The 57,671-nt window shown below is 73.5% G+C and carries 44 protein-coding genes and 1 pseudogene (2 of these 45 running past the window's edge); 23 read left to right on the top strand and 22 right to left on the bottom strand.

Annotated elements, in window-relative coordinates; all coding sequences use genetic code 11:
* On the bottom strand, positions 1-16 hold the start of the coding sequence (locus tag ACFVVA_RS23430; RefSeq protein ID WP_387692242.1) for a TetR/AcrR family transcriptional regulator C-terminal domain-containing protein. 635 nt of this gene lie to the left of the window's left edge; 16 of the gene's 651 nt are visible here — the first part of the coding sequence; it begins with the start codon at positions 14-16; the stop codon falls past the left edge of the window.
* A gap of 85 nt (positions 17-101) precedes the next feature.
* On the opposite strand from ACFVVA_RS23430, the gene ACFVVA_RS23425 reads away from it, so the two are divergent.
* Positions 102-1,505, top strand: coding sequence for an FAD-dependent monooxygenase (locus tag ACFVVA_RS23425; protein WP_387692303.1), 1,404 nt, complete (start codon positions 102-104; stop codon positions 1,503-1,505).
* 45 nt (positions 1,506-1,550) lie between these two features.
* Here the strand turns inward: ACFVVA_RS23425 and ACFVVA_RS23420 are convergent, their stop codons facing one another.
* The 3 genes from ACFVVA_RS23420 to ACFVVA_RS23410 form a co-directional block, all read right to left on the bottom strand.
* Positions 1,551-1,736, bottom strand: coding sequence for a hypothetical protein (locus ACFVVA_RS23420; RefSeq protein WP_387692240.1), 186 nt, complete (start codon positions 1,734-1,736; stop codon positions 1,551-1,553).
* Between the two features lie 77 nt (positions 1,737-1,813).
* Complete coding sequence (locus ACFVVA_RS23415; RefSeq protein ID WP_359903189.1) at positions 1,814-1,987, bottom strand: CsbD family protein; 174 nt, start codon at positions 1,985-1,987, stop codon at positions 1,814-1,816.
* A 162-nt stretch (positions 1,988-2,149) separates the two neighbouring features.
* On the bottom strand, positions 2,150-2,797 hold the full coding sequence (locus tag ACFVVA_RS23410; RefSeq protein WP_387692238.1) for an SRPBCC family protein: 648 nt from the start codon (positions 2,795-2,797) through the stop codon (positions 2,150-2,152).
* A 175-nt stretch (positions 2,798-2,972) separates the two neighbouring features.
* Here ACFVVA_RS23410 and ACFVVA_RS23405 point away from each other — a divergent pair, with 175 nt between their 5' ends.
* On the top strand, positions 2,973-3,635 hold the full coding sequence (locus ACFVVA_RS23405) for a TetR/AcrR family transcriptional regulator (RefSeq protein WP_387692236.1): 663 nt from the start codon (positions 2,973-2,975) through the stop codon (positions 3,633-3,635).
* 258 nt (positions 3,636-3,893) lie between these two features.
* Here the strand turns inward: ACFVVA_RS23405 and ACFVVA_RS23400 are convergent, their stop codons facing one another.
* On the bottom strand, positions 3,894-4,217 hold the full coding sequence (locus ACFVVA_RS23400; protein ID WP_387692235.1) for a plasmid stabilization protein: 324 nt from the start codon (positions 4,215-4,217) through the stop codon (positions 3,894-3,896).
* 285 nt (positions 4,218-4,502) lie between these two features.
* Between ACFVVA_RS23400 and ACFVVA_RS23395 the strand changes: the two genes are divergently transcribed.
* Entirely contained in the window at positions 4,503-6,026 is a 1,524-nt protein-coding gene (locus tag ACFVVA_RS23395) for a threonine/serine exporter ThrE family protein (RefSeq protein ID WP_387692233.1), read from the top strand.
* 164 nt (positions 6,027-6,190) lie between these two features.
* Positions 6,191-6,346: a DUF6131 family protein gene (locus ACFVVA_RS23390; RefSeq protein WP_387692231.1), complete on the top strand. Its 156-nt coding sequence runs from the start codon at positions 6,191-6,193 to the stop codon at positions 6,344-6,346.
* A gap of 60 nt (positions 6,347-6,406) precedes the next feature.
* Here the strand turns inward: ACFVVA_RS23390 and ACFVVA_RS23385 are convergent, their stop codons facing one another.
* Entirely contained in the window at positions 6,407-6,760 is a 354-nt protein-coding gene (locus ACFVVA_RS23385) for a hypothetical protein (RefSeq protein WP_359903174.1), read from the bottom strand.
* Positions 6,761-6,987: 227 nt separating this feature from the next.
* On the opposite strand from ACFVVA_RS23385, the gene ACFVVA_RS23380 reads away from it, so the two are divergent.
* The 3 genes from ACFVVA_RS23380 (at position 6,988) to ACFVVA_RS23370 (ending at position 9,939) form a co-directional block, all read left to right on the top strand.
* The gene (locus ACFVVA_RS23380; protein ID WP_380351512.1) at positions 6,988-7,629 is read left to right on the top strand and encodes an L-threonylcarbamoyladenylate synthase; all 642 of its coding nucleotides are present in this window, start codon (positions 6,988-6,990) and stop codon (positions 7,627-7,629) included.
* Positions 7,630-7,831: 202 nt separating this feature from the next.
* Positions 7,832-9,547 (top strand): cytochrome c oxidase subunit I, encoded by a 1,716-nt coding sequence (gene ctaD, locus ACFVVA_RS23375; protein WP_387692229.1) that lies wholly within the window; start codon positions 7,832-7,834, stop codon positions 9,545-9,547.
* Positions 9,544-9,939: a cytochrome c oxidase subunit 4 gene (locus ACFVVA_RS23370; protein ID WP_387692227.1), complete on the top strand. Its 396-nt coding sequence runs from the start codon at positions 9,544-9,546 to the stop codon at positions 9,937-9,939. Before ctaD ends, ACFVVA_RS23370 begins: the two co-directional genes overlap by 4 nt.
* On the opposite strand, the gene ACFVVA_RS23365 is transcribed toward ACFVVA_RS23370, so the two are convergent.
* Entirely contained in the window at positions 9,905-11,614 is a 1,710-nt protein-coding gene (locus ACFVVA_RS23365; protein WP_387692225.1) for a cytochrome bc complex cytochrome b subunit, read from the bottom strand. The genes ACFVVA_RS23370 and ACFVVA_RS23365 overlap by 35 nt on opposite strands.
* A 306-nt stretch (positions 11,615-11,920) precedes the next feature.
* Between ACFVVA_RS23365 and ACFVVA_RS23360 the strand changes: the two genes are divergently transcribed.
* Entirely contained in the window at positions 11,921-12,478 is a 558-nt protein-coding gene (locus ACFVVA_RS23360; protein ID WP_387692223.1) for a GNAT family N-acetyltransferase, read from the top strand.
* A 50-nt stretch (positions 12,479-12,528) separates the two neighbouring features.
* Here ACFVVA_RS23360 and ACFVVA_RS23355 read toward each other — a convergent pair whose 3' ends face one another.
* Positions 12,529-13,548: an LD-carboxypeptidase gene (locus tag ACFVVA_RS23355; protein WP_387692221.1), complete on the bottom strand. Its 1,020-nt coding sequence runs from the start codon at positions 13,546-13,548 to the stop codon at positions 12,529-12,531.
* Between the two features lie 240 nt (positions 13,549-13,788).
* Between ACFVVA_RS23355 and ACFVVA_RS23350 the strand changes: the two genes are divergently transcribed.
* On the top strand, positions 13,789-14,982 hold the full coding sequence (locus ACFVVA_RS23350; RefSeq protein WP_387692219.1) for an enoyl-[acyl-carrier-protein] reductase FabV: 1,194 nt from the start codon (positions 13,789-13,791) through the stop codon (positions 14,980-14,982).
* Here the strand turns inward: ACFVVA_RS23350 and ACFVVA_RS23345 are convergent.
* The 6 genes and pseudogenes from ACFVVA_RS23345 to ACFVVA_RS23320 form a co-directional block, all read right to left on the bottom strand.
* Positions 14,940-15,587 (bottom strand): hypothetical protein, encoded by a 648-nt coding sequence (locus ACFVVA_RS23345; protein WP_387692309.1) that lies wholly within the window; start codon positions 15,585-15,587, stop codon positions 14,940-14,942. The two genes, ACFVVA_RS23350 and ACFVVA_RS23345, sit on opposite strands and share 43 nt — an antisense overlap.
* Positions 15,588-15,830: 243 nt before the next feature.
* Positions 15,831-15,959: pseudogene (locus ACFVVA_RS23340) on the bottom strand (MarR family transcriptional regulator); the annotation flags it as partial.
* An 85-nt stretch (positions 15,960-16,044) separates the two neighbouring features.
* Positions 16,045-16,635 (bottom strand): hypothetical protein, encoded by a 591-nt coding sequence (locus ACFVVA_RS23335; RefSeq protein WP_387692217.1) that lies wholly within the window; start codon positions 16,633-16,635, stop codon positions 16,045-16,047.
* A 217-nt stretch (positions 16,636-16,852) separates the two neighbouring features.
* The gene (locus tag ACFVVA_RS23330; RefSeq protein ID WP_387692215.1) at positions 16,853-18,052 is read right to left on the bottom strand and encodes an NAD(P)/FAD-dependent oxidoreductase; all 1,200 of its coding nucleotides are present in this window, start codon (positions 18,050-18,052) and stop codon (positions 16,853-16,855) included.
* Positions 18,049-18,246 (bottom strand): ferredoxin, encoded by a 198-nt coding sequence (locus tag ACFVVA_RS23325; RefSeq protein ID WP_359903142.1) that lies wholly within the window; start codon positions 18,244-18,246, stop codon positions 18,049-18,051. Before ACFVVA_RS23325 ends, ACFVVA_RS23330 begins: the two co-directional genes overlap by 4 nt.
* 94 nt (positions 18,247-18,340) lie before the next feature.
* A complete protein-coding gene (locus ACFVVA_RS23320) occupies positions 18,341-19,540 on the bottom strand; it encodes a cytochrome P450 (RefSeq protein WP_387692214.1) in 1,200 nt (399 codons plus the stop codon).
* Positions 19,541-19,727: 187 nt separating this feature from the next.
* Here ACFVVA_RS23320 and ACFVVA_RS23315 point away from each other — a divergent pair, with 187 nt between their 5' ends.
* Together ACFVVA_RS23315 and ACFVVA_RS23310 are read left to right on the top strand one after the other, a co-directional pair.
* Positions 19,728-20,369: a MarR family winged helix-turn-helix transcriptional regulator gene (locus tag ACFVVA_RS23315; protein WP_387692212.1), complete on the top strand. Its 642-nt coding sequence runs from the start codon at positions 19,728-19,730 to the stop codon at positions 20,367-20,369.
* A 31-nt stretch (positions 20,370-20,400) separates the two neighbouring features.
* On the top strand, positions 20,401-21,954 hold the full coding sequence (locus ACFVVA_RS23310; protein ID WP_387692210.1) for a PTS transporter subunit EIIC: 1,554 nt from the start codon (positions 20,401-20,403) through the stop codon (positions 21,952-21,954).
* Positions 21,955-22,200: 246 nt separating this feature from the next.
* Here the strand turns inward: ACFVVA_RS23310 and ACFVVA_RS23305 are convergent, their stop codons facing one another.
* Positions 22,201-23,613, bottom strand: coding sequence for a hypothetical protein (locus tag ACFVVA_RS23305; RefSeq protein WP_387692208.1), 1,413 nt, complete (start codon positions 23,611-23,613; stop codon positions 22,201-22,203).
* Positions 23,614-23,828: 215 nt separating this feature from the next.
* Entirely contained in the window at positions 23,829-24,341 is a 513-nt protein-coding gene (locus tag ACFVVA_RS23300) for a hypothetical protein (RefSeq protein WP_387692301.1), read from the bottom strand.
* A 742-nt stretch (positions 24,342-25,083) separates the two neighbouring features.
* Between ACFVVA_RS23300 and ACFVVA_RS23295 the strand changes: the two genes are divergently transcribed.
* Positions 25,084-25,401: a beta/gamma crystallin domain-containing protein gene (locus ACFVVA_RS23295; protein WP_387692299.1), complete on the top strand. Its 318-nt coding sequence runs from the start codon at positions 25,084-25,086 to the stop codon at positions 25,399-25,401.
* 180 nt (positions 25,402-25,581) lie between these two features.
* Here ACFVVA_RS23295 and ACFVVA_RS23290 read toward each other — a convergent pair whose 3' ends face one another.
* On the bottom strand, positions 25,582-26,118 hold the full coding sequence (locus ACFVVA_RS23290) for a DUF4240 domain-containing protein (protein ID WP_387692206.1): 537 nt from the start codon (positions 26,116-26,118) through the stop codon (positions 25,582-25,584).
* A gap of 171 nt (positions 26,119-26,289) precedes the next feature.
* Entirely contained in the window at positions 26,290-27,762 is a 1,473-nt protein-coding gene (locus ACFVVA_RS23285) for an SPFH domain-containing protein (protein ID WP_387692204.1), read from the bottom strand.
* Between the two features lie 99 nt (positions 27,763-27,861).
* Between ACFVVA_RS23285 and ACFVVA_RS23280 the strand changes: the two genes are divergently transcribed.
* Positions 27,862-28,542: a hypothetical protein gene (locus ACFVVA_RS23280; RefSeq protein ID WP_387692202.1), complete on the top strand. Its 681-nt coding sequence runs from the start codon at positions 27,862-27,864 to the stop codon at positions 28,540-28,542.
* Positions 28,543-28,815: 273 nt separating this feature from the next.
* Here the strand turns inward: ACFVVA_RS23280 and ACFVVA_RS23275 are convergent, their stop codons facing one another.
* Positions 28,816-29,865 (bottom strand): FAD-binding oxidoreductase, encoded by a 1,050-nt coding sequence (locus ACFVVA_RS23275; protein WP_387692200.1) that lies wholly within the window; start codon positions 29,863-29,865, stop codon positions 28,816-28,818.
* The gene (hcp, locus tag ACFVVA_RS23270) at positions 29,862-31,532 is read right to left on the bottom strand and encodes a hydroxylamine reductase (RefSeq protein WP_387692199.1); all 1,671 of its coding nucleotides are present in this window, start codon (positions 31,530-31,532) and stop codon (positions 29,862-29,864) included. The genes ACFVVA_RS23275 and hcp overlap by 4 nt, the downstream gene beginning before the upstream one ends.
* Positions 31,533-31,882: 350 nt before the next feature.
* Between hcp and ACFVVA_RS23265 the strand changes: the two genes are divergently transcribed.
* From ACFVVA_RS23265 to ACFVVA_RS23255, 3 genes are all read left to right on the top strand, one after another.
* A complete protein-coding gene (locus ACFVVA_RS23265; protein WP_387692297.1) occupies positions 31,883-34,654 on the top strand; it encodes a SpaA isopeptide-forming pilin-related protein in 2,772 nt (923 codons plus the stop codon).
* A gap of 172 nt (positions 34,655-34,826) precedes the next feature.
* A complete protein-coding gene (locus ACFVVA_RS23260) occupies positions 34,827-35,183 on the top strand; it encodes an ArsR/SmtB family transcription factor (protein ID WP_380540857.1) in 357 nt (118 codons plus the stop codon).
* A gap of 135 nt (positions 35,184-35,318) precedes the next feature.
* Positions 35,319-36,641 carry an MFS transporter gene (locus tag ACFVVA_RS23255; protein WP_387692196.1) on the top strand — a complete coding sequence of 441 codons (1,323 nt, stop codon included), beginning with the start codon at positions 35,319-35,321 and terminating at the stop codon, positions 36,639-36,641.
* A 274-nt stretch (positions 36,642-36,915) separates the two neighbouring features.
* On the opposite strand, the gene ACFVVA_RS23250 is transcribed toward ACFVVA_RS23255, so the two are convergent.
* On the bottom strand, positions 36,916-37,410 hold the full coding sequence (locus tag ACFVVA_RS23250) for a universal stress protein (RefSeq protein WP_387692194.1): 495 nt from the start codon (positions 37,408-37,410) through the stop codon (positions 36,916-36,918).
* 468 nt (positions 37,411-37,878) lie between these two features.
* Between ACFVVA_RS23250 and ACFVVA_RS23245 the strand changes: the two genes are divergently transcribed.
* The 3 genes from ACFVVA_RS23245 to ACFVVA_RS23235 all read left to right on the top strand — a co-directional run bounded on the left by ACFVVA_RS23245 (position 37,879) and on the right by ACFVVA_RS23235 (position 48,942).
* On the top strand, positions 37,879-39,531 hold the full coding sequence (locus ACFVVA_RS23245; RefSeq protein WP_387692193.1) for a phospholipase: 1,653 nt from the start codon (positions 37,879-37,881) through the stop codon (positions 39,529-39,531).
* 293 nt (positions 39,532-39,824) lie between these two features.
* On the top strand, positions 39,825-47,390 hold the full coding sequence (locus tag ACFVVA_RS23240) for a LamG-like jellyroll fold domain-containing protein (RefSeq protein WP_387692191.1): 7,566 nt from the start codon (positions 39,825-39,827) through the stop codon (positions 47,388-47,390).
* A 193-nt stretch (positions 47,391-47,583) separates the two neighbouring features.
* Positions 47,584-48,942, top strand: coding sequence for a PP2C family protein-serine/threonine phosphatase (locus ACFVVA_RS23235; RefSeq protein WP_387692189.1), 1,359 nt, complete (start codon positions 47,584-47,586; stop codon positions 48,940-48,942).
* A 31-nt stretch (positions 48,943-48,973) separates the two neighbouring features.
* Here the strand turns inward: ACFVVA_RS23235 and ACFVVA_RS23230 are convergent, their stop codons facing one another.
* Positions 48,974-50,419 (bottom strand): alpha/beta fold hydrolase, encoded by a 1,446-nt coding sequence (locus ACFVVA_RS23230; RefSeq protein WP_387692187.1) that lies wholly within the window; start codon positions 50,417-50,419, stop codon positions 48,974-48,976.
* A 378-nt stretch (positions 50,420-50,797) separates the two neighbouring features.
* Between ACFVVA_RS23230 and ACFVVA_RS23225 the strand changes: the two genes are divergently transcribed.
* The 4 genes from ACFVVA_RS23225 to ACFVVA_RS23210 all read left to right on the top strand — a co-directional run.
* The gene (locus ACFVVA_RS23225) at positions 50,798-51,916 is read left to right on the top strand and encodes a hypothetical protein (RefSeq protein WP_387692185.1); all 1,119 of its coding nucleotides are present in this window, start codon (positions 50,798-50,800) and stop codon (positions 51,914-51,916) included.
* A gap of 389 nt (positions 51,917-52,305) precedes the next feature.
* Positions 52,306-52,866: a hypothetical protein gene (locus tag ACFVVA_RS23220; RefSeq protein ID WP_387692183.1), complete on the top strand. Its 561-nt coding sequence runs from the start codon at positions 52,306-52,308 to the stop codon at positions 52,864-52,866.
* 712 nt (positions 52,867-53,578) lie between these two features.
* Positions 53,579-53,962, top strand: a complete 384-nt coding sequence (locus tag ACFVVA_RS23215) for a CU044_2847 family protein (RefSeq protein WP_387692181.1) — start codon at positions 53,579-53,581, stop codon at positions 53,960-53,962.
* Positions 53,959-57,671, top strand: the 5' portion of a protein-coding gene (locus tag ACFVVA_RS23210) for a trypsin-like peptidase domain-containing protein (RefSeq protein ID WP_387692179.1). 1,072 nt of this gene lie beyond the right edge of the window; the window shows 3,713 of its 4,785 coding nt (coding positions 1-3,713); its start codon is at positions 53,959-53,961; its stop codon lies off the right edge, out of view. Before ACFVVA_RS23215 ends, ACFVVA_RS23210 begins: the two co-directional genes overlap by 4 nt.

Genomic DNA, 57,671 nt, shown 5'->3' with positions numbered 1-57,671 from the left:
TTCTCTGCGGGGTCACGATTGACAGTTTAACGCCGTTAAGTGCAGGCTGTCGGCAGCGGCTACTTAACAACGTTAAGGAGGTTGCCGTGACTTCTCGCGGCATGCACACGGACGTCCTGGTCGTCGGCGCCGGGCCCACCGGACTCGCCCTGGCGCTGGACCTCGCCCGGCACGGCGTCGCCGCGCTGGTGGTCGAGCGCGGCGCGGAACTCTTCCCCGGCTCGCGCGGCAAGGGTCTCCAGCCGCGCACCCTGGAGGTGTTCGACGACTTCGGCGTGCTCGACCGGGTCCGCGCGGTGGCGGGGCACTACCCGCCCAACCTGATCTGGCAGGACGGCGAACCCCAGGGCGAGCACCGGATGTACGACCCGACCGAGCCCTCCGAGGGCGAGCCGTACACCGAGACGCTGATGCTGCCCCAGTGGCGCACCCAGCAGGTGCTGTACGGGCGGCTGCGCGAGCTGGGCGGCGAGGTCGCGTTCGGCCGGGAGCTGGTCGGCCTGACGCAGGACGAGGAGGGCGTGACCGCCGAGTTCGCCGCCGGCGGCCCGGTCCGGGCGCGGTACGTCGTCGCGGCGGACGGCGGGCGCTCGACGGTGCGGCGGCTGCTCGGCATCGGGATGACCGGGGAGACCGTCGACCCGGACCGGATGCTGGTCGCGGACGTCCGGATCGACGGCCTGGGTCGCGAGCACTGGCACGTGTTCCGGTCCGCCGAGGGGCTGCTGGCGATCTGCCCGCTCGGCGGCACCGAGGACTTCCAGCTGGTCGCCCAGTTCCCGGAGGGCACGGCCGTCGACCTCACCCTCGACGGACTGCGCGAGGTGGTCGCGGCCCGCTCCCACCTGACCGCCGAGCAGGTCACCGAACTGCGCTGGATCTCCGAGTTCCGCCCGCGCGCCGCACTCGCGGACCGCTTCCGCGCGGGCCGGGTGTTCCTCGCGGGCGACGCCGGGCACGTCCACTCGCCGGCCGGCGGGCAGGGCCTGAACACCAGCGTCCAGGACGCCTACAACCTGGGCTGGAAGCTGGCCGCGGTGCTGGCCGGACGAGCGGGGGAGGAACTGCTCGACAGCTACGAGGAGGAGCGCCGCAGCAACGCGGCGGCGATGCTGGAGCTGTCCACCCGGGTCCACCGCGGCGAGGAGCGCCGCGGTCGGGCGACCCAGCAACTCGGCCTCGGCTACCGGGAGTCCACGCTCTCGGTGGAGACCCGCCGGAACCTCCCGGCGGACGCGCTGCGGGCCGGCGACCGCGCCCCGGACGGCCGGCGGGGCGACGTCCGGCTGTTCGACGCCTTCCGCGGGCCGCACTGGACGCTGCTCACCGTCGGCACGGACGCGCCGCTGCCCGCCGTCACCGCCCCGGTGGTCCGCATCCCGGCCTACGAGGCGTACGGCACCGGCGTTTTCCTGGTCCGGCCCGACGGCTTCGTCGGCTGGGCCGGTGCGACGGCCGACGGCCTCGGGGAGTACGCGGGCCGGCAGGGGCTGCTCGCCCCCTGAGCGGGCGGACCGCTGGTCACCGTGCGGGCCGCGCACCGTAATTGCTCAGTCCGGTGGCTCGTGCGGGTCCGGGTCGTGGGCCGGCGCGGTGGTCTCGGACTCGGCGCCCCGCCGAGGCCGCTTCTCCTCCTCGTGCCCGGACCGCGGCGCGCTTTCGCCGGTCATCCGGGACTCGGGGGTCTCGACCGGGACCGGGGAGTCCCTGGGGACGGGTTCGTGCTGGTCGTTCACGGGATCCGACTCCTCTGCGGGGTGCGGTGGATGGGCGGACACCCGGTGGCCGCCCGGGGCGACCGCCGGGTGCCGGGTCAATGCCTGCCCGCGTCCTTGACCTTCTCCGCGGCCTGCTTCAGGTCGCTCTTCACCTGCTCGGCCTTGCCCTTGAGTTCGGTCGAGCGGTCGCCGGTGGCCCGCCCGGCGGTTTCCTTGGCCTTGCCGCTCGCCTTCTCCGCCATGTTGTGCAGCTTCTTCTCGGTACCCACGGCGGGTGCCTCCTCTCGTCGACGGGGGCGAAGTCCGCCCCGGGCGGCGTCTGCCCCGGTCGGGGGCTTCCATGCGCGGCCCGGGGACTTCCGTGCGTGGCCGGGGTCTTCCGGGTCCCGATCCCGCGCGGGGAAGCCCGGCGGATCGCCGGCGCCGCGGTGCTACCGGGCGGAGCCGGCCTCGGCGGCGGTCTTCAGGTCGTGCAGCCAGCCTTCGAGGCCCTGGCGGAGGATGTCGGTGGCGGCGGGGACGTTGGCGTCGACCTGGGGGCCGGTGTGGGTCTCCTCGGTGCGCACCAGGACGCCGCCGGGCACCTCGGTGAAGTTCCACACGTGCACGCCGTCGATCCTCAGGCCGGTCGCGACCGCCGGGCCGGTCCAGCGGATGCAGGAGCCGGGCCGCAGCTGCCGGACGGTGGAGGTGATCTCCAGGACGGGGTCGGCCGAGGCGGGGTTCGGGGGCAGCGGGGTGGTCCAGTGGAACACCGAACCCGGGTGCAGCGGGCCGCCGTCGAGGCGCTCGGCGCTCTGCACCGGGGCCTGCCAGTCGGGCCAGCGGTCCACGTCGGTCTGGAGCCGCCAGACGGTCCGCAGCGGCGCGTGGATCACGGTCCCGGTCCGATAGCGGACCCGGGCGTCGGGATCGACGCCCGCCCCGCGGCAGGTGAGCGAGGAGTCGGGGCGGTGGGCGGTGGCGGCCCCGGCCGGCGGGGCGACGGCGCCGAGCAGGCCGAGGGCGAGCGGAACGGTCAGGAGGGCGCTGCGGATGCCGGTGGTGCCGGTGGCGCGGGTGCCGCGGATGCCGGACATGGAACTCCCCATTCACTGGTCGGCCGTCGGGAACGGCACGGTTGCCGCGAGCTAGATGCTCACGCCTTCGTTAGAAGTTGTAACTCCCCGAGTCCTGAGAGGTCAACAGGTTCCGTGATACCTTCTAACGGAAGCGTGAACATGTAGTCGGGCGACTCGGGGAGCGGGGCGAAGCATGGCCGGGACGGGCGCGGACACCCCGCGCGAGCGCTACCGGGCCCAGGTGCGCGAGGAGATCAAGGCGCACGCCTGGGACCAGATCGCCACGGCCGGCGCCTCGGCGCTCTCCGTCAACGCGATCGCCAAGCGGATGGGCCTGAGCGGCCCGGCGCTCTACCGCTACTTCGCCGGCCGCGACGAGCTGATCACCGAACTCGTCCGGGACGCGTACCGCAGCCTGGCCGACACCCTCGGCGCGGCCGCCGCCGAGGGCGCCGACCTGGCCGGGCTCGCCCACGTCCTGCGCGAGTGGGCGCTGGCCGACCCCCAGCGGTACTTCCTGATCTACGGCACCCCCGTGCCCGGCTACCGCGCACCGGAGGACACCACCGCCATCGCCGACGAGGTGATGCGGACGCTGGTCGACGCCTGCGCGGTGCTCGCCCCGGCCGGGCCGCAGACCCCGCAGGCGCCGTTCGCCACCCACCTGCTGGGCCGTCGGGGCTGGGCGGGCGATCAGCCGGCCCCGCCCGAGGTGCTGCACCGCTTCCTGGCCTTCTGGACCCGCCTGCACGGCGTGCTGTCACTGGAGCTCGCCGGGCACTTCACCGGCATGGGCTTCCGGCCCGCACTGCTCTTCGAGGCCGAGCTGGAAGGCCTGCTGGCGCCACGCTTCTGACCGCCCGCGCTTCTGACCCGCCCGCGGTTCGCCGTGGCCTCAGCCCTGCCCGGGGTTCGGCCGGGGAAGCGACGGCGGGTCGGGGTCCGGGAGCGGCTCCGGCGGCGGGAACGGCGGGAACGGCGGCGGCGCGGGATCGGGCTCGCCCGGCCGAGGCGCGGGATCGGGCCCGGGGCCGGGGCCGGGGGTCGGCCGGGTGTCCGGATCCGGGGGTATCGGGACGGTCATCGGGGCACCTCCTGGGGTGGCGCGCGCCGCTCAGCGGCCGAGCGCCTGCGCCAGCCGGCTCTTGTTCATCGTGGAGCGGCCCTTGATGCCGCGCTGTCTGGCCTCGTTGTACAGCTGGTCGTAGGTCGGGCCCCGGGCGCCCCGGTGCGAGCGCTGTCCGCCGCGCCGGCCGGAGGACATGTCGTGGGTCGAACTCCGGCTGGCGGTCCTCGACTCGCCGTGCCTGGCGCGCTCCTTGTTCACCGTCCGGGCGGCGATCTCCTCGGCCCGCTTCTCGCTCTCGCCCCGGTCGAGCGCGCTGTCCTCGATGTGCTCGTACTGGCGCTCCCGCTCGGGGCTGGATCCTCGGGGCATGGCCGGAGCCTCCGTTCCTTGCTCGGGGTCGTCGTGCCGCGGCGTGTACCCGCGTGCGCCGCCGCGAATCCGCCGGTCGGGGGTGGTGCGCGGGGCCGTCCCGGAGCCCGGCGGCCGGTCGGCCCCGCCCCCGAGGTCGGCACGCGCGGGGCGACGGGGCGTGTACGGCGGGTCGTGCTCCGGTCCGTACGGGTGTGCCGGGTGTGGCGCGTTCGCCACAGCATCACTCCGGGTAATTGAACGGCTGCACGTTGTTGGCGGAGGGGGTGGGGTCAGGGAGTCGCGATGACGGAACACGAGCAGCTCGGCGCGCCCGCCGGCCCGGAAGGGCGGCCCACCCGGCCCGAACGGGTGCCGCCGCAGGCTCCCGCGCCCGGACGGCGCGAGACGGGCGCCCGGTCCGGACCGGACGGCGACGGCACCGCGGCCCCCTGGCCCGACATGATGCTGCCGCTGCTGCGCACCCCGACGGCCGATCGGCAGCCCGGGCCGGAGGGGGCCGGCGCGGAGCCGCCGGAGGGTGTCGAACCGGCGCAGGTGCTGGACCTCGCGCTGCTGGTCGGCGAGCTGCTGCTGGCCAGCGGCGAGGCCGCGGAGGACGTCGAGGCGGCCATGCTCGCGGTCGCGCACGCCTACCGGCTCCACCCGTGCGACCCGCAGGTCACCTTCACCCGGGTGGCGATCTCGTATCAGCCCGGCCCGTCGGAGCCCTCGCTGACGGCCGAGTGCTCGGTCCGCCGTCCGGCGGTCGACTACGCGCGGCTGGCGGCCGTGTTCCGGCTGGTCATCGAGATCACGGTGGGCGGGATGGCCGTCCGGGAGGCGCACGGCCGGCTGGTGGCGGCCCGCCGGCACAGCCGCCGCTACTCGGGCCGGCTGTTCGTGCTCTGCTGCGGGGGGATGGCCGGGGCCGCCACCCTGCTGATCGGCGGCCGGGCCGACGCCCGGGCCTGGCTGGTGTTCGCCAGCGCCGTCGTCGCCGCGCTGGCGGGCGAGCGGCTCTCGGCGCTGGTGGCGCGCCACGACCTCCCGGCCTTCTACCAGTTCGTGGTGGCGGCGGTGCCCGCCGCCGTGATCGGCATCCTGCTGTCGTTCAACGGGCTGCACCTGCGTGGATCGGTGGTGATCACCGGGGGGCTGTACGCGGTGCTGCCGGGGTGGCCCATGGTGGCGGCGGCCCAGGACGGCCTGGCGGGCTTCTACCTCACCGCCGCCGCCCGGTTGCTCGAAGCGCTGTATCTGATGGCCGGGGTGGTGATCGGGGTGATGACGGTGCTCTACGTCGGCGTCAACAACGGCGCCGACCTGGCCGCCCAGGACGTCCCGACCGGGGCGGTGAACCCGCCGCTGCAGTTGGCCGCCGCGGTGCTTCTGACGCTGGCGTTCGCGGTGCTGCTGAACACCGAGCCGGGCACCCTGCCGGCGGTGCTGCTGAACAGCGCGGCCGGCTGGACCACGTACGGGGTGCTGGTGAACGCGGGCGGCGAGCCGATCCTGGCCACCGGCCTGGCGGCGGGGCTGGTGGGACTGTCCGGCCAGCTCATGGCGCGCTGCCGGGGCAGTTCGGCGCTGCCGCACATCACGGCCGCGCTGGGGCCGCTGCTGCCCGGCTCGGTGCTGTACTTCGGGATGCTCGCCTTCGTGCGGGGCGAGCCCGAGGTCGGGCTGAGCGGCATCGGGCGGGCCGGCGCGATGGCGATGGCCCTCGCCATCGGCGTCAACCTGGGCCGCGAGCTCGCCCGGCTCTTCCTGCCCGCGCCCCGGGTGGCCGCGCCGCCCCGCCGCCGGCGCGGCCGCCACCGGCGCTGAGAGGGAATGACGGGCCGGTTGTTTGCCCGGGCGGCGGCGCGGTACACGCGTGGGGTGTGGAGCCGGGCCGGGCGAGACCGGCCCGCTCCCGGGGAAGGCCCAGGCCGGTTCGAACCGACGAGGCCGCCCCCGTCGCCAGCCACCCGTCAACCCTGGAGACCCTCGTGATAGTCCTCGGTGTCATCCTGCTCATCATCGGCTTCGTCACCGGCATCTCGATCCTGTGGACCATCGGCATCGTGCTGGTCATGATCGGTCTGGTCCTGTGGGTCGCCGGGGCACTCGGGCACGCCGTCGGCGGCCGCCGGCACTACTACTGACCCGGGCTGACTCCTGTTCAGTGCCGTGCGCCGACCGCCCGACGCACCGGACCGCCCCGCTCAGGGGCGGTCCTCGTGCAGTCCGCAGAGCCACGCCAGGGCCCGGTGGACACCGAGCACGTAGCTGTGGTCCGACCCCTGGGCGCGGACCCGGTGGAGGTGGACGGCGGCGGCCTGGCACTCGGCCAGCAGCTGGGCGTGGCACGGACCGGTGGCGCCGGCCGTCGCGGCGGCCGTGGCCGCGGCGGTGACCGGGGCCGCGACCTGGGCGCCGGCGGCCCACCGGTAGGCGCCGAGCACGCCGTGCTCGAAGCCGGTCCAGGGCCGCGGGCGCCGGTTGACCTTGTCGATCGCGGCGAACACCTCGTCCAGCGGGCGCACTCCCACGCCCGGGACGGTCTCGTCACTGGTCATGTCCGCAACCTACGTCCGCCCGCCACGGCCCGCCCCCGGGGACCACGGCCCGGTACGGCGCCGCGGCCCCGCGCCACCCGAGCGGCGGAGGCGGTCGCGCCCGCAGGACCCGGGCCCGGCCGGGCGGCGGGGCCGGGACGGGTAGGCTGACCAGGACGTGTCCGGCCGGAGAGGTGGCCGGGCCGGAGGAACGGTGCGGGCCGGCGGCCCGCCGGTGGAGACCCCTGATGACTCGTCGTTTTGACTGCTCGAACCCGTCCGAGCGCGCGGCCGGGCTGCGCGAGGCCGTGGCCGCGGTGCGCCGCGGTGAGCTGGTCGTGCTGCCCACGGACACCGTGTACGGCGTGGGCGCCGACGCCTTCGCACCGGAGGCGGTCGACCGTCTGCTGCGGGCCAAGGGCCGGGGCCGGAACATGCCCTCGCCGGTGCTGGTCGGCTCCCCGGAGGCGCTGGACGGGCTGGTCGAGGTGACGGAGCGCGCCCGGCAGCTGGTCAAGGAGTTCTGGCCGGGCGGGCTGACCGTGGTCGCCCGCCACCTGGAGTCGGTCGAGCTGGACCTCGGCGAGACCAACGGGACGGTCGCGGTGCGGATGCCCGCGCACCCGGTCGCCATCGAACTGCTCAACGCCACCGGGCCGTTGGCCGTCTCCAGCGCGAACCTGACCGGGCACGACTCGCCGCAGGACTGCGACGCCGCCCAGGGCATGCTCGGCGACTCGGTGGCCGTCTACCTCGACGGGGGCCCGACCGCGGCCGCCGTGCCCTCCTCGATCGTGGACGTCACCGGCGAGGTGCCGGTCCTGCTGCGGGCGGGCGCGCTCGGCGCCGAGCGGCTGCGCGAGGTGGTCCCCGACCTGCGGGAGCGCTGAGCCCGAAGCCCCGGACGGCGCTGAGCCCGAAGCCCTCGGACGGCGCCGCGCCCGGTCGAAGGGCCGTACCGCGTGGCGCCCCGGCGGCCGGGGCCGCCGCCGCTAGGGTCGGCGATGGCGTGCGAGGGCGGGCCCTCCGCCGGGCCGGGGAGGGGATCGGCGCCGCGACCGGGGGCGTCACCGGCTCCGCTGCGGAGGTTCCATGAGCGCTTCGTCCACCGCGCCGCCCCGGGCGCAGGACCGCACCCGGGCGCGGGTCCGGCAGGGCAGCACGCTGCTGCGCTGGCTGTTCACCACGGACCACAAGGTCATCGGGAACCTCTACCTGGCGACGGCCTTCGGCTTCTTCCTGGTCGGAGGCGTGCTCGCGCTGCTGATGCGGGCCCAGCTGATGGGGCCGGACACCGGGCTGCTGTCGAACGAGCGGTACAACCAGCTGTTCACCATGCACGGCACGATCATGCTGCTGCTGTTCGCCACCCCGACCTTCGCCGGGTTCGCCAACGCGATCATGCCGCTGCAGATCGGCTCGCCGGACGTCGCCTTCCCCCGGCTGAACGCCTTCACCTACTGGGCCTTCCTGCTGGGCGGGCTGATGGTGCTGAGCGGCTTCCTCACCACCGGGGGTGCGCCCTCGTTCGGCTGGTTCGCGTACGCGCCGCTGAACGGGCCGCTGTTCTCGCCCGGGGCGGGCGGGGACCTCTGGGCGCTCGGGCTGGTGGTGGCCGGCCTCGGCACCATCCTCGGGTCGGTCAACTTCATCACCACCATCACCTGCCTGCGGGCGCCGGGCATGACGCTGTTCCGGATGCCGATCTTCACCTGGAACGTGCTGTTCACCTCCGTCATGGTGCTGCTGGCCTTCCCGGTGCTGACCGCCGCACTGCTCTGCCTGGAGGCGGACCGCAAGTTCGGCGCGCACGCCTTCGACGCGGCGAACGGCGGGGCGCTGCTGTGGCAGCACCTGTTCTGGTTCTTCGGCCACCCGGAGGTGTACATCGTCGCGGTGCCGTTCTTCGGCATCATCAGCGAGATCGTCCCGGTGTTCAGCCGCAAGCCGCTGTTCGGCTACTACGGCATGATCGGCGCGACCATCGCCATCACCGCGCTGTCCATGTCGGTGTGGGCCCACCACATGTTCGCCACCGGCCAGGTGCTGCTGCCGTTCTTCTCGATGATGTCCTTCCTGATCGCGGTGCCCACCGGGGTGAAGTTCTTCAACTGGGTCGGGACGATGTGGAACGGCTCGCTGTCCTTCGAGACCCCGATGCTCTGGTCGATCGGCTTCCTGGTGACCTTCCTGTTCGGCGGGCTGAGCGGGGTGCTGCTGGCCGCGCCGCCGATCGACTTCCACGTCACCGACAGCTACTTCGTGGTGGCCCACCTGCACTACGTGCTGTTCGGGACGGTCGTCTTCGCCACCTTCGGGGGCTTCTACTTCTGGTGGCCGAAGCTCACCGGGAAGATGCTCGACGAGCGGCTGGGCAAGGTCCACTTCTGGATCCTGTTCACGGGGTTCCAGACCACCTTCCTGGTGATGCACTGGCTCGGCGCCCAGGGGATGCCGCGCCGCTACGCGAGCTACCTGGCGGTGGACGACTTCACGGCCCTGAACGTCTGCGCCTCGATCGGCTCGTTCCTGCTCGGGATCTCCAACCTGCCGTTCTTCTACAACGTCTGGCGGACCACCAGGTACGGCGAGAAGGTCGCCGAGGACGATCCGTGGGGCTGGGGCCGGTCGCTGGAGTGGGCCACCTCCAGCCCGCCGCCGTCGCACAACTTCCACGCGCTGCCCCGGATCCGCTCCGAGTCGCCGGCCTTCGACCTGCACCATCCGGAGGTGCCGGCGGAGGGGTCGTCGAGCGGCAACGCCGGTGTGCCGCAAGGCCGTTCAGGCGGGCGGGGGAGCGGGCGGTGAAGGCGGAGGGATGGCTGTTCGCCGTCATGACGGCGTTCTTCGCGGTGACCGGACTGGTCTACGGCCTCTGGGCCCGGGAGCCGGCCGGCAAGGCGATCCTGGCGGTGGCGTTCCTGATGTCCGGCCTGATCGCGCTGTTCTGGTTCGTCCAGCACCGGCGGCTGGGCGGCGGCCGGGCGCAGGACCGCAAGGAGGCCGAGATCGCCGAGGCCGCCGGGCCGGTGGGGTTCTTCCCGGCCCGCAGCGGCTGTCCGGTCCTCGCGGCGGTCGGTGTGACGGTCTTCGCCCTGGGGCTGGTCTTCGCCCGGTGGCTGATCGTCGTCGGCGCCCTGGTGCTCGCGTTCGCCGTCGCCGGCTTCATCTTCCAGTACCGCGACCACGACGCGGGCTGAACCGGCGCAGCAGCCGCCGGAGCGGGCCGCCCGGGGCGGGTTCGGGCGCCCGGACGGCCGGGGGAGCGGGGTGCGCCGGGGCGGTGAGGACGGCCGCCATCCGCTCCGACTCCCGCTCGGTGGAGGGGAGTTCGACCCGGTCGCGATGGAACCAGGAGCTCGCCGCGGCCCGTACCCGCTCGTGCCGCGGCGCCCCCTGCAGGGCCGTGACCGGATCCGCCGCGGAGCGCGCCAGCAGCACGTACCGCTCGGCCTCGGGCACCGGGCGGTGGTGGCCGGAGAAACCGCCGTCGTGCGACTGGTCGATCCGGCCGGTCTCGTCGCCGTCCAGCAGCCGGGAGCGGTCCCGGGCCTGCAGGGCCAGGCAGAGGCGCCGGGTGAGCACGAAGACCACCGGCGGCAGCACCACCAGGGCCGTCCGCAGCACCACGGTGAGCGCGTTCACGGAGAGCTCGAAGGCGTACGCGATGACGTCGTTGCCGCCGGCGATCAGCAGCACCGCGAAGACGGTGATCCCGGCGGTGCCCAGCGCGGTGCGGGTGGGCCGGTTGCGCGGGCGGTCGCACAGATGGTGCTCGCCGGTCCCGGGGTCGAGCCACCGTTCGGCGAAGGGGTAGGCGTACAGCGCCGCGAACAGCAGACCGGGCACCACCAGGGCGGGCAGGAACACGTTCCACGACACGGTGTGCCCGAGCAGCCTGGTCTCGGTGGCCGGCATCAGGCGCAGCGCCCCCTCGATGAAACCGATGTACCAGTCCGGCTGCGCGCCCGTCCCGACCACGTCCGGGCGGTAGGAGCCGTACCGCCAGATCGGGTTGACCTCGGCGAGGAAGGCCGACAGCGCCATCACGCCGCCCACCGCGAACATCAGGCCCACCGTGCGGGTGAGGAACTGGGGGAAGAACGGCATCCCCACCACGTTGCGGTTGGTGCGGCCGGGGGCGGCCCAGTGGGTGTGCTTCAGCACCACCACCAGCGTCAGGTGCGCCCCGAGCAGGGCCAGCAGCAGTCCCGGGACCAGGAGGACATGCACGGTGAACAGCCGGGGGATGACCTCGTGACCGGGGAACTCGCCGCCGAAGGCGAACAGGGTGAGGTAGCTGCCGACCAGCGGCACCGACAGCAGGACGCCCTCGGCGATCCGCAGGCCGGTGCCGGAGAGGGTGTCGTCCGGCAGCGAGTAGCCGGAGAACCCCTCCAGCAGCGCGAGGTTGAACAGCGTCACCCCGATCACCCAGTTGAGCTCGCGCGGGCGGCGGAACGCCCCGGTGAAGAACACCCGCAGCAGGTGCACACCGATCGCGGAGGCGAACAACAGTGCCGACCAGTGATGGATCTGACGGATCATCAATCCGCCCCGCACCTCGAAGCTGATCCGCAGGGTGGACGCGTACGCCTCGGACACCCGTACGCCGTCGAGCGGCAGGTAGGCGCCCCGGTAGACGACTTCGTTCATGCTCGGCCGGAAGAAGAGCGTCAGGTAGACGCCGGTCAGCAGCAGTACCACGAAGCTGTACAGCGCGAGTTCGCCGAGCAGGAAGGACCAGTGGTCCGGGAAGACCTTGCGCAGCAGTTCCCGGCCCGCCTCCGTGACCGGCAGCCGTGCGTCCAGGCGGGTCGCGACGCGCTCGCCGGCGGACGGCTCGCGCCCGTTCGAAGCCCTGGTTTCGTCCACGGCAGGAACCTAGTGGGCCTCGCGGCGCACGGGGCGGCCGAGCGTCGCGGATGTCGCGGCGGGTGGAGGCAGAGCACTCCAACGGCGGAACGGGCAACGGGTGCCCGGGCGTCCGCATCGAACGAGCCTCCGGTGGCGGTGGCGATGATCCCCGACTCCACCAGGGCGGAGGCGTTCGGCGGCTACCCGGACGGCCGCGGCTGCGAGGAACCCCGGGGCGGACACTGGCACCCACCGGGCGCGCACCGCACGGCAGTTGACAGCGGGCGGTTGCGGCGGACCGCGCGGGAAAGGATCATGGCCGGCATGGTGCGACCGAGGAACGTCGTCGACCGCGGGTCCTTCGCGCTGCGGCGCTGGCAGGGACAACAGGACTTCGCGGCGGCCTTCACGCTGATCGAGGAGTCCCTGGCGCACCTGCGGCCCTGGGAGCCGTGGGTGGCCCGGCACGACGAGGAGCACACCCGCGCCCTGCTCAACCGGTGCGACACCTGGTGGGCGAGCGGCGAGGTGTACACCTACGCGATCACCGAGGACGGCGCCCCGGTCGGCATGTGCCAGGCCGTCCGCGCGGGCGAGCCCGGCGGCCGGCGCGTCGGCTACTGGCTGCACCCGGCCGCCACCGGCCGGGGCCTCGCCACCCGGGCGGTTGCGGCCCTGGCCGAGGAGATGTTCGCCCTGCCGGAGGTGGACCACCTGGAGATCGTGCACGACCGGGCCAACACCGCCAGCGCCGCCGTCCCGCGCCGCCTGGGCTTCACCGAACTCCGGCGGGAGCCGGCCGCGCTGCCGCTGGCCCCGGCCGGCAGCGGGACCGCCGTGGTCTGGCGGCTGAACCGCCCCCAGGACGCCACCGGAGCGTGAGCCGGCCCCCCGGGGGTGCTGCCCGGGGCCGGTTCACCGAGCCGCGGTGCTCAGCCGACCGGCCCCGTCGTCGCGTGCGGCGCTACCGCCGGTTCGAGCAGCGACAGCGTCCGCCGCTGCGCGTCGAGGCCGACACGGATGCCGACCGGCATCGGCAGATTCGGGCCGGCATGCCCGAAATCGACGTTGCCCAGGACCGGGATGTCACGGTCCCCGAGGACGTCGAGGACGATCTCGCGCAGGGTCGGGGAGGCGCCGGGTTCGAGTCCGCCGATCTCGCGCGGAACACCCACGACCATGCCGGCGATCCGATCGAGGATGCCGCTGTGCCGCATCACCTGCAGATAACTCCACACGTACGACGCCAGGCCGCCCATCTCCTCCCAGAACAGCACCGCACCGTCGAACCGTTCGAGCGGCAGCGCGAAAGGCGTCGCCTGCGCCAGCACGATGCGATTGATCAGCCCGCCGATCAGCCGCCCCTCGACACGACCGGGACGCCAGCACTCCCACGACGGGCTCGCGGGCAGCGCACCGATCGGCTCGGTGCCGGTCAGCAACCCGAAGTAGAGCTTCTCGAGTTCCGCTCGGCGCGCCACGGGCACGGACTGCCAGTGTCCGCCGAAACCCGGGACGGCCATGTCGGCGTGGAACCCGACCAGACCCGTGCGCGCATGGAGCACCAGATGCAGCAGCGAGATGTCGCTGTAGCCGAGGATCGGCTTGGGGTCGGCCCTGACCGCCTCGACGTCGATCAGGTCGAGATAGCCGAGCGCCGTCTGACCGCCGTCACTCGCGACGATCGCGCGCACCTCGGGATCACGCAGAAGACCGTTGAGCTCCCCGGCGATCTCCGCCGGCGTGGCCGCGCTCCACCAACGGCGGCGTCCCGCTTCGAGGAGCGGAGCCCGACGCACGCGGAACCCCATCCGCTCCAGCACGACCACCGTCCGCTCGACGTTGGGCTCGTAAGCGGCCGGCAGCGGACCGGACAGCGATGCGATGACCACGAGATCCCCGGGCCCCAGGGCACGCGGTCGAAGCAGCTGAGGCAGGGCAGGACCAGTCATGGCGCCAGTGTCGCCGTTGCCCTGGGCAGGGTCACGCGATTTTCGCCGGTCGTCCGGCTCCACGCACGACCGCCCGGAAGGCCGCTACCCGAAGCGGGACACCGCCGCAATGACGACCTCCGACAAGTGGAGGCCGCATCTTCCGTGACGGCATGGCAAAGGCGGTGCCCCCCGGCGCGGATAGGCTCCGGACGACCGACACCTTGATCACGATCTCCGGATCGGAGAGGGCGCCAGCACGTGAGCATCCAGCAGATCACCCCCAAGCAGCGGGGCTACCTGATCGTCAACTCCCACCCGGCCGGCAGCGCGGCGACCGTCGACCGCCAGTGGCAGCGCATCGAGCCCGCGGCGCCGACCGGCCGGGCCCCGGTCGCCCTGGTCCTCGGTGCCAGCGCCGGATACGGCCAGGCGCTGCTGCTCGCCGGACTGCGCCGCCAGGGCATCCGCGGCATCGGCGTCGGCTACGAGGCCGCCGCCACCGAGCGGCGCACCGCCACCGCGGGCTGGTACCGCACCGCCGCGACCTCGGCCCTGGCCGAGCGGAGCGGGGGAGACCTCACCTTCGTCAACGCCGACGCCTACGCGGACGCCACCCGCACCGAGGTGCTCAAGCTCCTCGCCGAGCGCTACGGCCCGGTCGACTACCTCGTCTACTCGCTCGCCTCGCCCCGGCGCACCGACCCGGCCACCGGCGAGGTCCACCACTCGGTGATCAAGCCCCTCGGCTCGCCGTACACCTCGCCGTCCCTGCTCTTCGAGGACGGCGCCCCGCGGATCGGCACCGTCGACCTCACCCCGGCCGACGAGGCCGAGCGGGCGGCGACCGTCAAGGTGATGGGCGGCGAGGACTGGCGGCTGTGGGTGCGGGCGCTGGCCGACGAGGACCTGCTCGGCCCCGGCTTCACCACCGTGGCCCTGTCCTACGTCGGCTCCGAGATCACCGCGCCGGTCTACCGGCAGGGCACGATCGGCGCCGCCAAGGAGCACCTGGAGGCCACCGCCCGTCAGCTGCAGACCGAACTGCTCGCCGACCGCGGCCGGGCGTTCACCGTCGTCGCCGGCGCGGCCGTCACCCAGGCGTCCACGGCCATCCCCTCCATCGCCCTCTACACCTCGCTGCTGCGCATCGTCCTCGGCGAGGACGGCTGGCGCACCACCGACGACCAGGCCGTGGACCTGTGGGAGCAGCTGACCGGCGCGAAGGAGCTCACCCTGGACGGGCAGGGCCGCATCCGCCTGGACGGCTGGGAGCTCGACCCCGCCGTGCAGGACCGGGTGCGGGAGCTGTGGGCCGACCCGGCGGGCGCGCTGGCCGCCGGGCCGGACGGCGCCGCCTGGTTCTACAACCAGTTCCGGCAGCTGTACGGCTGGGACGTCCCCGGCGTCGACTACACCACCGGCGTCGAGACCTCGGTGCCCTGGCCCGAGTGACCCGACGGTGTGTCCACGGCGGCCCCGATGCGCTCCGGGAGCTGCTCGTAGGCGACGGGTTCGCCGCACAGCCGCCGTACGGAGGCCAGCCCCAGGCCGGCCTGCCCGGTGGCCTCCACGAGGGCGCGGGGCGCGACGTAGAAGTCCCACTGGCCGATGTCCAGCGGGTCGTAGTCGGCGTGGGTGCGTGCGGTGTGGAGGGCGAAGACGTAGACGTCGGCGTTGTAGGACTGCTCCGCCGCGACTCCGTCCTCGGGCGTCCAGGTGCGGCCGCGCAGCCGGGAGAAGCGGATCTCCGACAGCCGGCGCTGACCCCAGGCCTGGAGGTAGGCGCTCGTCTTCACCTCGATCCTGAGCCCGTCCGGCGCCAGGACGTCGAAGCTCTCCCACTCCGCGTTGCGCCGGACCGCGCCCACCGCCCGGTGGACCAGGAACTCGGCCAGCAGGCCCCGGGTGGTGTTCGTCCGGAGGTCGGGCATCGCGTAGCGCCAGAATTCCAGCACCGTCCCGGCGTCCGCCCCCCGGAAGGCCTCACAGCCCTGGAACGGTGTCGGCTCGGGCGGGGTGTGCCAGCGGGCGGGCGCGGCGGCGGGGTCGGAAGTCATCGCGCCAGCCTGCCACCCGCCGGGCCGGGGGCACTTCCCCGGGCCGGGGCGTGCCGACGGCGGTGGGTCAGCCGGGTTCCTCCAGGAGCAGTTCCAGCAGCGGCAGGGCCGCCTCCAGCGCACGGCACTGATCGGGCGTGAGCCGGGAGCTGCGCCGGGCCGGCAGGGCGGTGCGCTCGCGGCGGATCCGGGAGAGGGGCTCCAGCCCGAGCGGGGTGGGGCGAGCAGCTGGGAGCGTCCGTCCTGCGGGTCGGGGCTCCTGGCGACCAGGCCGTCGGCGACCAGCGGGGCGACGGTGCGGACCGTGGACGGGACCGCCACGCCCTCGCGGGTGGTGAGTTCGCCGAGCCGCAGCGGCCCGTGCTGCTCCACCCGGGAGGTGGGAGAGCTGGGCGGCGGCGCGGTGGGGGAGCGGGACGGCGCGTGCGGCCGCCGTCCGTCAGCCCGCCGCCGTCCGTCAGCCTGTCGCCGTCCCGGACCGCTGCCGCCGGCCGCGGACCCGGTCCAGCAGCAGCACGAGGAGCACGGCCAGCAGGGCCGCGGCCAGTGCGTACACCGGCAGCCAGAGCGTGGTGGTGGCGGACAGGCAGTCCGCGACGGCGTGCCGGGCCTGCTGGTCCTGGGCGGTGGCGAGCGCGGCGCCGTCCCCGGCGGCGAGGCCGCCGAGGGCGGCCTGCGCCTGCAGCCGCGCGTAGTCGCCCAGGTGGGGGCAGTCGCGGCGGGTGCCGGGCATCGGGAACAGCCAGGACCAGCGCTGCATCGCGGGGGCCAGGGCGAGGGCCACGGTCAGGCCGATGACCAGCGCGTAGGCGGCCAGGCTCCGGGCGTAACCGGCTCCCGCGTCCGTCGCACGGGTCGGCGGGCGGGTGGAGGAGAGGACCACCGCGAGGAGGGTCAGCCCGATGTAGGTGGAGAACCACTGCCACGAGCCGGAGGAGAGCGAGAAGGCGAGCACGGCGGCCAGCGCGGTGCCCAGGACACCGGCCCGGGGGCTCACCGCGAGGGTCGGAGCGGGCCCCGGGCCGGCTCGGCGGCTGCGGTCGTCCATGCGCTTGCTCCCCTGGCCGGATGCGGGCCACCAGTCTCCGGGCGCGGTCGCTCCGGGGCCCCCGCACCATGCCGGTCCGTCCGCCGCCTCGCCCGGTTGGCGGGCGGCAGCGGCCGGCGGACCGTACCCGGGCGCCGCCCAGGGACGGCCCGGCCCGGTCCGAGGCTCAGGCCGGCTCGGAGATCAGCCCGGCTCGGGGCTCAGCCCGGCTCGGGGCTCAGCCCGGGTCGGGCGGCCACGGGCCGTGCGCCGCCACCTGGGCGCGCAGCCCGCGCAGCGCCTTGGCGGAGGCGATCCCGACCGCGCCGGTGACCAGGCCGTCGCGGACGCAGACGGCGGCGAAGCGGTGCTCCTCCAGGCTGCCGTCGACGACCTCGAACCGTTCGGCGCCGCCGGGCCGGCCGAACACCTGCACCCGCAGTCCGTACTGGTCGGTCCACAGGTACGGGACCGGCCGGTAGGCCTGCCGGGCGCCGTCCGGGCCGGCCAGCAGGTTCCGGGCCGCGTGCGTGGCCTGCTCGGTGGCGTTGGTGCGCTGTTCGAGGCGCCGGTGGCGGCCGGTGCGCGGGTCGGGCCAGGCGGCGGCGTCCCCGGCCGCCCAGACGCCGGGGCCGGCGGCGCAGTAGGCGTCGCAGACCACGCCGTCGTCCAGCGGGACGCCGCTGCCGGCCAGCCACTCGGTGGCGGGCTCGGAGCCGACGGCCATCAGCACGGCGTCGGCGGCCAGTTCGGTGCCGTCGGCCAGCCGGACGCCGGCGGCCCGGCCGCGGTGTTCGAGCAGCCCGGTGGCCACGCCCCGGTGGAGCCGCACCCCGTGCTCGCGGTGCAGGCCGGCCAGCAGCGCGGCCGTCTCGGTGCCCAGGACGGCGGCGAGCGGCGCGGCGGTGGAGGTCAGCCAGGTCACCTCGGCGCCGAGGCCGACGGCGGTGGCCGCCGCCTCGGCGCCGAGCAGCCCGCCGCCGACCACCAACAGCCTTGTGCCCGGCCGCAGTTCCTCGCGCAGGGCGAGGGCGTCGGCGAGGGTGCGCAGCACGTGCGCCCCGGGCCGCGGTGCGTCGGCGCCGGGCAGTCGGCGCGGGCGGACCCCGGTGGCCACGACGACGGCCTCGCAGCGCACCCGCCGGCCGTCGGAGAGCCGGATGGTGCGCTCCCGGCGGTCCAGCCGCTCGGCCCGGACCCCGAGACGCAGGTCGAGCCGGAGCTCGTCCAGCGCCTCGGGGCCGCGCAGGGCCAGGCGGTCGGGCTGCCACTGGCCGCCGAGCAGGTGCTTGGACAGCGGCGGCCGGTCGTACGGCGGATCCGGCTCGGCGCCGATCAGGGTGAGCCGGCCGTCGTAGCCGGATCTGCGCAGCGCCTCGGCGGCGTGCAGCCCGGCCGCGCCGGCGCCGACCACGGCCACTTCTCGCAGTGCGGTCACACCTGCTCCAGGTGGATCGCCGCGGCCGGGCAGACGGCGGCGGCGTCCTGGACGGCCCGGTGGAGCTCGGCGGGCGGTTCGGCGTCGAGCAGGACGACGATGCCGTCCTCGTCGCGCTGGTCGAAGACGTCGGGGGCGGCGAGCACGCAGTGCCCGGCGCCGCAGCACTTCTCCTGGTCGATCCGGACGAGCATGGTCTTCCTTTCGGAGCGGGTGCCCAGGGGAGGTGAACTCCTCGGAGGGGCAGGTGGGTTGACGGGGTCGTGGCGGCTCCCGGGGGAGCCCGGGTCACCAGGCGACGGGCAGCTCGTGGACGCCGTAGACGAGCATCTCGCCGCGGAAGCGGATCTCCTCGAACGGTACGGCCAGACGCAGTTCGGGCAGCCGCCGCAGGACGGTGGTCAGCGCGACCTGCAGCTCCAGCCGGGCCAGCGGCTGTCCGAGGCACTGGTGGCTGCCGAAGCCGAAGGCGAGGTGGCGGCGCGCGTCGCGGGTCAGGTCGAGCTCGTCGCCGTCCGGGAACTCCCGCTCGTCCCGGTTGGCGGTGTTGACCATGCAGATGACGCCCTCGCCCGCCGCGATCCTCACCCCGCCCAGGTCGACGTCCTCGGTGGCGACCCGGGTCACGCCGGAGTGCACGATGGTCAGGTAGCGCAGCAGCTCCTCGACCGCGCCGGGCACGGACTCGGGGTGCTCGCGCAGGTGGTCGAGCTGGTCGGGGTTGCGCAGCAGGGCGAGCACGGAGAGCGCGGTCATGTTCGCCGTGGTCTCGTGTCCGGCGATCAGCAGCAGCCGGCCCATGCCGCCGATCTCCTCGGTGCTCAGCTCGCCGCGCTCCACCAGGCGGCTGAGGATGCCGTCGTCGGGGCGGGCGCGCTTGGCCTCGGTGAGCTCGATCAGGTAGTCGACCAGCTTGGTCTGGGCGGCGGTGACCTCCTCGGCGGTGGAGTCGCGGCGCAGCAGGACGCGGCTGCACTCCTGGAAGAAGTCGTGGTCCTGGTAGGGGACGCCGAGCAGCAGGCAGATGACCAGGGACGGCAGCGGCAGCGCGAACTCGCGGACCAGGTCGGCGCCGGAGCGCCCGTCGGTCATCCGGTCCAGCAGCTCGTCGGCGATCCGCTGGACCTCGGGGCGCAGCGCCTCGACCTTCTTGATCATGAATTCGCCGGTCAGCATCCGGCGGAAGTGGGAGTGCTCGGGCTCGTCCATCCGGACGATGGTGGGCCGGCCGGTGTTCAGCTGCCGGGCGCCCGCGCTGATGAACGGGAAGCCGGGCCGGGTGGAGTCGGAGCTGAACCGGGCGTCGGCGAGGACCGCCTTGATGTCCTCGTGGCGGGTGACCAGCCAGCTGGTGGAGCCGTCCCACAGGGAGACGCGGCTGACCGGCTCCTCCTGCCGGGCCTGCCCGTAGGCGGGCGGCGGGGCGAACGGGCAGGTGCCGCGGGCGGCGGGGTGGGTGAAGCGCGGGGTCTTCTCGGCGGTGGCCATCAGTGAATCCCCTTCCGGGAGTTGAGCCGGGCCATATTTACGTGCCGAAAGCAACTAACTGAACGTCACGGTAGCTCGCGTTCCGTGGTGGCGGAAGGGCGCACCGGGCGTCGGCCGAATCTGTCCGAAATCCGGCCACGGTTCCACGCCCCGGCCACCGCCCGAACCGGATCGCTACAGTTCCCCCATGTCGGACGAAGAAGACGCCGAAGACGATCGGACCACCGCCCGCGGGCCGCAGAGCCCGGACGGCCTGGACGGCCTGGAGGACGTACTGGCCACACTGGCCTACCTGCTGACGCGCTCCCAGGAACACGAGCGCCGCACCGCCCGGGCCGGCATCACCGCCGCCCGATCGGACGTCTACCTGCTGCGCGCGCTCGCCGAGGGCGCGGGAGCCAGCCGGGTGAGCGACCTGGCCGACCGCCTGATGGTCAAACCCTCCCACGTCACCCGCCAGATCGACCGCCTCCAGGGCCAGCAACTGGTGGAACGCAGCCAGGACGCCCAGGACCGGCGGGCCCGCCAGGTCGCCATCACCCCCGGTGGGCGCGAGGTGCTGGACCGCCTGAAACAGGCCAACATCATCGGGCTCGCCGACGCGCTGGACGGCGTCCCCGAGACGGACGTCGTCACCACCGCCACCGTGCTGCGCCACCTGATCGACCGGTACGTGCACCGGGTGCGCACCACGGGAGCCGACGACGACCGGCTCCCGGACCGGGCCGACGCCGGCCCCGGCGCCCCGGAGGCGGTGGCCCGGCTCGGCGCCGATCCCGCCCCGGAACCGGTGGCCGGGCTCAGCACCGCCGCGTACGACGGCGGTTGAGCCGGGGGAGCACCCGGGTACGTCACCCGGCATGTCGGACGAGAAGAACCGTGCCGTGGCCGAGGCGATCCTCCCGCTCGTCGGTGGCGCCGCCAACATCCGCTCGGTCGCCCACTGCATGACCCGGCTGCGGCTGGGCCTGGCGGACCGCTCCCTGGTCGACACCGAGGCGCTCCGGGCGCTGCCGGCGGTCCTGGGCACGGTCGAGGACGACACCTACCAGATCGTGCTCGGACCCGCCGCCGTCGCCGGGGTCACCGCGCGGCTGCGCCACCTCCTGGAACCGCCCGGTGCGCCGGGCGGGGTGGGCAGGGCGGATGGGGCGGATGGGGCGGATGGGGCGCCGGCCGGGGTCGGCGCGGCCGGCGGAGCGGCCGGACGGGAGGCGGCCGCCGGACGGGACGGACCGGCGGCCGCCCCCACCGCCGAGGACCTCGCCGGGCGCGGCGAGCACATCCGGGCGCGCGCCCGGGTACGCAACGCGACCCCGGTGAAACGGGCGCTGCGCCGGATCGCCGACATCTTCGTCCCGCTGATCCCCGCCCTGATCGGATGCGGGATCGTCGCCGGTCTCGCCGGGGCCCTCGCCAACCTCGGCTGGGCACCGGCGCTGGTCGCCGCCCTCGGCCCGGTCTCCTCCGGGTTCATGTCCCTGATCGCCGTCTTCGTCGGCTACAACACGGCGAAGGAGTTCGGCGGCACACCCGTGCTCGGCGGAGCCGTGGCCAGCGTGATCGTCTACGCGGGGGTCACCAAGGTGGAGGCCTTCGGCCACCACCTCACCCCCGGGCAGGGCGGCGTGGTGGGCGCGCTCGGCGCCGCACTGCTGGCCGTCCACCTGGAACGCTGGACCCGCCGAGTGGTGCCCGCCGCCCTGGACGTGCTGATCACCCCCACCGTCACCGTGCTGCTCGGCGGGCTGGCCGCGCTCTTCGGCCTGATGTTCGTCGCCGGGGAGATCTCCACCGCCATCGGCCACGCCGCCACCTGGCTGCTCGCCCACGGCGGCCTGCTCGCCGGACTCGTGCTCGGCGGCCTCTTCCTGCCGCTGGTCATGCTCGGCCTGCACCAGGCACTGATCCCGATCCACACCACCCTCATCCAGCAGCAGGGCTCCACCGTCCTGCTGCCGATCCTCGCCATGGCCGGCGCCGGGCAGGTCGGCTGCGCCGTGGCCGTCTACCTGAGGCTGCGCCACAACGCCTCGATCCGGGCCACCATCAGGTCCGCCCTCCCGGCGGGCCTGCTCGGCGTCGGCGAGCCCCTGGTCTACGGCGTCACCCTGCCGCTGGGGCGCCCCTTCATCACCGCCTGCATCGGCGGCGCGGCCGGCGGCGCCTTCGTCGGGGTCGCCGGCCAACTCGGCAGCACGGTGGGCTCCACCGCCATCGGCCCCTCCGGCTGGGCCCTCTTCCCCCTGCTGGCCGGCCCGCACGGACTCCTCGCGGGCGCCGCCGTCTACGGCGGCGGACTGCTGACCGGCTACCTCGCGGGCTTCCTGGCCACCTACTTCTTCGGCTTCACCCGCGAAACCCTCGCCGAGTACAACGCCCCGGCCGCCGAGCCGGACCGGACGGTGGAGTAGCCCGCCCCCAGCCCCGCTCCTCCCGACGAGCCCCGGAACGGCGCCCGCCCGCCAGGACGCCTCCCGACGGGCCCACGCCGGGCAGTCGGACCGAGGCCGTGTCACGTGCCCCGAGCAGGACCTGCGACCGCACGGTGCCGGCGGAGTCCAGGAAGGCGGAGACGTCCCCGGCATCGACGCCCTCCCCACTCGGGCGAGCACCTCCGAGGGGGAGCAGTCCCCTTCCCGCCCCGGACGATGACGCACTTATGACGGCGGACAGGGGTGCGGTCCTTCCCTTTGTGTGATGCTGAGGGCTCCGTCGTGGAGGGCGAAGCGGCGGGGCGCATTGGCGTCAACCGTGACGCGGGGCCGGCTGACGCCTTGGAACGCCGCTGTCTGCAACTGGAAGTGGGCGGGGTCGGAGCCGTGCATGGCGCGCAGTCGCCACGGGGCGTTCTCGGCGTTCTGGGAGTGCGGCGGAACGGCCAGGTGCACGAGGGCCTTGGCGGCACGGTCTGCGCCGTAGCGTGTGTGTGCCGAGGTGTAGGCGGCCATCCGGAGTTCGACCTCTACCGGGCCGGGGACCGCCGCGGGGTTCGGAGCGGGCTGCTGCGGTGCGCCGGCGGCCAGGCGTCGTCGGTCCAGGTCATGACAGCCGTTGAGGAGATCCGGTCGGTGGACGGTCTCCCCGAGCTGCATGGTGAACCAGTCCGTGAGGGCCGGGCCGCCACGTCGGACCCAAGTCTCGATCAGGTCGCGGAACGCGGCTTCTCGCCGGTGGGACAGACGGTGGGCACCTGCGGCGAGGATCGCCGTGCCGGCTCCGGTGAAGGCTCGGTGGAAGTCGTGCACCGGGACCCGGTCCGCGCGCTCGGCGTCACGCACCATGCGGACGTGCAGCATGGCGCGGTGCAGGACGGTCGCTGCGGCCATGGCGTTGGCACTCAGGCGCCCCTCCTGCGGGGAGGTGGCGTGAGCAGGCCGCGCGTCGCGGGGTGGTGTGGTTGTGTCGGCCCGGCGCCCGGCCGAGGACAGGTGCCAGCAGTAGTCGTCCGGGCAAAGGTCGGCCATCACCGCGCTGATCACCCCTCGGGCCCCCAGCGTGATGGACACGCCGTCAGCGCGCGGCCGAAGGACGACACCCCGCGCGTCATGGGAATCGAAGCGGACCTCGGTGACGTCGCGCAGCCGTATGTCAAGCGTCGCGCTCTCGGGTGAGGTGCCGTCGTCGACGGGATAGGAACGGGTGACAACGAGTCCGAGCCGGCCGTCGAGACGGCTGCCGGCTCGTTCGACCTGCAGGCCGCGCACCTCGGCCGACGGCAGGTCGTAGTCGGCGGCCAGGCTCGTTGCGGTGTGCGTGGTCAGCGACATCACCGGGGCCATCACCCGCCCCAGATGGTCACGGCTCGGAGTGGACGGTTTCCGGGGTGCGAGAAGCCCGTCCAACGAATATCCGGCAGCCGTCGCCTGCTCGGTCATCCAGGTGCGCCGTTCCTCACCGAGGCCGGCCATCCATTCCAACGCTGCCAGCGCCCGACGCTCACGCGCGCTTCGCGTGCCGGCCGTCGCCGCCCGAAACAGCGGGAGGGTGTTGTTGTCCCACACGTCCGCTGCCGCACGGATCGCCTCCCGGTCGAAGCACCGGGCGTCGGCGGCAGCGTCGGCAATCTGCACCAGCGACCGGTCCAACAGCGCCCCCAACACAGCCAGGGCAGAGCTCCGGGCCGCTCCACCCGGCCTACCTGTACCCGCGCGGCGCTCGGCAGAGGAAGCATCAAGGTTCGCCATGCCGGGATCGTCGCACGAAACACGATCACATCGAACAGGGACCTCAGGCCGCCCTGCTGCCGGACATCGAGATCACCGGAAACCGACCGAGCAGCAGCAACTCAGCGGTCCAGCCCGTGTCGGACGTCGTCAGGTCGGGCCGCATTGACCTCGATGAGGTTCTCGTCAAGGCCGTTGACGATCCGCAGGCGGCCGCTGGCAAAGACGAATTCCACCGCCACCGTTCCAGCCGCCAGGTCACGTTCCGCCGGCCGCCGCTCAAGGAGCGCTACCTCCTGCAGTTCCTGGCCGACGAACGGTTCGAGGCGCTCGTCGCTGTGAGACCACTGCGGCGTGAGCTCGAACCCCTCCCACCCGGTGATGGTCGACGTGATGTCGATCGTGTCCCAGCCGATCGAGAGTTCGTCGAGCTTCCAGTGGCAGACCTCCACCTGGACACCGTCGAAGTCCAGCACCACCGGGCAGTCGGCGAACCAGTCCCCGTCCTCGACGAACCGCACCAGTGCGAACCCCGTCAGCCGTCTACCGGTCAGCGCCGCCAGGCGTGATCCGTGCGCCTGCCGAGTCGCGTCGACCCCGACCACGAACGACGGCTTGAAACCAGAAATCCCCATGTCCACAGCACCCGAGTCTCCCCGTTCTCGGGCCGGCCGGCCAACACATATCGACCCGGCGGGATTTACGGCTGCAGCAGGACCAGCCGGAGGTGCTCGGCGCCGGGAAACAACTCCTCGTCCGCAACGACCGACAGCGGGTCACCTCCGCGCTGGCGGAACGGACGCTGCCTGACCTGCGGCGCAGCATGGCCCCTGCCTCTTCTGGGTCGTGGTGTGGTGTCAAGGAGTGTGTTCGTCGTGTCACGGGCTGCGGACAGCGGTTCTCCGGGCGGTGGGCCGGTCACGTCGCCGGGAGCTCCGGTCGGCCGCCTGGTCGTCGCCGGTGACCCGACCACCGACCTGGTCGCCCTCCCCGATCCCGAGCGAAACCTGCGCCTCATCGTCAATGGCGGTGTCGTTCACAGAACCGACTCGGCTGACCGCAGCCGTCCCGGACGGGACCTCGCACGCGCCGGCCGCCCGCCGTTCGCACGTGAGCGCCACGATCGGGTGATGTCTCGGCCCGCCGGTTCGCACTCGGAGTGTTGCGGCCGGACGGGGGACGGGGGTCACTACGTTGAGGGTCCGGGTCATGCGGCCGTGTCATCGACAGGCACGGCCGGGAGGAGCTGGACCGGAATCGGCCGAGCACCGTTCCGTCATGACGTGATGCCACTGACAGTGCCGGGCCGCGCCCCGGGGCTTGCACGAGGGAGAATCCGTGATCTCGAAGACCAAGAGGGCCATCTGTTCCATGGCCATGGCGTTCGCCGCAGCCGCCACGGCCACCGTCGGCCTGCCGGGCGGCGACGCCTTCGCCATCGACCACGTCCAGTGCGACGGGGGCCGCAATGACTTCCTGAAGATCTGGTCGCACCTCGACGGCCGTGACAGCGTCGACTGCTACGCGAACGGGGGGAGGACCGACTTCGGCGGCTGGTGGGTCGACCGGATCTCCACGGGCAACAACGACCTGACCTACTACGACGTGAACGGTGACTCCGTGAGGATCGAACGCTGGACCGACATCACCTTCCCGAACCGACCGCCGAGGGTTGCCGCCATCCAGATCGGGTGACACGGGGCGCCGGTCGCTCCACATGCTGATGCCGGTCACGCCTCTCCGGGCGTGACCGGCATCAGCGCGTGCGGCAGGTCGGCCACTTCGCGGCCGACCGTGTTCCAACCCTGGTCCCGCGACCGTGGAGGTGGCCCGCTCCTGGCCCGGGTCTCGAGCGGCGCCTCGATGTCCGCTTCGTCAGTCCGAGTAGAGCGCTGCCAGGTGTGGCAGCCGACGGCTCAGCTGGTTGTCGTCGCCGAAGTCGAAGTTCCAGTCCGGGTCCAGGAGCGGGTACGAAATGGTGAAGGCATCGCCGGGAAGGTCTTCTCCGGTGGCTTCCTGGTAGGCATTCCAGGCGATGGTCAGGGTTTCTTCACATTCGACGTCGGTTCCGTCAGTGGCACAGGCCCGTACGGCCGGGAGTACGGCGAGCCGGTCCGGATCGGTGATGACGCTGTCGAAGGTCGTGCGGCCCTGGGTGATCAGCCAGCCGCGGAAGTAGTCGAATCCGTCATCGGAACAACCGCCGTTGATCAGGTAGGCGGCGCCCCAGAGCGGAGCCCTGTACGAGTGGGCCATCAGGTTCCACAGGACCTGCTGGGCCCCGACGATCTCCTCGGCGGGGCGAAGCGCGAGGAGCGCGCCGGCCCGGCGAGCGACGGCGTAGCCGTTGTCCGGAGCCGGCACCTGCGAGCGGGCTTCCTCGATCAGATTCCAGAACTGCTGGGTGTCCATGACGGCTGAGCATCGCACGGGACTCCGACAGAAGAGTCCAGGGACGGAACGGTGTCCGCTCCGCCCACGCGGAGCTGCCCCTGACCGCCGACCGGCGCGATCAGGCCCGGATGTCGGGGCTCGTCGCACAGGCGAGGAGATGCCGTGGCAGCCCTGTCCCAGCCGCAGCGATCAGAATGTCGAGCCGGCCGTCGGGTTGTACAGGTCGACCATCGTGCGTACAGGGAGCGGCAACCAGTCGCCGGCCGACGGATTCCGGGAGAGCAGTTCGAGTACGTCGGTGGCCGTCGGACGGCGCCGGGGATCGTGGTCGAGGCACAGGGTGATGACGTCGACGAACCGGGAGGGCAGCAGGCTGAGGGCAGACGCCAGGGATTCGCCGTCCGGGAGCGGCGCGGCTCCGGCGGCATGGCACAGCACCATGCCGAAGGCGTAGAGATCCACGGCATGCGTGATCGATCCGCCGATGAGCTGTTCCGGGGCGAGGAACCCCTGGGTGCCGACGACATAGTTGGTACTGGTGAGTCCGGTGCTGTCGAGGGCCCGGGCAATGCCGAAGTCGATGATGCGGGGTCCTGCACCGGAGACGATGATGTTGCCGGGTTTGAGATCGCGGTGGATGATGCCGCAGGCATGGATACGTTCGAGTGCTTCGGCGACGCCGACTGCGAGGGTGTGCAGAGTCCTCGGGGGCAGGGCACCCTGCTGCCTGAGAACGTCGTGCAGTGACGGGCCGGGGATGTACTCGGTGGCCAGCCAGGGCGGGTCGCCGTGGGGATCGGCGTCGACCACCGACGCGGTGTGGAACCCGCCGACGAGGCTTGCGGCTTCGATCTCGCGGGCGAACCGCCTCCGGAAGGTCGAATCCTCGGTGAGCTCCGACCGAATGACCTTGACCGCCACCAGGCGCTGCCCGGGAGACCGGCCGAGATAGACCGTACCCATCCCACCTTGGCCCAGCACCGCCGTCAGGCGGTAGCGGCCGATACGGCGAGGATCATCCTGCCGCAGCGGACGGTGTCCGGGGGCGAGTCCGGCCCGCACGGGCGACCGCGGTGTGCCACGTGCCCCTCCGTTCTCGCCGACCGGGACGACGGGACCCCCGTGCCGGTCGGCGCTGACCCGTTTCACCGTCGGGCTCTGGAGGGAGGCGGGTGGCGCGCCCACCTTGCACTCGACGCGGTGGACCCGGACACCCCAGCGGGCCGTGTCCCGGTCGAGCGCACCGCGCAGGGCCGCGATGATTTCCTCGCGGGAGGTCAGGGCCTGCTCCAGGTCCATGCCGTCGACCATGCCGCGCAACGTAGCGACCGCGAGTTGCTCGATTGCCTGAACGTAGCTGGTGACGTCGTAGGTGGCGGCCCTGGCATCGGACACCTGGTAGGAGACGGCGATGTCGATGTCGACGCGCCGGTTGTCCTGCGTGACCACCTGCTGCTGCGGAACCGCCATGACCTGTTCACGCAGGTCAACCCGGAATCGAAGGGTGTCGATGAACGGGACGATGAGGTGCAGACCGGGGTCGAGCGTGCGGGTGTAGCGCCCAAAGCGCTCCACGATGGCGGCGCTGGCCTCCGGAACGATCCGGATCGCTTTCACCAGGGCACTCAAGAGGAACAGCACCAGAACGATCAGAACGATCAAGACCGGTTCCACAGCGGCTCTCCTACCCATCCGGCTCCCCGACTCTGACACCGGTTCGCGCCGGGCAGCAGTCTTCCAGATCCACCCCACGGCGGACCCGTGTTCACCGCCACCAGGGCCGACACGGACGTCGATGGCCGTCACGGTTTCAGGCCTCAACTGCCAGAGGGCGGTGAGGATGTGGCGCAGATGGAGGCGGAGTTGGGCGGCCCGGACCTCCTCGGCGGTACTCTGACCGCGAATCGGGGGAGGGCGAGTAGGCAGGTGGACAGAGACCGGCGGCATGAAGCTGTCGTCACGCTCCGGGAACTCGGGCGAAGCCACGACTACCGTGACCGGGCGGATGCCGGTCACGGCCTGGCGGGCTTCGCCGAGATGCAGGAGGCCCGCGGGCCACTGCTGGAGCTCGTGCTCGACCCGGGTGACACCTTCGTCACCCGGGTGACTGCGGAAGCCGTGCTCCGGCGAAAGGACAAAGTGGGGTTGGCGGTTATTGCCTCGGCACTGGCAGTCGCCGACTCGAATCACAGCGAGTGGATCCACACCGCAATCCTCGATGTGTTCAGCATCTTCTCCGAGGACCGGGACAACGCGATGCGGCTGTGCGAGGAGATGTTGAGGGACACTGACGACCGCGTGGCTCTGGGGGCTCGTCAGCTGCACGAAATCCTTGCCGAGATCGACCCCGTTCTTCGCCCTGTGCAGTACGGGGCGAACACTCTCGTGAGAGTGCAAGCGCTCGAATCTCCATCCGGGCATCCTGCCGGGCCGGCTCCATGAGCGGACTGATGGGTGAGTCCTTCCTCGCGATCGTCCTCCTGCTGCCGGAAGGTCCCTGGGGGACTTTTCCGGGCGACTACCGACGGGATCTTGCGCTGGGTGCGCACTGGTGTGCTCTGGTGTGACCTGCCCGAGCGGTTGGGTCCGTGGAAAACCGTCTCTTGGGGCCTTGGTGCAACGCCGCGGCTTGCGGCGGGAGTCCGGAACGGCTGCGGGCCGCCGCCGATCGGGTCGGGGGCGGCCCGGGCGGGTGAGGGGCGGGGGCGGCGGGGGTCAGGTGGCCAGGAAGCGCTCCCGGTGGATCTGGTCGGACGGGACGCCGGCGAGTGCGGCGGTGTGCAGGACGGCGTCGACCAGGGGTGGCGGGCCGCAGACGTACAGGTCGGGTGTGGTGGTGCCGAGTTCGGGGAGGGCGGCGGCCAGGAGGTCGGCCGGGGTGCCGGTCGGTCCGGACCAGTCGGGACCGGGCTTCCGGACGCAGATGTCGTACCGGAAGCCGGGCAACTCGGCGGCCACGGCGGCCAGTTCGTCCAGTCCGAAGACGTCCTGCGGTTCGTTGACGCCGAGGAGGAGTCGGGCGGGCTGCGGGTCCTGCCATTCGGCCATCCGGCGGACCATCGCCAGCAGCGGGGCGAGGCCGGTGCCGCCGGCCACGAACCAGCGTGGACGCAGGCCGGTTTCGTGGAGGCCGAAGGCGCCCTGCGGGCCGTGCACGGTGAGCCGGTCGCCGGGGCGGGCCCGGTCGGCGAGGTAGGTGGAGAAGTGCCCGCCGTGCCGCAGTCGGACGAAGAACTCCAGGCGCCCCTCCCAGTTGCCGGTGTTGGCGAGGGAGTACGCGCGGCCGACCTCGCTGCCGGGAGCCTGGAGCTCCATGAACCGGCCCGGGTCGAACTGGCAGTCCGGGTCGTCGAGGCGCAGCTCCAGCCGTACGGTGTCCGGTGTCACCGGCTCCACCGCGGTGAGGGTGGCTTCGCGGACCGGGATGCCGCCGTACAGGATGCGGGACTGTTCGTACGGCAGGGCGGCGGTCAGCGGTCCGCACGGGAAGGTGCGGCAGAGCAGCACCTCGCCGTGCTCGCGTTCGCCCGGGGGGAGGGCCTGTTCGCTGTGCGGGCCGAGTTCGTACGGGCCGTCGGTGACCGAGGCGTGGCAGGAGCCGCAGGTGCCCCGGCGGCAGGAGGCCGGGAGGGCGGCGCCGGCTTCCGCCGCGGCTTCCAGGACGCTGCGGCCGGGGGCGCAGTCGAACTCCAGTCGGCCGCCGTCGCTGGTGGTGAGGGTGACGGGGTGCGAGCCGCTCGCCTCCACCGGGTCGGCGGTGCTCATGACGCCGTCCGTTCGAGGGCCGCGGCCAGGTCGGCCGCCGGGTCGCCGATCACCCGCAGGTCGAACCGCTTCACCAGCTCGTCGACCAGGGCGGGGGTCAGGAAGCCGGGCAGCGAGGGGCCGAGGTGGATGTTGCGGATGCCCAGGGCGAGCAGGGTGAGCAGCACGGCGACGGCCTTCTGCTCGGTCCAGGACAGCGCCAGGGTGAGCGGCAGGTCGTTGACCTCGCACTCGAAGGCGTCGGCCAGCGCGGTGGCGATCCGGATGGCGGAGTAGGTGTCGTTGCACTGGCCGAGGTCCAGCAGCCGGGGGAGGCCAGCGATCTCGCCGAAGTCGTGCCGGTTGAAGCGGTACTTGGCGCAGCCGAGGGTGAGCACCACGCTGTCCCGGGGCGCGCCGAGGGCGAAGTCGGTGAAGTAGTCGCGTCCGGGGGTGGGGCCGTCGCAGCCGCCGATCAGGAAGAAGTGACGGATGGTGCCCTGCCGTACGGCGTGGACCACCTGGTCGGCGACCGCGAGCACGGCGTCCCGGCCGAAGCCGACGGTGACGGCCTCCTCGCCGGTGGCGGTCTCCGGGAATCCGGGCAGGGCGTGGGCGGCCTGGATCAGTGGACGGAAGTCGTGGTCGGCGAGGTGCCGGACGCCGGGCCAGCCGACCGGTCCGGCGGTGTAGATCCGGCGGCGGTAGCTGACGTGCGGTTCGATGATGCAGTTGGAGGTCATCAGGATGGGGCCGGGGAAGGCGGCGAACTCCTGCTGCTGGTCCTGCCAGGCGCCGCCGTAGTTGCCGACCAGGTGCGGGTGGGCCTTGAGCAGCGGGTAGGCGTGGGCGGGGAGCATCTCGCCGTGGGTGTAGACGTTGATGCCCTGGTCCCTGGTCTGCACCAGGACGGCTTCCAGGTCCCGCAGGTCGTGGCCGCTGACCAGGATCGCCTTTCCGGCGACGGGGGTGGTGCGCACCGTGGTGGGCTGCTGGGGGCCGTAGGTGCCGGTGTTGGCGGCGTCGAGCAGTTCGATCGCGGCGAGGTTCAGCCGGCCGAGGCCGACGGCGCGTTCCAGTAGCTCGGCGGGGTCGGTCGGCTCGTCGGCCAGGTAGGCGAGGGCGTCCTCGACGCCGCCGAGGACCTCGGCGCTGCGGCGGCCGAGCACGTCGGCGTGGTGGGCGTAGGCGCAGATGCCCTTGAGCGCGTAGAGGTGGAGCGAGCGGAGCCCGACGACCTCCGGCCCGACCAGGGGGAGCCCGAGGTTGACCCGGACGTCCGGGGCCTGGCCCACCAGCGTCGCCGGGTCCGCCCCGGGGATCCAGGCGGCGGGCCCGGTGAGCGTCTGGGGCTCCTGGCCGGCGGCGCGCGCGGCCCGCTCGTAGCGCTCCTTGGCCCGGGTGCGGACGCCGATGGCCAGCTGGATCAGGGCGGCGAAGCGGGTGGGGTTGAAGTTGACGTTGGTGAGCGTGGTGAAGACCGCGTACAGGACGAAGGCGGCCGCCTCGTCGTCCGGGTCGCCGAGGGCGCGGGCCCTGGCGGCGTACTGGGAGATGCCCTTGACCGCGTGGACGAGCAGGTCCTGGAGGTCCGAAGTGGGGGAATCCTTGCCGCAGTTGCCGATCGGACCGGCGCAGCCGGGGGTGGCGCCGGTGCGGTCGGTCTGTTCGCACTGGAAGCAGAACATGCGGGTCCTCCGGGGACTCGTGGTGTCGTTCGGGCGAGGCGGCGGGTGGGCCTCGACGCGTCCAGGATGGGGGCGGCGCTGACGGCGCATCAGGGCCGGAGGACCCCAATCCGGGGCCGGGAGACCCTGCCGGTGCGCCGGCGCCGTGTCCGCGGGTCCTTGCGCGCGCGTCCGATCGGGTGCACCTGGCGCAGCGTTCAGACGAAAACACCGGTGGGTCGCCGCCGCTCGCGGCTTCGAGGAGAACACTCCGAGGGTTGTCTTTATGGTCATGTGATGAAAGGACTGACGTGAAGCCCAGTCAGCATCCGACAGCTGCCGTCGGCTGGGGACGAAAACTCGGCAGGGTGATGGGATCCGCCCTGGCCCTGACGCTCGTCCCCTTCGGCATGTCGCTCGTCGCACCGACGGCCGCCTACGCGGCCGGCCTCCCGGGAGGCCTCGGGCCCTGCCTGGGCGCGGACTGCCCGGCGACGTTCCCGCCGGTCAACAACGGGCCCTTCGCGGGGCGCGACGCCGGCGTGAACATCTTCGTCGGCGGCGACTTCAACGTCAGCGGCTCGGCCGCCGAGGCCGAGGGGCACGTGGTGACCCTCGGCTCCTTCAGCATGAACAAGGCCGCCGGAGTCAGCTCCGTCTACAACATCGGCATCGTCGGCGTCGGCTCGCGCGTCCCCCCGCCGGACGGGGCCGACTTCCTCACCGCCGGAGGCAACGTCACCGTGGCCCCGGGGCAGTCGCTCCTGGCCGAGGGAGGCGTCGTCCGGTACGCGGGCACGGCCACCGGCACCATCACCGGCACCAAGGTCCAGGACCCGCGGGCCGTGGCCGCCTACACGCCGCTGCGCGGCGAGCTGCAGACGGCCAGCGCCTGCTACGCCGGGGTCGGCACGCCCCGCCCCGCCACCGGAACCGCCGTCAACCAGGGGTTCCAGACCCTGTTCACCGGCGACGGCACCTCCGCCCTCCAGGTCTTCAACGTCGACTTCGACATCGTCGGGCGCGGCGGCTCCACCCAGGGCGTCGCGTTCGCCGGAATCCCCGCGAACGCGACCGTGCTCGTCAACCTCGTGGGCGGCGCCCGCACCATCAACACCTACAGCGGCAGCCTCCAGGACACCGACCCCTGGAACCAGCTGCGCGAGCGACTGCTGTGGAACTTCCCCACCGCGACGACCGTCACCCTCACGGGATCGGGGCAGTTCCAGGGCAGCGTGCTGGTCGGCAACCCGGCCAGCACCGCCACGATGAGCCTGCCCGGGCTGAACGGACGGTTCTTCACCACCGGCACCCTGCTGCACAACTCCGGTTCGGGCATGACCGGGACCGAGTTCCACGCCTACCCCTTCAACGGCGACCTCCCGGACTGCGGCAACCCCCCGGCTCCCACCGGGTCGACCAGTGTGACGAAGGTCGACTCCGCGACCTCGCAGCCGCTGGCGGGCGCGACCTTCCAGCTGTGGCGTGAGACCAACGGCGTCGCGGGCCTGCAGACCTCGGGGACCACCCCGGACACCGAGGTGGGCGCCCCCTGCACCACCGGGAGCAACGGCCTCTGCTCCACCGCCGACCTGCCGCTGGGCACCTACTACTGGCAGGAGACGGCGGCTCCGCCCGGCTACGACCTGCCGCAGCCCGCGGTGACGACCGTGGTCCTCGACACCAACGGCCAGAACGTCCCGGTCACCGCCCGGGACACCCGGAGCCCGGTCGTCGAGACCGGCTCCACCAGCGTGACGAAGATCGACTCGGCGACCTCGCAGCCACTGGCGGGCGCGACCTTCCAGCTGTGGCACGAGACCAACGGTGTGCCCGGTCTGCAGACCTCCGGGGCCAACCCCGACACCGCCGTCGGCTCCCCGTGCGTCACGCCGGCGTCGGGCGTCTGCTCGGCGAGCGGCCTGCCGCTGGGCACCTACTACTGGCAGGAGGTCTCGCCGCCCGACGGGTACGAGCTGCCCGAGCTCAACGTGACCACCGTGGTGCTGAGCACCAACGGGCAGAGCGCCCCGGTCAACGTCGCCGACACCGGGTCCACCGCCCCCACCGGGTCCACCACCGTGACGAAGACCGACGCCGGGACGGGGCAGCCGCTGGCGGGCGCGACCTTCCAGCTGTGGCGCGAGACCAACGGCGTGCCCGGTCTGCAGACCTCCGGGGCCAACCCCGACACCGCCGTCGGCTCCCCGTGCGTCACCCCCGCGTCGGGCGTCTGCACGGCGGACGGCCTGCCGCTGGGCACCTACTACTGGCAGGAGGTCTCGCCGCCCGACGGGTACGAGCTGCCCGAGCTCAACGTGACCACCGTGGTGCTGGACATGAACGGGCAGCACACCCCGGTCGGCGTCGCCGACACCCAGACCACCGCTCCCACCGGTACCACCGGCGTCACCAAGGTCGACTCCGTCACCGGGCGGCCGCTGGCGGGTGCCTCCTTCCAGCTGTGGCGCGAGAGCAACGGCGTGGCCGGTCTGCAGACCTCCGGGGCCAACCCCGACACCGCCGTGGGTTCCGCGTGCGTCACGCCGGCGTCGGGCGTCTGCTCGGCGGACGGCCTGCCGCTGGGGACGTACTACTGGCAGGAGACGGCGGCTCCGCCCGGCTACGACCTGCCGCGGCCCGCGGTGACGACGGTGGTCCTCGACACCGGTGGGCAGAACATCCAGGTGACCGTCCGGGACGGGAAGACGCCCGCTCCGAGCGGGTCGACCTCCGTCACCAAGGTCGACGCCGGTACGGGCCGGCCGCTGGCGGGCGCGGTTTTCCAGCTGTGGCGCGAGACCAACGGCGTGCCCGGTCTGCAGACCTCCGGGTCGAACCCGGACACGGCCGTCGGCGCCCCGTGCGTCACCCCCGCGTCGGGAGTCTGCTCCGCGAGCGGTCTCCCGCTGGGCACCTACTACTGGCAGGAGGTCTCCGCGCCCGAGGGCTACAGTCTGCCGCGGCACGCGGTGACCGAGGTCGGGCTGAGCAAGGACTGCCCGTGCGTGGCGATCACGGTGGAGGACAGCAAGTGCCCGCCGCCGCCGTGCCCGCCCACCCCCTGCCCGCCGGGCGACGAGTGGAGTCCGTACGTGCGCTACACGCCCGTGCCGGGCTTCCTGTGGGGCATGAACGCGTGAGCTCGTGACCGCGTGAGCTCGTGACCGCGTGAGCTCGTGACCGCGTGAGCTCGTGACCGTGTGAGATGACGACCCGGCCGGAGGAGCCCACGGGGGCCCCTCCGGCCGGGCGGTGCCCGGGCCGGTGCCGCGGCGCTTCGGCGGGCCGGTCCCGGGGCCCTACGATGGCGCCATGAGCGGGAGCCTTCGGATATCAGGTGCACACCATGCGCAGGAGCATCGGGACGACGAGCGGCTGGAGGCCGCGGCTGGCATCCTGGCGCTGCTCGCGGACCGCACCCGGCTCGCCCTGCTCCAGCGGCTGAGCGCCGGTGAGGCCGACGTGACCACGCTGACCGAGGCGACCGGGGCCCCCCGGACGTCGGTCAGCCAGCACCTCGGCAAGCTCCGGCTGGCCGGCCTGGTCACGACCCGCAAGGACGGCAGGCGCGTCGTCTACGCGCTGCGCCACGGCCACCTGCGCCGGCTGGTCGACGAGGCGCTGAGCGTCGCCGACCACCAGATCGGCGAGCTTCCCCCGCACGACTGACCCGTACCTTCCGGCTCTGCGGCCCGTGCCCTCCGGGGTACGGGCCGCCTTTTCGTCAACATGTGCACATGCGTGCACATGTTGACCTATCCTGGTCGTGTCGTCCTGCCGCGCCCAGTCCGAGCGGGGTCCCCCATGCTGTCCGTGCTGCGCAACCGCACCTATCTGCACCTGTTCGCCGCCCAGATCGTCGCCCTGGTGGGCACCGGCCTCGCCACCGTCGCGCTCGGCCTCCTCGCGTACGACCTCGCCGGAGCGGACGCCGGATCGGTGCTCGGCACCGCACTGGCGATCAAGATGCTCGCGTACGTCGGCATCGCCCCGGTGGTCACCGCGCTGGCCCACCGCATCCCGCGCCGACGCCTGATGGCCGCCTCCGACCTCACCCGGGCCGGCGTCGCCCTCACCCTGCCCTTCGTCACCGAGGTGTGGCAGGTCTACGTCCTGATCTTCGTGCTGCAGTCCGCCTCGGCGGCCTTCACCCCGGCCTTCCAGTCGGTGATCCCCGAGGTGCTGCCCGAGGAGCGCGCGTACACCCGCGCCCTGTCGCTGTCCCGGCTCGCCTACGACACCGAGAGCCTGGTCAGCCCGGTGCTCGCGGCCGCCCTGCTCGCGCTGATCAGCTACAACTGGCTGTTCTGGGGCACCGCTGCCGGGTTCCTCGCCTCCGCCGTCCTGGTGGTCTCCGCCGCCCTGCCGAAGCGGGTCCGGCCGGAGCCGGTCGGGCAGGGCGGCCCGGAGCCGTTCCGGTCGAAGCAGGACCGGGCGCGGCCCGGTGGGGGCGTCCTCGCCCGGTCCGTCCGCGGCACCCGGCTGTTCCTCGCCGTGCCCCGGCTGCGCGCGATGCTCGCCCTGGACCTCGCGGCGGCCGCCGCCAGCGCGATGGTGATCGTCAACACCGTGGTCTACGTCCGCGGCCCGCTCGGCCGCCCCGCCACCGACGTCCCGATCGCGCTCGGTGCCTACGGGGCCGGGTCGATGGTCGTGGCGCTGCTGCTGCCCCGGGTGCTGGACCGGCTGCCGGACCGGACCGTCATGCTCCCGGCGGCCTTCGGCATCGTCGGCCTCTTCGGCCTGCTCGCCGCGCTCACCGCCGCCGGACCCGGCGCCTGGCGCTGGCCCGTCCTGCTCGCCGTCTGGGCGGCGTTCGGCGCGGTCGGCTCGCTGATCCTCACCCCCACCGGCCGGGTCCTGCGCGACTCGGTGGCCGCCGAGGAGCTCCCCGCCGTCTTCGCCGCCCAGTTCTCCCTCTCCCACGGCTGCTGGCTGCTCACCTACCCCCTGGCCGGCTGGCTCGGCGCCACCCTGGGCCTCACCGCGGCCTCCGCCGCCCTCGGCGCCGTGGCCCTCGCCTCCGGTGTACTCGCCGCCCGAGCCTGGCGCGCGGTGCCCGGGACGACGGGCCCGGCCGCGGTGGCGGCGAGCGGGAAACGCGGTGGCGCCACCGTCCCCGGCTGACCGGACGGACACCTGGTGCGGGGGCCCCGACCCGGGTGTCCCGGAAGGCGGGCGGCGCCCCGCCGTCCGGTACGGCGGCCGTGGGCAGGATCGATCTCGTGGCGGGGCGGTCGCACCGGGTGTTCCGCGACCCGGCGAACGCCACCCCGCGCATGGTGAACGCGGGGACGCCGGCCTTCCCCGGCGCACGTGTCTGCGGGGCCTCGACGGGACGCCGGGCAGAACCGTCGCAGCGGGTGGCCGGGGCGAGGGTTGGTACGGCGGGCGCGGGGGTTCACCCGGGTGCGGCGCCGGGCTCGGGCGGTACGACGACGACGGGGAGGCGGGCGTGGTGGACGATCTCGGTGCTGGTCGAGCCGAGGGCGAGCCGGCCCCAGCGGCCGGCACCGCGGGTACCCACCACCAGCAGACCGGCGTCCTGGCTCTCCTCCAGCAGGACCTGAGCGGGGCGGCCGTGCTCGCAGCGCACCTCGACCTCGACATACGGTTCGCCGACCTGCTGCCGCAGCTCCTCGACCAGGTCCGTCACCTCGCGGGCGACGGCGTCGTGCAGATGCGGCTCCGGATCGCCGCTCGGGCGGAACCAGCCCGTCATGGCCCGGTCCGGCGGATCGGCGTGCCGGCCGCCGAAGGCGCAGACGGCCCGTACGCCGACTCTCCGCAGCTGTGCCTCGCGAAGGGCGAAGAGCACGGCCCTGCGGGAGGGCTCCGAGCCGTCCGTACCGACGACGATCGGCCCGGCGGGACGTGACGCGGGTGAGCTGTTCACGGGGACCTCCAGGAGGTGAGGCCTGGCAGCGGACCGACAGGCTCGGCGTATCCGGCGTATCCGGTGGATCTGCGACTCGGTGACTCGGCGACTCGGCGACGCGGTGAATCGGCGGATCCGGGGAGGCGCGGGGGCCGGCGCGTCCACTGCTTTCATGATCCTCCGGCAACGGCGCGGCGGCATGTCCGTACTCCTCCGTCGGCCGGGTCCGGCCGGGCCGGGCCGCGCTGCGCGCCGACCGCCCGCGGCGTGATCCCCCGGGCGGCGAACAGCTGCCGGGCGGTTGCGCGGTCGCTCGGCCGGCGGCGTCGGTGCAGCTCAGGGGCGTGGGCCGGAACCCGCCGGGGGCGGCCGGGCCCGTCCGCGCTCTTGTCATGCCCAAGTTTGACGGACTGTTACCAGCCGGTAGTCTCTGGGTGTCTCGTAGGCGAACAGCACAACGCCTGTCATGTTCTGAAGGATCCTCACGTGTACCGACCCGGCTCCCGCCGACCCCGCCGCGCTCTGCGCGGTGCCCTCGCCGCCGTCGCGGCCAGCACCCTGCTCACCGTCCTGCCGGCCGCGCCGTCCCACGCCGACCCCGCGCCCGCGCAGGGCACGGACACCGCCCACCTCGACGCCGTCGAGCAGGTGCTGCGCCAGGTGTCGCCCGGCCTGGAGGGCACCGTCTGGCAGCGCACCGACGGCAACGCCCTGGCCGGCGCCGACCGCGCCGGCGGCCCCGCCGACTGGCTGTTCCAGACGCCCGCCTGCTGGGGCGACGCCACCTGCACCGACCGGCCCGGCACCCGCGCGCTGCTCGCGAAGATGACCGCCGACGTCTCCGCCGCCACCCGGACCGTCGACGTCTCCACCCTCGCGCCGTTCCCCGACGGCGGATTCGAGGAGGCCCTGGTCGCCGGGCTCAAGGCCTCGGTCGCCGCCGGGCACCGCCCGGTCGTGCGCATCCTGGTCGGCGCGGCGCCGCTGTACAACGCCAACGTGCTGCCGTCGCGCTACCGGGACGAGCTGGTCGCCAAGCTCGGACCGGCCGCCTCCTCGGTCAGCCTCAACATCGCCTCGATGACCGCCTCGCGCACCGCCTTCTCCTGGAACCACTCCAAGCTCCTGGTGGTCGACGGGCGCACTGTCCTCACCGGCGGCATCAACGGCTGGAGCAAGGACTACCTCGACACCGCGCACCCCGTCTCGGACGTCGACCTCGCGCTCACCGGCCCCGCCGCGACCTCCGCCGGCCGCTACCTGGACACCCTGTGGGAGTGGACCTGCGGCCGGACCGGCCTGTTCGACAACGCCTGGTTCGCCTCCTCGGACGGCGGCGCCTGCCGCCCGTCGATCGAACGCGAGCTCAACCCGCCCGCCCCCGCCACCGGGAACGTCCCGGTGATAGCCGTCGGCGGCCTCGGCGTCGGCATCAAGGACGCGGACCCCTCCTCCCGCTACCAGCCCGGTCCGGTCCCCGGGGCGGCGGACGCCAAGTGCGGCCCGCTGACCCTGCACGACAACACCAACGCCGACCGCGACTACGAGACCGTCAACCCCGAGGAGAACGCCCTGCGCGCCCTGGTCGGCAGCGCCCAGCGGCACGTCGAGATCTCCCAGCAGGACCTGAACGGCACCTGCCCGCCGCTCTCGCGCTACGACTCCCGGCTCTACGACACGCTGGCCGCCAAGCTGGCCGCCGGGGTCAAGGTGCGGATCGTGGTCAGCGACCCGGCCAACCGGGGCACCGTGGGCAGCGGAGGCTACTCGCAGATGAAGTCCCTCGCCGAGATCAGCGACGTCCTGAAGGCCAGGCTCACCGCGCTCACCGGCGACCAGGGCAAGGCCGCCGCGGCCCTCTGCGGCAACCTTCAGCTCGCCTCCTTCCGCGCCGCCCCCACCGCCACCTGGGCCGACGGGCACCCGTACGCGCTGCACCACAAGCTGGTCTCGGTCGACGACTCGGCCTTCTACATCGGCTCGAAGAACCTGTACCCGGCCTGGCTGCAGGACTTCGGCTACATCGTCGAGAGCCGCGGCGCGGCCGCGCAGCTCGACCGTGACCTGCTCGCGCCCGAGTGGCAGTACTCGCAGGCCGCCGCGACCGTCGACTGGTCCACCGGGACCTGCCGCGCCTGACGCCTGACGCCTGACGCCCGATGCCTGACATCCGGCGTCTGCCGTCCGGCCGGCGGGCTCCCTGTCCCGGAATCCCGGGGCGGGGCGCCCGCCGTCCGCGCTCGCCCGCCGCGGGCGACGAGCGGAGATTCGACTTCCCGTTCGAGGGGTGGGGGAGCGGTGGCGGGATCGCCCATGTGTCATGGCGCGAAAGTATCTTGATGGATCGTCACAGCCGGTGAAAGCGTGGGCACGAACCGTGTTGATCGTGTGGCCGCCGGTGACCCCGCGGCCACCGGGTGTGAGGTGGAAGCTTGACGGAGACGCAGCACCTGGCGAAGGTCTACAGCGACCGCGCCTACGTGCACACCACGACCGTGCGGCACCAGGGCAGCACGGTCGCGTTCGCGATGGACGACCAACGGCGCATCGTCTACAGCGTCCTGGACCTGTCGCAGCACGACGAGGCGAAGGGCGAGGCCGACGCGGCGTACTGGTCGGAGGACCCGCTGCAACTGCGCTTCCCCTCCGAGGTGGCGCGGGTCGGCTACGCGGTGGCGGGCACGGTGCGGATGCCCGTCGTCAAGCGCGGCGGGCGGGTCGAGGCGGACGCGGCGGAGCGGCTGGACGAGCAGGAACTGGACCGGTTCCTGTCCAGCACCGCGCGGCTCGGCGCCGCCGCCCCCTTCCACGTCCTCTCCGACGGCACCCACCTGTACGTGCTGCGCCAGTCGGTGCGTGCCGACCACCCCGACGCGGTGTTCCGGCTCGCCGACGGCGCCGGTTCCTCGGGTGACCCGGCGCGCACCGACTACCTGGCCAAGGGCGGCGAGGCCAAGGCCCCGGTGGTCGACGCCACCCTGCTGTGCGACCGCTTCGTCCTGGCCGGCGGCGAGTTGAAGCCGGTGCTGGAGGTCCGCTACCGGCGCAGCCGGCACAAGGGCCGCCCGGACTCCGCCAAGGACAGTCTCGGCACCCAGGACATGGAAGGGCAGCCGTTCGTCGAGCCCACCCAGGAACTGTCCTTCGTCCGCAACCTCTCCGAGGGCCGCTTCACCGCCCTGCTGGTCCCCACCGCCGTGCACGGCCGGGAGCGCTGGCAGGTCTTCGCGCACAACGACGCCACCGGCCGGATCGACGGCTTCAGCGTCGAGCGCAGCCGGGACGGCCTGTTCAACACCCAGGGCACCCAGGCCTGGACCAGCCCCGACTCGCGCTACCGGAGCGCCGTCCACGAGGGTGCGCCCGGCACCTGCCCGTTCACCGGCAGGCCGCTGGTGCCCGCGGCGGGCGAGGGCGGCCGCGCCGGGACGGCGCTGCGCTTCGACGGCGACGACGACCTGGCCGAACTCCCGAACAGCGCCCTCGACCTGGCCGACCGCGACTTCACGGTGGAGTTCTGGGCCCGGCGCACCGCCACCGGCGGCCGCGAGGACTTCCTGATCGGCCACGGCGCCTCCAAGGGGGTCCGGCTGCGCACCCTGCACATCGGCTTCCGCGGCGACGACACCTTCACCTTCGCCTTCTACGGCGACGATCTGAACGTCCCGCCGCGCACCACGGACACCGACTGGCACCACTGGGCCTGCGTCTTCGTCCGGGACACCTGCGAGCAGATCGTCTACCGCGACGGCGTCGAACTCGGCCGCCGCACCACGGACATGCCGTACGCCGGCCTCGGCGGGCTCACCCTCGGACGCGGCATCCGCTCGTACGGGCGTGGCGAACTGGACGAGGTGCGGATCTGGTTCCGCGCGCGCGGCGGCGCGGAGATCGCCGCCGACCGCGGCCGCCGCCTGCTCGGCAACGAGCCGGGCCTGGCCGCCTACTACCGCTTCGACGAGGGCTCCGGCACCACGCTGCACGACCAGACCGACCACGCCCGGCACGCCGCGCTGAGCGGCGGACCCTCCTGGGTCACCTCCGAGGCCCCGGTCGGCGAGGACCCCGGGGTGAGCCGCAGCAGCTTCGCCTTCTCCGGGCGCCGGGTGCTCTCCGGCCTGTCCGCGCTGCTGCACCACCAGCAGGAGACCGCGCCCGCCGGTTACGACCAGGCGTCCAAGCCGGTCAAGCGCCAGGCCAGGGTGCTGCTCGCCTGCACCACCGGCGGGCCCGACCCGGTGACCGGCCAGGCCACCGACGAGGCCTACGTCGCCACCGTGGACCTCGGCGTGGGCCGGGACGGCCGGCTGGCCCAGGTACCGGAGGAGCTGTCCCTGCCGGTGCTGGCCGCGCCGGAGTCCAGTGGGAACGTGGAGGCGGCCGGCGAGGTGGACGCCCAGGTGGCTCGGCTGACCCGGGACATCGCGGGCACCGAGGCCGAGATCACCCGCCTCCAGCTGGAGACCGCCGAGATCCCCGACGTCGAGCGCCAACGCGCCGAGGTGCGCGCCGAGTTGGAGAGCGACGTCACCTACTGGCGCTACCGGCTGCGGTTCAAGCTGCAGAAGGACGGCAAGGACCAGTACCTCGCGGTGGAAGGCGACCGCAAGGACAGCGTCGCCCCGCTGGTGCGCACCGCCGACCGACAGGCCGCGTCCACGATCTGGACCTTCGAGCCGACCGGCACCACGCTCAACGGCTACGCCTGCTGTTTCGTCAGGAACGCCAACTCCGGACTCGACATGAACGTCGACAACCGGAGGACCGGCAACGACATCCCCCTGATCCAGTACCGCCGGGAGGCCGACAACGCCGCCACCCACTTCGCGCTCGACGGCTGGAACGGCAACAGCCTGGTGGCCCGGCACAGCTACCAGCTGGTCGCGGCCCGGGACAGCCAGGGCGACCGCATCGTCCAGTACGACTACGCGACGGCCAAGGACTCCGGCGAGGGCGTCCTGATCCTGGAGCGGATCGACAACTCGCTGAAGTCCAGCCCCACCACCGACCGGCTGAGCCGGCAGATCTCCGAGTTCACCCAGCGCCTGGAACTCCTCGGCACCAAGCAGGACCGGCTCGCCCAGCTGCGCCGCGACCTGGCCGCCCAGCAGGCCGGCCTCGCCGCCAAGCGGGAGGAGCTGGGCCGGCTCACCGGCGGCGTGCGCGGCTCCGACGACATCGCCCTGCCGGTGCCGCAGCTGACCGTCGACCGCACCGGGCTGAGCGGTTCCGGCGCGCTGCTGGGCTTCGCCCGCGCCGCCGACCGCCCGTTCCTGCTGGACAGCGCCACCGGCAACGTCGTGCTCTACTTCCGGGGCGGCAACGGCCAGTTCTTCGCCGCCTACTACGACAGCCAGGTGCTGCGCTCCTCCCGGCAGCTGGCCGCCGGCGGACGGACGGTCTCCTTCACAGCCCGGGACGCGGGAACCGACCTCACCGGCACCGGGATCACCGTCGAGGCCGGGGACGGCCCGACGCAGGTCACCCTCACCATCCGGCACGACGGGCAGACCGAGAAGTGGTCGCACCTGCCCCGCCGGGCCGAGGACTTCGCCGCCGTGGTGAACGGCGCGGCCGAGCAGCCCGTGACGATCGCCACCGTGCTGCGGATCGACGGCGACGTCGTGCAGTTCACCGAGGGCACCCTCGCCCCGCTGGCCGGCCCCGGCTTCGTGACCGTCGGCGGCCACGGCTTCCGCTTCGAGGGCAGCCACCCGGCCGGGTCGAAGTCGCTGCGCCTGGGCGCGGGCGCGGAGTTGACCCTGCTGAAGCCCGGGATGAGCGTGCAGCGGGTGCGCTACGACCACCGCTGGTCCGAGTCCTCGCAGCCCGGCAGCACCCTCGCGGAGGGCTCCCGGCTGATCACCGTCGACCCCGGGGGCCTGGCCGAACTGCCACTGGGCAGTGCGGACGGCCTGGCGCGCGGCCACGGCGGGCGCTGGCGGGCCGACATGCCGGGCCGGGCCTACGCCTTCGACGGCAAGGGCCGCTTCCTCGCCCTGCCCGCCGGGCAGCTGCCCCGGGCCACGACCCCGGGCGACCTCACCCTGGAGGCCTGGGTCAATCCGGAGCGGGCCGAAGGCCCGGTGCGGCTGCTGCACGCCAACGCCGGGGACACCCCGTACGGCCTCGGCCTGCTCGGCACCCAGGTGACCTCGGGGCTGGTCTTCGACGGCACGGACGACGCCGCCGTGGTGCCCGAGGCCTTCGGCTTCGGCGACGGCGACTTCACGGTGGAGTTCTGGGCCCAGCGAACCAAGATCGACAGTCGGCCGCACATGGTGCTCGGGCACAGCGGTGCCGAGGGCCGCGCCAACGAGACGCTTCAGATCGGCTTCCGCAAGAACGGCTTCTTCACGTTCGCCTTCTACGACGACGACCTGGACACCACCAAGCGGTTCTCCGACACCAAGTGGCACCACTGGGCCTGCGTGTTCCAGCGGGAGACCCGCCAGCAGGTGATCTACCTGGACGGCCAGGAGATCGCCCGGCGCACCGCCAACGCCCCGTACCGAGGGCAGGGACGGCTCTCGCTGGGCACCGTGCTGTGCTGGCCCGGCGAGTTCGCCGCCGTCCGGCTGGACGAGGTCCGGCTCTGGTCCAAGGCGCGTGGCGGCGACGAGCTGCGGGCCGGCCAGGGGCGGCGGCTGACCGGCAACGAGGCGGGGCTGCTCGGCTACTGGACGTACACGGCGCCCGTCCCCGGCACCGCGGCCGTCCTGACCGACCGCTCCGGGAACGACCGGCACGCCGAACTGCGCGGCATGCCGAAGCCCGTCCCGGCCCGCTCGCCGATCGCCGACGGCGGCCACCGGGTCGTCGCGGCCGTCGGCGACCGCCGGGTGGTCAGCCGGGAGACCTTCCCGCTGCGCGAGTGGAGCCACCTCGCCCTGGCCTACCAGCAGTCCTGGGCCGTCGAGTTGACCGGCGACGCCCACCTCGAAGTCCCGGACGACGACGCGCTGGACATCGCCGACGACCTGACCCTGGAGGTGTTCGCCCGGGTCGACCGGCTCGGCGAGACCCAGGGCCTGCTCTCCAAGGGCCGCACCGCCGACGGCGTCGGCGGCAGCGTGCCGTACCGGCTGGCCGTCCTCCCGGACGGGCGGCTGGAGTTCGCCTTCGAGGAGCCCGACGGCCGCGCCGTGCGCTTCACCTCCACCGAGGGCGTGCGGGCCGGGCAGTTCCACCGCATCGCCGTGGTCCGCAAGGGCGGCCGCTCGATGCAGGAGCAGAAGGGCACCCAGCAGATCACCGCCACCGGCGCCGACGGTAAGCCGGTCACCCGGAGCGTCGAGCTGGTCGAGTCGCTCGCCGTGCGCGAGTGGCAGGACATCCGCTTCCACCTGGACGGCCGGGAGATCGGCACCGGCCGCTACGAGGGGCCCGGGCCGCGCGGCAACGACGCGCCGCTGGAGCTCGGCCGGGCCCGCGAGGGCGCCACCGTCCAGCAGCTGACCGGGGTGCTCGCCGAGGTCCGGATCTGGGGCGCCGCCCGGGACGCCGCCCGGCTCGGCACCGCCGTCTCCGCCCGGGACCGCGGCCTGGTCGCGCACTGGCGCTTCGAGGAGAACGCCGGCGGCACCACGGCCGACGCCACCGGCTCGCACCCGGCCCGGCTGCGCGGCGCCCGCTGGGTCCGCAACCCCGACCCGCGCGGCAGCGTCTTCCGGCTGTACCGCAACGGCGTCGCCGTGGCCTGCGACCCGGCCGACACCGCGGGCCTGCCCGACACCGCCGCCTTCGCCGCCGCCGGCGACCCGCAGCTGACCCTGGGCGCGGTGCTCAAGCGGGGCAAGCCCGCCGAGGCGTTCGACGGCGTGCTGGAGGAGGTGCGGATCTGGCGCACCGCCCGCACCCACGAGCAGCTGCTGGACAACCTGTTCACCCGGCTCAAGGGCGAGAAGGAGGACCTGGTCGCCTACTGGCCGTTCGACCGGGACTCCACCGAGGCGGGCGCCGCCCAGGTCCGCGACGAGGGCCTGCGCGGCAACCACCTGGAGTTCGGCCCGGAGGCCACCCGCCCGCGCACCGTGCTGTCCAGCGCGCCGGTCTCCAACGACGCCGCCCAGGTCCGCTCCGCCCTGGCCGGCCTGCGCACCCCGTTCCACCAGAGCATCGGCGCCGCACCGGCCGTCGCCGAGTACGCCGACATGCAGTACGGCTCGCGCGGCGAGGCGTTCGGCGTCCTCAAGCGCGCCTACAGCTACCTCCAGGACGGCCGCTGGCACCTCGTCACCGGCTACAAGGTCGGCGAACTGGTCAGCGAATGGGTCAGCCAGATCCAGTTCGACCCCCAGCTGATCGGCTACGTCGAAGGCGCCCCGCCGATCCCCTCGGAGAACCTCACCGCGGGCCTGACCGACCCCGGCAGCGACACCTTCGAGGGCGCCTCCACCGTCAAACTCACCGAGGCCGAACAGGTCGTCCGCTCGCTGTCCTCCGCCAAGGAGCGCAGCGTGGACGCCGCCTTCGGCTTCGCGCTCTCCAACGAGGTCGACGTCGACGTCTGGATGATCACCGCCCCGCTCGGCTTCGGCATCGCCAAGTCCATCGCCAAGGGCGGCGTCTCGGCGAGCGTGCGCGGCAACCTGGAGTTCTCCAACAGCTGGGCCGAGGACACCTCCGTCTCCCAGGGCGAGAACACCGCCCGGACCACCAAGGTCGCGCTCACCGGCCACTGGGAGGACCCGGGCCGGGTGCTCAACCCCACCGCCGGGCGGCGGTACGTCCCGGCCAACACCGGCTTCGCCGTCGTCCAGTCGCAGACCGCCGACGTCTTCGCGCTGCGCCTGGCGCACACCGGCTCCCTCGTCGCCTACCGCATCCAGCCCAACCCGGACATCCCCAAGGACTGGAACGTCGTCCCCTTCCCGATCAACCCGCGCTACACCAAGCAGGGCACCCTGGACGGCACCGTCGGCTTCGACGAACGCGGCAAGGTCGCCGACCCCGACTACCAGGGCGCCCGCGAACGGGGCGAGTACAGCTACTTCAAGCCCCGCGAGGCGTACGCGCTCAAGCGCCGCATCCAGCGCGACCAGCAGCGCCTGCACAGCTACTACGACAGCGTCTCCACCGAGACCCACGCCCCCGACCCGCTCGCCCAGCGGGCCGGCCGGGTGCTCGGCGGCGCCATCGGCGCGGACGCCTCGCCGGCCCGCGGCCGGGACTCCGCCGACAGCGCCACCGGGCAGGGCTTCTCCCGCCGCGACCTGGTCAACACCTACGTGTGGACGGCCGCCGGGGGCTTCTTCGCCGAGACCACCGAGACCACCGACGTGGTCAGCGAGACCACCGCCGGCTCGTACTCGCTCTCCGGCTCCGTGGGCACCTCGATCGGCACCTCCTTCCAGATCGCCGGCATCGGCGTCGGCGCCCAGCTCGACGCCTCCGTGGGCGGCGGGATGACCGCCACCCGGGCCCGCGGCAAGGAGGCCACCCGCTCCTTCGGGCTGGAGGTGGAGGTCGCGCCCAGCGGCAACCTGCAGAGCTACGACACCGACCGCAACCCGGTCTTCGACCGGGACGGAAACCCCGTCAAGGTGCCGGGCAAGGTGGACGCCTACCGCTTCCTCAGCTTCTACCTCGGGGAGGACAGCGAGCACTTCGACAGCTTCTTCCACAAGGTCGTCGACCCGGCCTGGCTGGAGAACGGACACGACCCCAACGCGGCGGCGCTGCGCCAGGCCCGACAGGCCGACCGCAAGCCGCCGTGCTGGCGGGTCCTGCACCGGGTCACCTTCGTCAGCCGGGTCCTGCCCGACATCCCGCCGGCCGACGCGCCGGCGCTGGAGAAGGCCATGCGACAGCTGGACGTGGAGAGCAACTACGAACTCGTCCGCCGCCTCGACCCGTACGTGAAGTCCGCCGCCACCGGACTGCCCGAACTGGCCGAGGCCACCCGCGCGACGCTCGCCCGGGAACTGCCCGAGCTGCTCCCGCACGCGGACGACGTGATCGGGTTCCTCGCCCAGTACTACGGCGTGGAGGCCTGAGCCCGAGGTCCTGGTGCGGGCGGGCCCGTTCCGCGGCGCCCGCACCAGGACCGGACCCCGGGTCCGTCCGCCGCGCCGGCTCCGGCGCGCGCTATCGGCCCCCCGCGCGCCATCGGCCCCCGCGCCGGGCGCGTGCTCCCGGCCGGGCCGCGGTGGCGTGGGTAGCGTTGGCCGTCATGAACGAGGCGATGTCATGAGCCCCGCGGGGGAGCCCGCCGGGCCACCGGCCGAGGGGGACCTGCCGGGGCCCGGGCCGGACCCGGACGAACAGGCGGAGGGCGCGGCGGCGCAGCTGCGCGCCCTGGCGCGGTCGACGGACCGGCTGCAGGGGCTGCTGTCGGCGGTCCTGGCCATCGGCGGCGACCTGGACCTGCCCGCGGTGCTGCACCGCATCGTCACCACGGCCATGGACCTGGCCGGTGCCCGCTACGGTGCGCTCGGCGTCCTCGCCCCCTCCGGCGACCACCTGGAGCAGTTCGTCACCGCCGGCCTGACGGAGGAGGAGCGCTCGGCCCTCGCCGGAACCGGGTTCCCGCACGGGCGCGGAGTACTGGGCCAGTTGATCCGCCACCCCGAGCCGCTGCGCGTGGACGACATCCCCTCGCACCCGGCCTCGGTCGGTTTCCCCCCGGGCCACCCGCCGATGCGCACCCTGCTGGGCGTGGCGGTCACCGTCCGCGGCGAGATCTACGGCGACCTCTACCTCTCCGAGCGCGTGGACGGCCGGCCGTTCGACCAGGACGACGAGGAGATCGTGCGCGCCCTCGCGGGCGCGGCCGGCATCGCCATCGACAACGCCCGCCTGTTCGGCCAGCTGCGCGACAGCGCGGAGCAATTCCAGCGGCTGCTGCTGCCCACGCTGCCGGACCTGCGCCCGTTCTCCGGGGCCGCGGTCTACCGCACCGCCGCCGAACCGGCCGGAGTCGGCGGCGACTGGTACGACGCCGCGGTCCTGCCCGACCAGGCCTGCGCCGCCGTCATCGGCGACGTCGTCGGGCACGACCTGTACGCCGCCGCCGCCATGGCCCAGGCCCGCAACATGCTGCGCGCCCTGCTGTACGACCGGGGGAGCCCTCCCAGCTCGGTGCTGACCCGGCTCGACCTCACCGTGCGCGCCATCACCGACCTGCCCGTCACCACCGCCTGCCTGGCCCGGATCGAACCCGCCGCCGACGGCTGGACCGTCCACTGGAGCACCGCCGGCCACCCGCCGCCCCTCGTCCTCACCCCCGACGGCCGAGCCCGGTACCTGGCCGGCGAACCCGGCATCCCGCTGGGCATCGACCCCGAGCTCCACCGCCCCGACCACTCCGAGCCGCTGCCCGCGGGAAGCACCGTCGTCCTGTTCACCGACGGCCTCGTCGAACACCCCGACCATCCCATCGACCGCGGCCTGGACGCCCTCGCCGAGCTCGCCGCCGCCCACGCGGGCGAACCCCTGGACGACCTCGTCCGCTTCCTCGCCGACCACCACCCCAGCGACGGCCACGACGACATGGCCGTTCTCGCCATCCGCACCCCCGCCGAGGAGCGGACCGACCGGCGGCCGTAGCCCCGCCCCGGGGCCGACCGTCGACCGTCCGCTACTTCAGCAGGAAGTCGTACACCGCCTGCCGTCCGGCCGGGTTCGCCGCCCGGTTCTGCACCGAGTGCGCCGCGCCCGGGACGATCACGATCTGCGGATGGTGCGCGAACTCGGCCTGCTGGAAGAGCAGTTCATAGGGCGTGGCCAGGTCCCGGTCGCCGCCGAGCAGCAGCACCGGCACGTCGGGCAGCTTGCGGTGCGCCGGCGGGATCGGCGGGACGGGCTCGCGCGGCCAGTCCAGGCAGACCAGGAGGCTGCCGAGCCCGGTCGCGGTCGCCGGGTCGAACGGCCAGGTCTGCTCGGTGGTCAGCCGCTGCCGGGTGCGCTCCAGTGCGGCCGCCCGGCCCTCGACCGGGGTGTCGGTGGTGCCCCACGGGAAGCGCGAGTCGGCGCACAGGGTGGCGGAGTGCAGCCCCTGGCTGAGATCCTCGGCCGGGGCGGCGTCGACCTCCCGGTGGACGAGTTCGAAGAAGTCCTGGAGCTTCGCGGGCTGCCCGGCGGCGGCCTCGTGCAGGATGTCCGGGACCCCGCCGAAGTCCGGGTCGATGAACTCGTAGCCGGTGAGCGCACTCAGGACCTGCGCTCCGTTGCCGTACCGCCGAACGGTGGCGGCGAGGTCGGCGGCCGGGTCGGTGGTGCAGCCGGTGGCCCGGCAGGCGGCCCGCAGGATCCGGGCGCTCGCGGGCAGCGCGGCCAGGTCGAGGGGGTCGAAACCCTGGGGCGGCGCCACCGAGTCGAGCACCAGCCGGGCCACGTGCGCCGGGTGGGCGAGCGCGTACCGCTTCGCGACGATGGTGCCGTAGGAGACGCCGTCCAGGGTCAGGCGCCGGTCGCCGAGGGCGCGGCGCAGCAGGTCGATGTCGGCGACGGTGTCGGCGGTGCTGTAGTGGCGGGCGTCGGTGCCGAGGGCGGTGGCGCAGTCGGCGACGGACTGCTTGCGCGGCAGGGCGAGGTCGGAGGAGCCCATGTCCTCCTGGAGGCCGGGGCATTGGAGCGCGTTCCGGCCGGTGCCGCGCTGGTCGTACATGACCAGGCGGTAGTCCTTGAGGACGGGCTCCAGCTTGCCGGCGATCTGCTTGATCGCCGGGACGCTGGACTGGCCGGGGCCGCCGGTGAGGAACAGCAGGTCGCCCTTGGGGGCCTTGGTGTTGCCGGTGAAGGCGACCGCGAGGTCGAGGCTGCCGGGGGTGGCGCCGCTGTGGTCGAGCGGGACGGTGAGGGTCCCGCAGGTGAACTCGGGTGCGTCCGGGCAGGGTGCCTGCCCGGTGATCCTGCCGCCGGCCAGGGCTTCGCCGCCGGCTGACGCTCCGGCTCCGGCTGACGTTCCGGCTCCGGTCAATGCTCCGGCTCCGGTGGAGGCGAGGGCGGGGGTCGTCAGGGTGGTGCCGGCGACCACCGCGAAGGCGCCCACCAGGGCGGCGATGCGGCCGCGTGTGCTCGTCATGTTCGTCCTTCCGCTCGCACCGCGTCCGTCCGGACACGGTCACGGAAGCAGCCTGCGCCCGGGGCGCGTCGATGGCGAGCGTTCGAGCGGGATCCGAGTGGGAACGAGCCGTCAGGGCCGGATGGCCCCGGAAGGCGGACCGGCGCCCTCCTGCGGGTGTTGCTCCGTCTCGGGCAGGGCGATGCCGACGAGGTCCAGCACCGCACCGAGTATCGGCGCACTGTCGTCACTCAGTGTGATCGGCGTTTGGCGGACGTCGTGAGGCGGGGTGCGGTGGCTTGCGCCTAGCGTGACGTTCCGGGGGCGATCCGAGTACTTCCGCGGGTCGGGCCGTCCGGGAACCGGAGGTCCGGTCCGCCCTCCAGAAGGCATGTGCACATGAAGCTTCGGGCATGTTCGAACGCGCTGGTGACCACCGCGCTGACCCTCGGTCTGGCCGCTGCCGCGTCCCCGGCCGGCGCGGCGGACCCACCGCCGTTCCTGGACCGGCTGCACACCGTGTCCGCCGTCGCGTCCACCGTCCCCGAGAACGGCGACGTCAACCCGTACGGCACGTTCACCATCCAGGAGAGCGTCGGTGACCTGCACCGGGGCAACGTTCTGATCAGCAACTTCAACAACTCGGCCAACCTCCAGGGCACCGGCACCACCCTGGTCCAGGTGACCCCGGGCGGCAGCAGGACGACGTTCGCCACGATCGACCCGAACAACCTGCCCGGCCCCTGCCCCGGCGGGGTCGGCCTGACCACGGCGCTGACCGTCCTGCCCGGCGGCTGGGTCGTGGTCGGCAGCCTGCCCACCGCGGACGGCACGTCCGACACCGCCCAGGCCGGCTGCCTGCTGGTGCTCGACCGGCACGGAACCGTCCGGGAGACCATCGCGGGCGACGGCATCAACGGCCCGTGGGACATGACCGCCGTCAGCACCGGCAAGCGCAGCGAGCTGTTCGTCACCAACGTGCTCAACGGGACGGTCGCCGCCGGCGGCGCGGAGGTCGACCGGGGCACCGTCCTGCGGATCACCCTGTGCACCGAGGACGACCAGCCGCCGCAGCGGGTGGCCACCACCGAGATCGGCTCCGGGTTCCCCGAGCGGACGGACCCGGCGGCCCTGGTGGTCGGCCCGACCGGGGTCGGCCTCGGCCATGACGGCACGCTGTTCGTCGCCGACGCGGTGCTGAGCCGGATCACCGCGATCCCGCACGCGGTCGCCCGCACGGACAGCGCGGGCATCGGCCGGGTCGTCACCGAGGGCGGCGGCCTCAACGCCCCGCTGGGGCTGGCGATCACACCCCGGGGTGACATCCTCACGGTCAACGGCGGGGACGGCAACATCGTCGAGACGACCCCCGAGGGGCGGCAGGTGGCGATCAAGCAGATCAACAACGAGGGCACCCCGCCCGGCGCCGGCGCGCTCTTCGGTCTCGCGCTGGACCTCGACCAGGACGCCGTCTACTTCGTCAACGACGCGGACAACGCCCTCGACGTCCTTCACTGAGCGCGGGAACCAGGAGGAGCGGTGCACCGGCAGTGGTCGCGGCCGGTGCACCGCTGCTTGCCCGCGGCCGGTGCACCGCGGCCCGCCCACGGCGGGTGGATCGGGCGCCTCCCCGGATCGCGCGCCTCCTGGGAACGGGCGTCTCCGTCGGTATTGTGCGGTTCCGGAAAACCGCGGACGAATACCGGAGGGGACCGCTGTGTGTGATGAAGTAGAACGTCGTATCTTCTCAATGTTTGATTCGGATAACGATCAGATCGTTTCCCGGTCGGAATATCTCTCGCGGGTGGACCGGGTGGCTACGGCCCTGGCTCCCGTGCGCGGCGCCGAAGTCGTGGCCCAGGAAATTCGTTGATCGAACCCGAATTCAACAGGAGAAAATCCAGCTCATGAAACCCGTACTCGTCGGCGCCGCACTGACCGCCGTGGCACTCCTCGAAGCGGCCATTCCGGCCGGCGCCGCCTCCGCCGATCCCGAGGTCGACGCCACCTGCGTGCGCACCCTCCACGGCACCTTCGGCACCCCCGTCGGCTCGGGCGGCGGCAACAGGCCCCAGGCCGACACCCTGCACATGACCGGCACCGTGAAGTGCGTCGACCCGGCAGGCCGGCCCGTTGCCGCCGGGACCGTCGACCACACCCTCACCCTGCCGCGCACCGAATGCACCGGCGACGAGCACGGCGACACCTCGGCCACCCGCGTCACCTGGGCGGACGGCGCCGTCTCCACGCTCGGGTTCGACCGCGTCGACGTCGTCAAGGCCTACGGGACCGCCTCGCTGGTCGCCGCCGGCAGGGTCACCTCCGACAGCGCGCGCTTCGCCGGTGACACGCTGAGCGGCGCGGGCACCAGCATCAGCACCGGGTGCGGCACCATGGCGGGCGCCCGCACCGTCGACTCCACGACGGTGATCCGCCTCTCCCACCGGCCGGGGCCGGCAACCGGCTGACGCACCGGAAGCCGCCCCGGGGTCGTCGGCGCGAGGGCCGTGAACAAGAGCTCTCCCGTGGGCGCGCGGCCGGGGAACGCTCTGGGTGCGGTATCGCGATGTCCCAGGTCTGTCGGGAGCGGCGAACGCCGCCGTTCGCGTGCTCGAACGGGAGCGGGGCCCGGGACACGTTGCGGGACGCTCTGTTCATGCTTCCGCCGAGGGCCGCCGGCGAACTCCGGGTGCAGGTCGATCGGCTGGACGGGGTGCTCCTCCGGCGAACGCACCACGAGCCGACGGCGGACCCGGAGTTGGCATGGTGGTACCGCAGGAGCTGACCGCACCCGTGCCGCCTGAACCGCCGGCACCCACGGACCCGGAGAAGGAGCACGATGTCCGGGCGCGCCGGCAGGAAGAAGGCCCGATGGAGGAAGGAGGCCAACCACGGCCGGAAGCCCGGGCCCGATTTCTGGGCCCCCGCGCCTACCGGCCGGCCGGTGGGCGGCGGCATCCGCCCGCCGCTGAGATCCACAAGTCTTAGTACTCATATACGAGTTGTCGCCAGTTCTGTCCGTTCCCGAGGCACTCCCCGGTGCGGGCTTGTACGGTGATTCCCCCTGCCCGGCAGGCGGGTTCCCACGGGTTCGCGCCGGCCGCGTCGGCGGGAGCGATACGGGGACAGGGACAGGGACACCACGCACGCATGGGGCCGATGAGGCTCCGAGGGGGAGAGATGGCGTACCTCGTTGAACTGCCGGTCGGTCCGGGGGGCGGTATCCCGGACGTCGTGAGGATCGAGATCGAGCAGGCCTCGGAGGGCCTGGTGCAGGTGGCCCGGCCCGGCCAGGTGGTGGCCCGTGCCACACGGTCGCTGGGCGAGATGCTGGCCGGGGTGAGGCCGGTGGCGCAGGACTTCGTCGACGGCTTCCGCGGCATGGCCCACGCACCGGACGAGATCGGCATCGAGTTCGGGCTGTCGCTGTCCGCGGAGGCGGACGTGGTGATCTCCAGCACCTCGGCGCAGGCGAACTTCAAGGTCTCGCTGACCTGGAAACGGACACCGGCCGACGGGACGGACCAGGCGGTCGAACCGGCGGCGGAGGAGCCCGCGCCGTGACGGCGCCGGTCCCCGGGCCCGTGGAGGGCGTCGGGTCGAACGCGCTGGACGCCGCGGTGCTGCGGATCCACGACGCGCTGAGCAGGCCGGTCGGCGCGGGCTTCCTGGTCGCACCCGACCTGGCCGTCACCTGTGCGCACGTGGTCTCGGCGGCGCTCGCCGGGCAGGGCGTCGAACCGGGCGTCGGCTCCTGGGTGTTCGTGGACCTGCCCCTGCTGCCGGTGCCGTCCGGGGCGGGCCGGCCGGCCGTGGCGGGGGTGATGGCGGTCGTTGAGCACTGGGTGCCGCGGACCCCGGAGCGTGGCGGGGACGTCGCGGTGCTGCGGCTGGCCGCCCCGCTGGCCGGCGCCCGCCCGGTCCGGCCCGTCGAGACCCGGGCCGAGAACGTCTGGGACCACCCCGTGCGGGTGTTCGGCTTCCCGGTGGGCCGTTCGGACGGGGTCTGGCACGCGGGCGTGCTGCGGGGCCGACAGGGCGGGGGGCTGCTCCAGGTCGACCTCGCCTCCAGGGGCTACCGGGTCTCCGGGGGGTTCAGCGGGAGCCCGGTGTGGGACGACCGCCTCGGCGGGGTGGTCGGCATGGTGACGATCGCCGAGGCGACCGATCCCCCGGTGAGCTACCTGACCCCCACCGACGGACTGACGGCGGCCTGGCCCGGGCTGCGGGCCGTCGCGATGCCGCCGTCGCCGTTCCGCAGCCTGACCTCGTTCCAGGAGTCGGACGCGGCGGTCTTCCACGGCCGGTACACCGAGAGCGAGGAGGTCGCCGTCCTGACGGCGCGCGAGCGCTGGGTCACCGTGGTGGGCCCCTCCGGCTCCGGGAAGTCGTCGCTGGCCATGGCCGGGGTGGTTCCCCGGCGCCGTGCGGCGGGGGCTCTGGCGGTGACCCTGCGGCCGGACTCCGGCAGCAGTCCGCTGTCGGCGCTGGCCGCCGCGCTGCTGCCGCTGCTGGAGCCGTCGCTGTCGGTGACGCAGCGTCTTGAGCGGGCCCCCGTCCTGGCCGCCGTGCTGGCCGGTCCGCAGGGCATGGCCGACCTCGTGCCCCGGCTCCTGGAACTCCACGGTGCGAACCAACTGCTCCTGGTGCTGGACCAGTTCGAGGAGCTGCTGGTGCGCGGCCGGTCCGCCGTCGACGAACTGGCCGCCGTGCTGTTCACCGACACCCTGCCGAACACCGTCCGTGTCCTGACCACCCTGCGGGCCGACTTCCTGGAGGCGGCGCTGGCCCATCCGCTCCTCGGCCCGGTCATCGGCCGGCAGGTCTACGCACTCGGCCCGATGAGCCGCGAACAGCTGCACCAGGTCGTCACCGCGCCGGTCGACGCTGTCGCGGGGGTGCGCTACGCGCCCAACCTGGCCGAGCGACTGCTGGACGACACCGGAGCCGAACCGGGCGCGCTGCCGCTGCTGGGCTTCACCCTCGACCTGCTCTGGCGGCGCCAGGACGCCGGTCTGCTGACCCACCAGGCCTACGAGGCGCTCGGCGGCGTCAAGGGCGCACTGGGCGCCTACGCCAACGACGTCCTGCGGTACAAGGTTTCGCCGGAGGAGGAGCGGGGGGCCGCCCGCCGTCTCTTCACCCAGCTCGTCCGGGTGCCGCTGGGTTCGCTGTCCGCCACCCGTCGGACGGCGCTGCGCACCGAGCTCGGCGAGGACGAGTGGCGCATCGCCCAGCGGCTCGCCGACGAGCGGCTGCTGGTCGTCGGGCGCAGCGCCGAAGGCGCGGACACGGTGGAGCTCGCGCACGAGGCGCTGATCAACGCCTGGGACAAGCTGCGCGCCTGGGTCGAGGAGGACCGCGCGTTCCTGGCCTGGAGGGAGGTCCTGCGGCACGACCGGGAGCGCTGGGAGCGCGGCGGGCGCGACCACGATCTGCTGCCGAAGAGGATCACGCTGGCGGGCGCCGAGCCCTGGTTGCACAGCCGGGCCGGGGATCTGAGCGAGGCCGAACGGGACTACCTGCAACGCGGTCGCGTCCACCGCCGGTCGCGCCGGCGGAGGCAGGGCACGGTGGCCGCGGCGCTGTGCGTGACGCTGCTGGCCGCCGTGACCGGGGGCGTGCTCACCGTGCGGGAACGCCACGCCACCGCCCGGGAGAGGGACGCCACCGCCCAGAAGGCGGCGGTCGTGAACTCCAAGGATCTGGCCGCCCGCGCGCAGGCCCTCGGCGGCACCGATCCCGGACTGGCCGCCCAGTTCGCGATCGCCGCCCACCGGACGTCCCCCACCCAGGAGGCCGCCGCCCAGCTGTACGACCTGAGCGGCTCGTTGCTGAACAGTGTCGTCGGCGAGGCCGGCAAGGACACCCTCGTCATGGCGACCTCCGCCCGTGCGTCCCTGGTCGCCGCGGTGAACCAGGACGGAGTGGTCCGGATCTGGGACATCGCCGACCCGGACGCGCCGGCGCTCCGCTCGACCGTCGAGGTCGGCCTGACGGGCATTGCCCTGACCCCGGACGGGTCCCACCTGGCCGCCTCGTGCGGCACCGGGGGAGGCCTGTGCCTGTGGAGCCTCGCCGACCCCGGGAGGCCCGTGATCGCGGCCCGGCTGCCCTTGGCGACCGACCCGGCGGGGGAACGGGCGGGCGTCATGTCGATGGCCACCAGTGCGGACGGCACGCTGCTGGCAGCGGCCCTGGGAAACGGCGACACCCGCCTGTGGTCGATCGCCCGGCCCACCGCCCCCACGGAGCTCGCCCGGCTGCGCAACCCGACCGGGCAGGGGCCCGGGGCCCTCGCCGCCGTGGCCTTCTCGCCGCGGGGAAGTCTGCTCGCCACCACCGTTCTCGGCGGCAGGACCCAGCTGTGGGACATCGCCGACCCGGTCAACCCGGTCAACCCGGTCGACCCGGCCAATCCGGCCACCCTGGAGACCGGGTACAAGTCGATCGTCTTCAGCCCCGACGGCGGCATGCTGGCCGCCGGAAGCCAGCGGGACGTCGGTCTCTGGCGGCTCGGGGACCCGGCCCACCCCGAGGCCGTCAGAGTCTCGACGGGGGGCTCCGCGAACGTGAGCGCGGTGGCCTTCAGCCGGGACGGCCGCCAGCTCGCCTACGGCGGGACGGACGTGAAGGACCCCAAGGGCGATCTGTGCGTCGTCCCCCTGTCCGCGGACAACCTGGCCCTGGGGTCCGCGAAGTCGAGCTGCATGAAGACGGCCGCCGGCCTCTACGCCATGGCCACGACCGGGGCCGGCGGGCTGCTGACGGTGGGCGGCGACGGTGTGCTGCGCCGGTGGCGCGCACCGGTCCGGCAGATCGACGAGGCCCGGCTGCCCGGCGGCCTCCCCTCCTGGTCGTTCAGCCCGGACGGCCGCCTGATGGCCGCGGCGCAGCAGGTCACCGCGACTGCGCCGACCCCGACCACGCGGTCCGTCGGGCTCTGGGACCTCTCCGCGTCCACGGGCCCCGCCCTCGTCGCGACCCTGCCGGTCTCCGTGCGGAGCACCGCGTTCCTCCGCGCGGACGCGCTGCTGACCGTCGGATGGGAGGGCGAGGTCCGGCTCTGGAACGTGAGTGATCCGCACCACCCGGTCAAGGCCGCCTCGCTCGGCACCGCCGACTTCCCCGCCACCCCGTCGGCCGTCGGTGACGTGATCATCAGCTTCGGGGTGACCTGGGACGACGGTGGCCACCTCATCGCGGTGATCAGGGGCCGGGTGCTCCACCTGTGGCGGGTCACCGACTCGCTCGACGCGACGGAGGCCGGCTC

It is taken from the genome of Kitasatospora sp. NPDC058048, assembly GCF_042885555.1.
Taxonomy (GTDB): domain Bacteria; phylum Actinomycetota; class Actinomycetes; order Streptomycetales; family Streptomycetaceae; genus Kitasatospora; species Kitasatospora lactacystinica.
This window is presented reverse-complemented; position numbering and strand designations above follow the sequence as displayed.

Excerpts from the sequence above, each read along its gene's own strand:
- ACFVVA_RS23425 (WP_387692303.1), top strand. The coding sequence starts at position 102 with ATGCACACGGACGTCCTGGTCGTCGGCGCCGGGCCCACCGGACTCGCC.
- ACFVVA_RS23410 (WP_387692238.1), bottom strand. The coding sequence starts at position 2,797 with ATGTCCGGCATCCGCGGCACCCGCGCCACCGGCACCACCGGCATCCGC.
- ACFVVA_RS23405 (WP_387692236.1), top strand. The coding sequence starts at position 2,973 with ATGGCCGGGACGGGCGCGGACACCCCGCGCGAGCGCTACCGGGCCCAG.
- ACFVVA_RS23400 (WP_387692235.1), bottom strand. The coding sequence starts at position 4,217 with ATGCCCCGAGGATCCAGCCCCGAGCGGGAGCGCCAGTACGAGCACATC.
- ACFVVA_RS23395 (WP_387692233.1), top strand. The coding sequence starts at position 4,503 with ATGACGGAACACGAGCAGCTCGGCGCGCCCGCCGGCCCGGAAGGGCGG.
- ACFVVA_RS23385 (WP_359903174.1), bottom strand. The coding sequence starts at position 6,760 with ATGACCAGTGACGAGACCGTCCCGGGCGTGGGAGTGCGCCCGCTGGAC.
- ACFVVA_RS23380 (WP_380351512.1), top strand. The coding sequence starts at position 6,988 with ATGACTCGTCGTTTTGACTGCTCGAACCCGTCCGAGCGCGCGGCCGGG.
- ctaD (WP_387692229.1), top strand. The coding sequence starts at position 7,832 with ATGAGCGCTTCGTCCACCGCGCCGCCCCGGGCGCAGGACCGCACCCGG.
- ACFVVA_RS23360 (WP_387692223.1), top strand. The coding sequence starts at position 11,921 with ATGGTGCGACCGAGGAACGTCGTCGACCGCGGGTCCTTCGCGCTGCGG.
- ACFVVA_RS23355 (WP_387692221.1), bottom strand. The coding sequence starts at position 13,548 with ATGACTGGTCCTGCCCTGCCTCAGCTGCTTCGACCGCGTGCCCTGGGG.
- ACFVVA_RS23345 (WP_387692309.1), bottom strand. The coding sequence starts at position 15,587 with ATGACTTCCGACCCCGCCGCCGCGCCCGCCCGCTGGCACACCCCGCCC.
- ACFVVA_RS23335 (WP_387692217.1), bottom strand. The coding sequence starts at position 16,635 with ATGGACGACCGCAGCCGCCGAGCCGGCCCGGGGCCCGCTCCGACCCTC.
- ACFVVA_RS23325 (WP_359903142.1), bottom strand. The coding sequence starts at position 18,246 with ATGCTCGTCCGGATCGACCAGGAGAAGTGCTGCGGCGCCGGGCACTGC.
- ACFVVA_RS23320 (WP_387692214.1), bottom strand. The coding sequence starts at position 19,540 with ATGGCCACCGCCGAGAAGACCCCGCGCTTCACCCACCCCGCCGCCCGC.
- ACFVVA_RS23315 (WP_387692212.1), top strand. The coding sequence starts at position 19,728 with ATGTCGGACGAAGAAGACGCCGAAGACGATCGGACCACCGCCCGCGGG.
- ACFVVA_RS23310 (WP_387692210.1), top strand. The coding sequence starts at position 20,401 with ATGTCGGACGAGAAGAACCGTGCCGTGGCCGAGGCGATCCTCCCGCTC.
- ACFVVA_RS23300 (WP_387692301.1), bottom strand. The coding sequence starts at position 24,341 with ATGGGGATTTCTGGTTTCAAGCCGTCGTTCGTGGTCGGGGTCGACGCG.
- ACFVVA_RS23295 (WP_387692299.1), top strand. The coding sequence starts at position 25,084 with ATGGCGTTCGCCGCAGCCGCCACGGCCACCGTCGGCCTGCCGGGCGGC.
- ACFVVA_RS23290 (WP_387692206.1), bottom strand. The coding sequence starts at position 26,118 with ATGGACACCCAGCAGTTCTGGAATCTGATCGAGGAAGCCCGCTCGCAG.
- ACFVVA_RS23275 (WP_387692200.1), bottom strand. The coding sequence starts at position 29,865 with ATGAGCACCGCCGACCCGGTGGAGGCGAGCGGCTCGCACCCCGTCACC.
- hcp (WP_387692199.1), bottom strand. The coding sequence starts at position 31,532 with ATGTTCTGCTTCCAGTGCGAACAGACCGACCGCACCGGCGCCACCCCC.
- ACFVVA_RS23265 (WP_387692297.1), top strand. The coding sequence starts at position 31,883 with ATGGGATCCGCCCTGGCCCTGACGCTCGTCCCCTTCGGCATGTCGCTC.
- ACFVVA_RS23260 (WP_380540857.1), top strand. The coding sequence starts at position 34,827 with ATGAGCGGGAGCCTTCGGATATCAGGTGCACACCATGCGCAGGAGCAT.
- ACFVVA_RS23255 (WP_387692196.1), top strand. The coding sequence starts at position 35,319 with ATGCTGTCCGTGCTGCGCAACCGCACCTATCTGCACCTGTTCGCCGCC.
- ACFVVA_RS23235 (WP_387692189.1), top strand. The coding sequence starts at position 47,584 with ATGAGCCCCGCGGGGGAGCCCGCCGGGCCACCGGCCGAGGGGGACCTG.
- ACFVVA_RS23230 (WP_387692187.1), bottom strand. The coding sequence starts at position 50,419 with ATGACGAGCACACGCGGCCGCATCGCCGCCCTGGTGGGCGCCTTCGCG.
- ACFVVA_RS23225 (WP_387692185.1), top strand. The coding sequence starts at position 50,798 with ATGAAGCTTCGGGCATGTTCGAACGCGCTGGTGACCACCGCGCTGACC.
- ACFVVA_RS23220 (WP_387692183.1), top strand. The coding sequence starts at position 52,306 with ATGAAACCCGTACTCGTCGGCGCCGCACTGACCGCCGTGGCACTCCTC.
- ACFVVA_RS23215 (WP_387692181.1), top strand. The coding sequence starts at position 53,579 with ATGGCGTACCTCGTTGAACTGCCGGTCGGTCCGGGGGGCGGTATCCCG.